General features: G+C 69.3%; 55 protein-coding genes and 3 tRNA genes (2 of these 58 cut by a window edge). 20 read left to right on the top strand and 38 right to left on the bottom strand.

Translation table 11 applies throughout. From position 1 onward, the window contains the following. Together ASD93_RS09835 and ASD93_RS09840 are read right to left on the bottom strand one after the other, a co-directional pair. Positions 1-431, bottom strand: partial view of a glucoamylase family protein gene (locus ASD93_RS09835; RefSeq protein WP_056121795.1) — the beginning only. It extends 1,117 nt beyond the left edge of the window; 431 of the gene's 1,548 nt are visible here — the first part of the coding sequence; it begins with the start codon at positions 429-431; its stop codon lies off the left edge, out of view. Between the two features lie 365 nt (positions 432-796). After that, complete coding sequence (locus ASD93_RS09840; RefSeq protein ID WP_056121797.1) at positions 797-2,275, bottom strand: helix-turn-helix transcriptional regulator; 1,479 nt, start codon at positions 2,273-2,275, stop codon at positions 797-799. A 227-nt stretch (positions 2,276-2,502) separates the two neighbouring features. On the opposite strand from ASD93_RS09840, the gene aceB reads away from it, so the two are divergent. From aceB to ASD93_RS09860, 4 genes are all read left to right on the top strand, one after another. Then, positions 2,503-4,143 (top strand): malate synthase A, encoded by a 1,641-nt coding sequence (aceB, locus tag ASD93_RS09845; protein ID WP_157536979.1) that lies wholly within the window; start codon positions 2,503-2,505, stop codon positions 4,141-4,143. Positions 4,144-4,153: 10 nt separating this feature from the next. Then, positions 4,154-5,749, top strand: a complete 1,596-nt coding sequence (locus ASD93_RS09850; RefSeq protein ID WP_056121801.1) for an isocitrate lyase — start codon at positions 4,154-4,156, stop codon at positions 5,747-5,749. 197 nt (positions 5,750-5,946) lie between these two features. Beyond that, positions 5,947-6,282 (top strand): YciI family protein, encoded by a 336-nt coding sequence (locus ASD93_RS09855; protein WP_056121803.1) that lies wholly within the window; start codon positions 5,947-5,949, stop codon positions 6,280-6,282. Positions 6,283-6,406: 124 nt separating this feature from the next. Then, positions 6,407-7,609, top strand: coding sequence for a pyridoxal phosphate-dependent aminotransferase (locus ASD93_RS09860; RefSeq protein ID WP_056121804.1), 1,203 nt, complete (start codon positions 6,407-6,409; stop codon positions 7,607-7,609). 200 nt (positions 7,610-7,809) lie between these two features. Here the strand turns inward: ASD93_RS09860 and ASD93_RS09865 are convergent, their stop codons facing one another. The 8 genes from ASD93_RS09865 to ASD93_RS09900 all read right to left on the bottom strand — a co-directional run bounded on the left by ASD93_RS09865 (position 7,810) and on the right by ASD93_RS09900 (position 14,951). Next, positions 7,810-8,946 carry a UDP-N-acetylmuramate dehydrogenase gene (locus tag ASD93_RS09865; RefSeq protein ID WP_056121805.1) on the bottom strand — a complete coding sequence of 379 codons (1,137 nt, stop codon included), beginning with the start codon at positions 8,944-8,946 and terminating at the stop codon, positions 7,810-7,812. Next, entirely contained in the window at positions 8,943-9,356 is a 414-nt protein-coding gene (locus ASD93_RS09870) for a MaoC/PaaZ C-terminal domain-containing protein (RefSeq protein WP_056121806.1), read from the bottom strand. Before ASD93_RS09870 ends, ASD93_RS09865 begins: the two co-directional genes overlap by 4 nt. Next, a complete protein-coding gene (locus ASD93_RS09875; RefSeq protein ID WP_056121808.1) occupies positions 9,353-9,802 on the bottom strand; it encodes an FAS1-like dehydratase domain-containing protein in 450 nt (149 codons plus the stop codon). The genes ASD93_RS09870 and ASD93_RS09875 overlap by 4 nt, the downstream gene beginning before the upstream one ends. Positions 9,803-9,849: 47 nt before the next feature. After that, positions 9,850-10,644, bottom strand: a complete 795-nt coding sequence (locus tag ASD93_RS09880) for a sulfite exporter TauE/SafE family protein (protein WP_056121810.1) — start codon at positions 10,642-10,644, stop codon at positions 9,850-9,852. Between the two features lie 4 nt (positions 10,645-10,648). Next, positions 10,649-11,551 (bottom strand): DUF2510 domain-containing protein, encoded by a 903-nt coding sequence (locus ASD93_RS15920; protein ID WP_056121812.1) that lies wholly within the window; start codon positions 11,549-11,551, stop codon positions 10,649-10,651. 85 nt (positions 11,552-11,636) lie between these two features. Next, complete coding sequence (locus ASD93_RS09890; RefSeq protein ID WP_056121814.1) at positions 11,637-12,638, bottom strand: sugar phosphate isomerase/epimerase family protein; 1,002 nt, start codon at positions 12,636-12,638, stop codon at positions 11,637-11,639. Positions 12,639-12,663: 25 nt separating this feature from the next. Further along, entirely contained in the window at positions 12,664-13,809 is a 1,146-nt protein-coding gene (locus tag ASD93_RS09895; protein WP_056124328.1) for a Gfo/Idh/MocA family protein, read from the bottom strand. A gap of 101 nt (positions 13,810-13,910) precedes the next feature. Next, entirely contained in the window at positions 13,911-14,951 is a 1,041-nt protein-coding gene (locus ASD93_RS09900) for a substrate-binding domain-containing protein (RefSeq protein ID WP_056121815.1), read from the bottom strand. Positions 14,952-15,264: 313 nt separating this feature from the next. Here ASD93_RS09900 and ASD93_RS09905 point away from each other — a divergent pair, with 313 nt between their 5' ends. The 3 genes from ASD93_RS09905 to ASD93_RS09915 all read left to right on the top strand — a co-directional run bounded on the left by ASD93_RS09905 (position 15,265) and on the right by ASD93_RS09915 (position 19,102). Beyond that, positions 15,265-16,740: a sugar ABC transporter ATP-binding protein gene (locus ASD93_RS09905; RefSeq protein WP_056124331.1), complete on the top strand. Its 1,476-nt coding sequence runs from the start codon at positions 15,265-15,267 to the stop codon at positions 16,738-16,740. After that, positions 16,737-17,798 carry an ABC transporter permease gene (locus ASD93_RS09910; RefSeq protein WP_056121817.1) on the top strand — a complete coding sequence of 354 codons (1,062 nt, stop codon included), beginning with the start codon at positions 16,737-16,739 and terminating at the stop codon, positions 17,796-17,798. Before ASD93_RS09905 ends, ASD93_RS09910 begins: the two co-directional genes overlap by 4 nt. A gap of 125 nt (positions 17,799-17,923) precedes the next feature. Next, positions 17,924-19,102 carry an ROK family transcriptional regulator gene (locus tag ASD93_RS09915; protein ID WP_056121819.1) on the top strand — a complete coding sequence of 393 codons (1,179 nt, stop codon included), beginning with the start codon at positions 17,924-17,926 and terminating at the stop codon, positions 19,100-19,102. On the opposite strand, the gene ASD93_RS09920 is transcribed toward ASD93_RS09915, so the two are convergent. The 3 genes from ASD93_RS09920 to ASD93_RS09930 are packed head-to-tail and all read right to left on the bottom strand — an operon-like array spanning position 19,080 to position 21,459. Continuing rightward, positions 19,080-20,090 (bottom strand): cation diffusion facilitator family transporter, encoded by a 1,011-nt coding sequence (locus ASD93_RS09920; RefSeq protein ID WP_056124333.1) that lies wholly within the window; start codon positions 20,088-20,090, stop codon positions 19,080-19,082. The genes ASD93_RS09915 and ASD93_RS09920 overlap by 23 nt on opposite strands. A 5-nt stretch (positions 20,091-20,095) precedes the next feature. Continuing rightward, complete coding sequence (locus ASD93_RS09925) at positions 20,096-20,551, bottom strand: hypothetical protein (RefSeq protein ID WP_235566931.1); 456 nt, start codon at positions 20,549-20,551, stop codon at positions 20,096-20,098. Next, positions 20,524-21,459 carry an SDR family oxidoreductase gene (locus ASD93_RS09930; protein ID WP_082569272.1) on the bottom strand — a complete coding sequence of 312 codons (936 nt, stop codon included), beginning with the start codon at positions 21,457-21,459 and terminating at the stop codon, positions 20,524-20,526. The genes ASD93_RS09925 and ASD93_RS09930 overlap by 28 nt, the downstream gene beginning before the upstream one ends. Before the next feature lie 198 nt (positions 21,460-21,657). Between ASD93_RS09930 and ASD93_RS09935 the strand changes: the two genes are divergently transcribed. Next, positions 21,658-21,966, top strand: coding sequence for a hypothetical protein (locus ASD93_RS09935; RefSeq protein WP_157536924.1), 309 nt, complete (start codon positions 21,658-21,660; stop codon positions 21,964-21,966). 129 nt (positions 21,967-22,095) lie between these two features. On the opposite strand, the gene ASD93_RS09940 is transcribed toward ASD93_RS09935, so the two are convergent. Further along, the gene (locus tag ASD93_RS09940) at positions 22,096-22,638 is read right to left on the bottom strand and encodes a cysteine hydrolase family protein (RefSeq protein WP_056121823.1); all 543 of its coding nucleotides are present in this window, start codon (positions 22,636-22,638) and stop codon (positions 22,096-22,098) included. A gap of 59 nt (positions 22,639-22,697) precedes the next feature. After that, positions 22,698-23,321: a TetR/AcrR family transcriptional regulator gene (locus ASD93_RS09945; RefSeq protein ID WP_056121825.1), complete on the bottom strand. Its 624-nt coding sequence runs from the start codon at positions 23,319-23,321 to the stop codon at positions 22,698-22,700. 65 nt (positions 23,322-23,386) lie between these two features. Between ASD93_RS09945 and ASD93_RS09950 the strand changes: the two genes are divergently transcribed. After that, on the top strand, positions 23,387-24,421 hold the full coding sequence (locus ASD93_RS09950; protein WP_056121826.1) for an agmatine/peptidylarginine deiminase: 1,035 nt from the start codon (positions 23,387-23,389) through the stop codon (positions 24,419-24,421). After that, positions 24,418-26,133, top strand: coding sequence for an amidase (locus ASD93_RS09955; protein WP_056121828.1), 1,716 nt, complete (start codon positions 24,418-24,420; stop codon positions 26,131-26,133). The genes ASD93_RS09950 and ASD93_RS09955 overlap by 4 nt, the downstream gene beginning before the upstream one ends. A gap of 49 nt (positions 26,134-26,182) precedes the next feature. Here the strand turns inward: ASD93_RS09955 and ASD93_RS09960 are convergent, their stop codons facing one another. The 4 genes from ASD93_RS09960 to ASD93_RS09975 form a co-directional block, all read right to left on the bottom strand. Next, the gene (locus ASD93_RS09960) at positions 26,183-26,983 is read right to left on the bottom strand and encodes a DUF1206 domain-containing protein (RefSeq protein WP_056121830.1); all 801 of its coding nucleotides are present in this window, start codon (positions 26,981-26,983) and stop codon (positions 26,183-26,185) included. A 69-nt stretch (positions 26,984-27,052) separates the two neighbouring features. After that, positions 27,053-27,745, bottom strand: coding sequence for a phosphatase PAP2 family protein (locus ASD93_RS09965; RefSeq protein WP_056121832.1), 693 nt, complete (start codon positions 27,743-27,745; stop codon positions 27,053-27,055). Further along, positions 27,738-28,166: a hypothetical protein gene (locus ASD93_RS09970; RefSeq protein WP_056121834.1), complete on the bottom strand. Its 429-nt coding sequence runs from the start codon at positions 28,164-28,166 to the stop codon at positions 27,738-27,740. The genes ASD93_RS09965 and ASD93_RS09970 overlap by 8 nt, the downstream gene beginning before the upstream one ends. 23 nt (positions 28,167-28,189) lie before the next feature. Continuing rightward, positions 28,190-28,726, bottom strand: coding sequence for a helix-turn-helix transcriptional regulator (locus ASD93_RS09975; RefSeq protein ID WP_056121836.1), 537 nt, complete (start codon positions 28,724-28,726; stop codon positions 28,190-28,192). A 113-nt stretch (positions 28,727-28,839) separates the two neighbouring features. On the opposite strand from ASD93_RS09975, the gene ASD93_RS09980 reads away from it, so the two are divergent. Together ASD93_RS09980 and ASD93_RS09985 are read left to right on the top strand one after the other, a co-directional pair. After that, positions 28,840-29,073 (top strand): helix-turn-helix domain-containing protein, encoded by a 234-nt coding sequence (locus tag ASD93_RS09980; protein WP_056121838.1) that lies wholly within the window; start codon positions 28,840-28,842, stop codon positions 29,071-29,073. Between the two features lie 114 nt (positions 29,074-29,187). Further along, a complete protein-coding gene (locus ASD93_RS09985; RefSeq protein ID WP_056121840.1) occupies positions 29,188-29,808 on the top strand; it encodes a GNAT family N-acetyltransferase in 621 nt (206 codons plus the stop codon). Between the two features lie 4 nt (positions 29,809-29,812). Here ASD93_RS09985 and ASD93_RS09990 read toward each other — a convergent pair whose 3' ends face one another. Next, on the bottom strand, positions 29,813-30,736 hold the full coding sequence (locus tag ASD93_RS09990; protein WP_056121842.1) for a hypothetical protein: 924 nt from the start codon (positions 30,734-30,736) through the stop codon (positions 29,813-29,815). Between the two features lie 506 nt (positions 30,737-31,242). After that, on the bottom strand, positions 31,243-32,961 hold the full coding sequence (locus ASD93_RS09995; RefSeq protein ID WP_056121843.1) for an IlvD/Edd family dehydratase: 1,719 nt from the start codon (positions 32,959-32,961) through the stop codon (positions 31,243-31,245). 49 nt (positions 32,962-33,010) lie between these two features. Between ASD93_RS09995 and ASD93_RS10000 the strand changes: the two genes are divergently transcribed. The 3 genes from ASD93_RS10000 (at position 33,011) to ASD93_RS10010 (ending at position 35,974) form a co-directional block, all read left to right on the top strand. Continuing rightward, positions 33,011-33,961, top strand: a complete 951-nt coding sequence (locus ASD93_RS10000; protein ID WP_082569273.1) for an SMP-30/gluconolactonase/LRE family protein — start codon at positions 33,011-33,013, stop codon at positions 33,959-33,961. Between the two features lie 67 nt (positions 33,962-34,028). Next, positions 34,029-35,078, top strand: a complete 1,050-nt coding sequence (locus tag ASD93_RS10005; RefSeq protein ID WP_056121848.1) for a zinc-dependent alcohol dehydrogenase — start codon at positions 34,029-34,031, stop codon at positions 35,076-35,078. A 170-nt stretch (positions 35,079-35,248) separates the two neighbouring features. Further along, a complete protein-coding gene (locus tag ASD93_RS10010) occupies positions 35,249-35,974 on the top strand; it encodes a Type 1 glutamine amidotransferase-like domain-containing protein (protein WP_056121850.1) in 726 nt (241 codons plus the stop codon). Between the two features lie 86 nt (positions 35,975-36,060). On the opposite strand, the gene ASD93_RS10015 is transcribed toward ASD93_RS10010, so the two are convergent. From ASD93_RS10015 to ASD93_RS10030, 4 genes are all read right to left on the bottom strand, one after another. Then, positions 36,061-36,134, bottom strand: a tRNA-Met gene (locus ASD93_RS10015). 34 nt (positions 36,135-36,168) lie between these two features. Then, positions 36,169-36,240: transfer RNA gene (locus ASD93_RS10020), tRNA-Thr, on the bottom strand. A gap of 64 nt (positions 36,241-36,304) precedes the next feature. Continuing rightward, positions 36,305-37,807: a M23 family metallopeptidase gene (locus tag ASD93_RS10025; protein ID WP_082569274.1), complete on the bottom strand. Its 1,503-nt coding sequence runs from the start codon at positions 37,805-37,807 to the stop codon at positions 36,305-36,307. Between the two features lie 176 nt (positions 37,808-37,983). Beyond that, a complete protein-coding gene (locus ASD93_RS10030) occupies positions 37,984-38,808 on the bottom strand; it encodes an inositol monophosphatase family protein (RefSeq protein WP_056121854.1) in 825 nt (274 codons plus the stop codon). 81 nt (positions 38,809-38,889) lie between these two features. On the opposite strand from ASD93_RS10030, the gene ASD93_RS10035 reads away from it, so the two are divergent. Continuing rightward, positions 38,890-40,473: a phytoene desaturase family protein gene (locus tag ASD93_RS10035; RefSeq protein WP_056121856.1), complete on the top strand. Its 1,584-nt coding sequence runs from the start codon at positions 38,890-38,892 to the stop codon at positions 40,471-40,473. 30 nt (positions 40,474-40,503) lie between these two features. On the opposite strand, the gene ASD93_RS10040 is transcribed toward ASD93_RS10035, so the two are convergent. Both ASD93_RS10040 and ASD93_RS10045 read right to left on the bottom strand, forming a co-directional pair. After that, positions 40,504-41,502: a hypothetical protein gene (locus ASD93_RS10040; protein WP_056121858.1), complete on the bottom strand. Its 999-nt coding sequence runs from the start codon at positions 41,500-41,502 to the stop codon at positions 40,504-40,506. Positions 41,503-41,568: 66 nt separating this feature from the next. Beyond that, positions 41,569-42,126: a YbaK/EbsC family protein gene (locus ASD93_RS10045; RefSeq protein WP_056121860.1), complete on the bottom strand. Its 558-nt coding sequence runs from the start codon at positions 42,124-42,126 to the stop codon at positions 41,569-41,571. A gap of 255 nt (positions 42,127-42,381) precedes the next feature. On the opposite strand from ASD93_RS10045, the gene ASD93_RS16250 reads away from it, so the two are divergent. Then, a complete protein-coding gene (locus ASD93_RS16250) occupies positions 42,382-42,513 on the top strand; it encodes a hypothetical protein (protein WP_268777955.1) in 132 nt (43 codons plus the stop codon). A gap of 92 nt (positions 42,514-42,605) precedes the next feature. Here the strand turns inward: ASD93_RS16250 and ASD93_RS10055 are convergent, their stop codons facing one another. Beyond that, positions 42,606-43,184 (bottom strand): hypothetical protein, encoded by a 579-nt coding sequence (locus ASD93_RS10055; RefSeq protein WP_056121863.1) that lies wholly within the window; start codon positions 43,182-43,184, stop codon positions 42,606-42,608. Between the two features lie 39 nt (positions 43,185-43,223). Here ASD93_RS10055 and ASD93_RS15925 point away from each other — a divergent pair, with 39 nt between their 5' ends. Then, positions 43,224-43,568 (top strand): hypothetical protein, encoded by a 345-nt coding sequence (locus ASD93_RS15925; protein WP_157536925.1) that lies wholly within the window; start codon positions 43,224-43,226, stop codon positions 43,566-43,568. 11 nt (positions 43,569-43,579) lie between these two features. Here ASD93_RS15925 and ASD93_RS10060 read toward each other — a convergent pair whose 3' ends face one another. The 9 genes from ASD93_RS10060 to ASD93_RS10100 all read right to left on the bottom strand — a co-directional run bounded on the left by ASD93_RS10060 (position 43,580) and on the right by ASD93_RS10100 (position 53,218). Further along, the gene (locus ASD93_RS10060) at positions 43,580-44,191 is read right to left on the bottom strand and encodes a hypothetical protein (RefSeq protein ID WP_056121864.1); all 612 of its coding nucleotides are present in this window, start codon (positions 44,189-44,191) and stop codon (positions 43,580-43,582) included. Positions 44,192-44,402: 211 nt separating this feature from the next. Further along, positions 44,403-44,484, bottom strand: a tRNA-Tyr gene (locus tag ASD93_RS10065). Between the two features lie 98 nt (positions 44,485-44,582). Next, complete coding sequence (locus ASD93_RS10070) at positions 44,583-45,497, bottom strand: PfkB family carbohydrate kinase (protein WP_056121866.1); 915 nt, start codon at positions 45,495-45,497, stop codon at positions 44,583-44,585. Beyond that, positions 45,494-45,994, bottom strand: a complete 501-nt coding sequence (locus ASD93_RS10075) for an FBP domain-containing protein (protein ID WP_056121868.1) — start codon at positions 45,992-45,994, stop codon at positions 45,494-45,496. Before ASD93_RS10075 ends, ASD93_RS10070 begins: the two co-directional genes overlap by 4 nt. A gap of 118 nt (positions 45,995-46,112) precedes the next feature. Beyond that, positions 46,113-47,021, bottom strand: coding sequence for a bile acid:sodium symporter family protein (locus ASD93_RS10080; protein ID WP_056121870.1), 909 nt, complete (start codon positions 47,019-47,021; stop codon positions 46,113-46,115). Positions 47,022-47,186: 165 nt separating this feature from the next. Further along, the gene (locus ASD93_RS10085) at positions 47,187-49,157 is read right to left on the bottom strand and encodes a glycoside hydrolase family 13 protein (RefSeq protein ID WP_082569275.1); all 1,971 of its coding nucleotides are present in this window, start codon (positions 49,155-49,157) and stop codon (positions 47,187-47,189) included. A gap of 124 nt (positions 49,158-49,281) precedes the next feature. Then, on the bottom strand, positions 49,282-50,196 hold the full coding sequence (locus ASD93_RS10090) for a sugar ABC transporter permease (RefSeq protein ID WP_157536982.1): 915 nt from the start codon (positions 50,194-50,196) through the stop codon (positions 49,282-49,284). A gap of 80 nt (positions 50,197-50,276) precedes the next feature. Further along, positions 50,277-51,878 (bottom strand): ABC transporter permease subunit, encoded by a 1,602-nt coding sequence (locus tag ASD93_RS10095; RefSeq protein WP_056121872.1) that lies wholly within the window; start codon positions 51,876-51,878, stop codon positions 50,277-50,279. 83 nt (positions 51,879-51,961) lie between these two features. After that, positions 51,962-53,218, bottom strand: coding sequence for a maltose ABC transporter substrate-binding protein (locus ASD93_RS10100; RefSeq protein WP_056121874.1), 1,257 nt, complete (start codon positions 53,216-53,218; stop codon positions 51,962-51,964). A 269-nt stretch (positions 53,219-53,487) separates the two neighbouring features. Between ASD93_RS10100 and ASD93_RS10105 the strand changes: the two genes are divergently transcribed. Both ASD93_RS10105 and ASD93_RS10110 read left to right on the top strand, forming a co-directional pair. After that, entirely contained in the window at positions 53,488-53,976 is a 489-nt protein-coding gene (locus tag ASD93_RS10105; RefSeq protein ID WP_056121876.1) for a YajQ family cyclic di-GMP-binding protein, read from the top strand. A gap of 2 nt (positions 53,977-53,978) precedes the next feature. Then, positions 53,979-54,302: a DUF6804 family protein gene (locus ASD93_RS10110; RefSeq protein WP_235566932.1), complete on the top strand. Its 324-nt coding sequence runs from the start codon at positions 53,979-53,981 to the stop codon at positions 54,300-54,302. Here ASD93_RS10110 and ASD93_RS10115 read toward each other — a convergent pair. Further along, positions 54,283-55,275 carry the 3' portion of an alpha/beta hydrolase gene (locus ASD93_RS10115; protein WP_056121878.1) on the bottom strand. Its footprint extends 30 nt past the window's final position, so the window shows 993 of its 1,023 coding nt (coding positions 31-1,023); the start codon falls outside the window, past its right edge — the gene reads right to left on this strand; its stop codon occupies positions 54,283-54,285. The genes ASD93_RS10110 and ASD93_RS10115 overlap by 20 nt on opposite strands.

Raw genomic sequence — 55,275 nt, forward strand, 5'->3', positions numbered from 1 at the left:
TCGCCCGAGTCCGGCCAGGTCGTGAGCTTCGCGCCCGTCGCGGGGTCGTACCAGTTGTAGTACATGCCGCTCGCGTCGTTGCGCTCGAGTTCCTCCAGGGTGTCGAGCGTCGTCGCCATGCGCTCGTGCGCCTCGTCGGCGCTGATGATGCCCAGATCACGGGCGGTCACCGTCGACCACAGATAGCCGCCGATGTTGGTCGGCGAGGTGTATGCGCCGACCGTCTCGAGGTCGCCGGTGACGTTGTCCGACGGCAGTCCGGTGGACTCGTCGGTCATCGCGTCGAGCGAGGCCCACGTGTCCGCTGCCCAGCGTTCGAGGTCATCCGTTCCCGGTTTGCCGTGTTCTCCCGCGGCTGCCGCAGGGGCGCCCATCCCGAGTCCCGCGGCGACGATCCCCGCCGCGGCCAGTGTGCTCAGCCATCGCTTCATTCGCGCTCTCCTCGTCGAAAGCGGCTCCGTCGGGCGGAACCGTCGGTCCGGAAAACCTAACACCTGCCAGGTATTGGCGGAACCCCGGCATCCGCTCTCTCACGGGTCTCTCACGCACCGGGCGCCCCCGCACCCACCCGCGCAGCCGCCCCGGTTTGGGGCGCCATCCGTGCCTTGGGGCGCGCACTGTGCGCCCCAACGGCCGAAGCTCGCCCCAAACCGCGAGGCGGGTCGCGCGCGCCGGGTCAGCGGGGCGCGTGGGCAGCCGCCCCGGTTTGGGGCGTCATCCGTCCCTTGGGGCGCGCACCGTGCGCCCCAACGGCCGAAGCACGCCCCAATCCGCGAGGCGCGTCGCCCGCGCCGGGTCAGCGGGGCGCGTGGGCCTCGAGGAACTCGTACACGTCGGTCGAGTCGACCCCGGGGAACGCTCCGGTCGGCAGCGTGGCGAGCAGGGTGCGCGGCGTGCGCACGTTCGGCCATGCGTTCTCGCGCCAGGATGCCTCGAGCGCGGCCGGTGCGCGACGGCAGCACGCCTCGACCGAATGCGTGGACACCCCTCGGTTCGGGGTGTCGCGGCCGAGGAACCACTTCGTGTCGTCGAACCGCACGCCGACGCTGACCGAGTGCGCACCTTCACTGGACTGCTCCACCCGGGCCGTGCACCAGTAGGTGCCGTTGCCCGTGTCGGTGTACTGGTAGTACGGATTGAAGTGGTCGTCGACGTCGAAGACGGCGCGCGAGGTCCACTTGCGACAGCACATCTGACCCTCGATCGATCCCAGACGGTCGGTCGGGAAGTTCACGTCGTCGTTCTCGTATGCCTTCGTGATCGTGCCCGATTCGTGCACCTTGAGGAAGTGCACCGGGATGCCGAGATGCACGGTCGCGAGATTGGTGAAGCGGTGCGCCGCCGTCTCGTACGACACCGAGTAGGCGTCGCGGAGGTCCTCGATCGAGATCGCCCGATCCTTCTTCGCCTCCTGTAGGAACGGCACCACATGGGTCTCGGGGATCAGGAGCGCGCCCGTGAGGTAGTTCGTCTCGACGCGCTGGCGCAGGAACTCCGCATAAGAGGTCGGCTCGCGATGGCCGAGGATGCGGCTCGACAGGGCCTGGAGCACCGCGGTTCGCGGGTCGCCCTTGATGGTCAGCCTGCTCGAGAGGTAGAGCCGCCCGTTCTTGATGTCGGCGACGCTGCGGGTCGTGTTCGGGAGATCTGGCACGTAGTGCAGCGTGAATCCGAGGTGTGCGGCGATGTCGGATGCCGTGCGCTGCGTGAGCGGTCCGCCGGGGTGGTCGACGGCCTGGAGGATCGCATGGGCGTGCCCCTCGAGCTCGGCGAAGTAGTTGTTCTGCGTGCGCATGAGTCGCCGCAGCGCGACGTTCGCCCGACGCGCCTCTTCGGGTGTTGCGGCCCGCTCGTCGCGGAGCCGTTCGATCTCGGCCTGCAGCGAGAGCATCGCCTTGAGCGCTTCGTTCGGGACGGTCTTGCCGATGCGGAACGGCGGGATGCCGAGAGCCTGGAACGTCTGTCCCCGCATCGCCCGCTCGAGCGCGATCTCGAGAGTGGCCCGTTCGTCCAGCGGCTCCGACTCCAGGATCGCGTCGAGCGAGGATCCGAGCGCGCGGGCGATCGCCTGGAGCAGGGTGAGCTTCGGCTCGCGCCGGCCGTTCTCGATCATGGAGAGCTGGCTCGGTGCGCGATCGACGGCCGCGGCCAGCTCTTCGAGCGTCATGCCGCGGTCGGTGCGCAGCTGGCGGATGCGGCGGCCGATGGTGAGGGAGTCCACGTTCTCATCGTCGGCGACTTCCGCATGTGGGTCGCGGGTGAACGACGTCGTCATGACCCGATTCTGTCACGAAAGCAGAAATATCTCGAAACTTCACACCCGCATTGGTAGGAGACAGCGTCGAACTTCACACCAGAGTGGACACACGACCTCCCGCCGATCGGCCTAGAACGCGGATCACGGGATGCCGCTTCCTGGCCCACACGCCGGGGCGCGGCATCCCACCCCAACTCGCACTCCACAAGGAAGGCAGGGACATGACACCTGCGACCGCCACACCGATGCGCACGCGCACCGGCGCCATCCCGACCCAGACCCACGAGCCCGCGATCGAGGTCGCCGGGCGCCTCGGACCCCGCTACGACGAGATCCTCACACCGGAGGCGATCGCGTTCCTCGCCGAGCTGCACCACCGGTTCTCGGCGCGACGCCACGACCGTCTCGCCGACCGCCTGCGCCGCCGCTTCGAGATCGGCAACGGGCACGACCCGCAGTTCCGCCACGACACCCGGCACATCCGCGAGGACGCCGAGTGGCAGGTGGCGGGTGCGGGTCCGGGGCTGGAGGACCGCCGGGTCGAGATCACGGGCCCGACCGACCCGAAGATGACCATCAACGCCCTCAACTCGGGTGCCCGTGTGTGGCTGGCCGACCAGGAGGACGCGACCAGCCCCACCTGGAAGAACGTGATCGAGGGTCAGCTGTCGCTGCGCGACGCGATCCGTGGAGAGCTGTCGTTCACGAGCCCCGAGGGCAAGGAGTACCGCGTCACCGCTGAGCGCACGCCCACGATCGTGATGCGGCCGCGTGGCTGGCACCTGGTCGAGGAGCACATCCGTTTCACCGACCGCACCGGCCGCACGATGGCCGCGTCGGGCTCACTGGTGGACTTCGGCCTGTACTTCTTCCACAACGCTCAGCAGCTGATCGCGAACGGACGCGGGCCGTACTTCTACATCGCCAAGCTCGAGTCCAGCGAGGAAGCGAGGCTGTGGGACGACGTCTTCACCTTCAGCGAGCAGCGGCTCGGCATCCCGCACGGCACGATCCGCGCGACCGTGCTCATCGAGACGCTGCCGGCCGCGTTCGAGATGGAGGAGATCCTCTTCGAGTTGCGCGACCACTGTGCGGGCCTGAACGCCGGCCGCTGGGACTACATCTTCTCGATCATCAAGAACTACCGCGGCCGTGGCGCGCGCTTCGTGCTGCCCGACCGCAGCGAGGTCACGATGACGGTCCCCTTCATGCGGGCCTACACCGACCTGCTCGTGAAGACATGCCACAAGCGCGGCGCCTTCGCGATCGGCGGAATGAGCGCGTTCATCCCCAACCGGCGCGACCCCGAGGTGACCCGGCTCGCGTTCGAGAAGGTCGCGGCCGACAAGAACCGTGAGGCCGGCGACGGCTTCGACGGAACGTGGGTGGCCCACCCCGACCTCATCCCGGTCGCGATGGCCGAGTTCGACGCGGTGCTGGGCGACCGGCCCAACCAGCTCGACCGCCAGCGCCCGGAGGTCGAGGTGCAGGCGTCGCAGCTGATCGACGTGCACATCGGGCGGCCGATCACCGCTGCGGGCGTGCACGCCAATGTGTCGGTGGCGATCCGGTACCTCGAGGCGTGGCTGCGGGGCCTCGGCGCCGTGGCGATCGACAACCTGATGGAGGACGCCGCGACGGCCGAGATCAGCCGCAGCCAGGTATGGCAGTGGATCCACCAGGATCGCTCCACCGAGGACGGCACTCCGATCACGCGCGAGTACGTCGAAGGGCTGATCACGCAGGTGCTCGGCGAGGTCGACCGTCGTGACGGCGACCGCTTCGACGACGCCGCCGCGATCTTCCGCGAGGTCGCGCTGGGACAGGAGTTCCCCGCCTTCCTCACCCTGCCCGCCTACTCGCGCTACCTCATCGAAACCCAGTGAAGGACAGGAAATGACCGCCTACCAGGACGACATCGCAGCCATCCGCACCCTCACCGAGCAGCACGGCAGCCCGTGGGCCGCCATCGACCCCGAGGCGGTCGCGCGCATGCGCGCCCAGTACCGCTTCCGGACCGGGCTCGAGATCGCCCAGTACACCGCCGACATCATGCGACGGGACATGGCCGAGTACGACGCCGACTCGTCGGTCTACACCCAGTCCCTCGGTGTCTGGCACGGCTTCATCGGGCAGCAGAAGCTCATCTCGATCAAGAAGCACCTCAAGAGCACCGACAAGCGCTACCTCTACCTGTCGGGGTGGATGGTCGCCGCGCTGCGCTCCGAGTTCGGCCCGCTCCCCGATCAGTCGATGCACGAGAAGACCGCGGTTCCCGCGCTCATCGAGGAGCTCTACACGTTCCTGCGTCAGGCCGATGCCCGCGAGCTGGACCTGCTCTTCACCCAACTCGACCAGGCGCGGGGCGCCGGCGACGAGACCGCCGTCGAGTTCGTCCAGGCGCAGATCGACAGCTACGAGACCCACGTCGTGCCGATCATCGCCGACATCGATGCCGGCTTCGGCAACCCCGAGGCGACGTATCTGCTCGCGAAGAAGATGATCGAGGCGGGCGCCTGCGCCATCCAGATCGAGAACCAGGTCTCCGACGAGAAGCAGTGCGGCCACCAGGACGGCAAGGTCACCGTTCCGCACGAGGACTTCCTCGCGAAGATCAACGCGGTCCGCTACGCCTTCCTCGAGCTCGGCATCGAGAACGGCATCATCGTGGCCCGCACCGACTCGCTCGGGGCCGGCCTCACGCAGAAGCTCGCCGTCAGCCACGAGCCGGGCGATCTCGGCGACCAGTACAACGCCTTCCTCGACGTCGAAGAGATCGCAGCCGCCGATCTCGGCAACGGGGATGTCGTCATCACGCGCGACGGCAAGCTCCTGCGTCCGCGCCGCCTCCCGAGCAACCTCTACCAGTTCCGTGCCGGAACGGGCGAGGAGCGCGTCGTGCTCGACTGCGTCACGTCGCTGCGCAACGGCGCCGACCTGCTCTGGATCGAGACCGAGAAACCCCATGTGGAGCAGATCGCCCGCATGGTCGACGCGATCCGCGCGGAGGTTCCGGACGCGAAGCTCGTCTACAACAACAGCCCGTCGTTCAACTGGACGCTCAACTTCCGCCAGCAGGCGTACGACCTGCTCGCGGAGCAGGGCGCGGACGTCTCCGCGTACGACCGCAGCGACCTGATGAACGCCGAGTACGACGGCACCCCCCTGGGGCGGCTGGCCGACGAGAAGATCCGCACGTTCCAGCGCGACGGCTCCGCTCGCGCCGGGATCTTCCACCACCTCATCACCCTGCCGACCTACCACACCGCCGCGCTGTCGACGGATGATCTCGCGAAGGGGTACTTCGGCGACGAGGGCATGCTCGCGTACGTCAAGGGCGTTCAGCGCCGCGAGATCCGTGAGGGCATCGCGACCGTCAAGCATCAGAACATGGCAGGCAGCGACCTCGGCGACAACCACAAGGAGTACTTCGCGGGTGAGGCCGCTCTCAAGGCCGGCGGTCACCACAACACGATGAACCAGTTCAGCTGATCTGACGACACGGATGCCTCGGCCCGCCCTGTGCGCGGTGCCGAGGCATCCGTCATGAATCCCGAGTTGCCAAGACACGCCGACCAGGTGGCAGCCTCGACGGCGTGTCTTGGCAACTCGAAGTGCGCGTTTGTCGATCCCCTGCTGGGTTGTTCGACGTCCTGGACGTAACGTCGCTCGAAGAGAAAGGACAAGCGATGCGATTCCTGATGCTGGTGGTAGCCGACCCCGAGGTGGGCACGACCGAAGAACCCGTCCTCACGATCGAGGAGTGGTCGAACGAGACGACCGAGAGCGGGGTCAACCTCGACGGGGACCGGCTGCAGCCGCCGCAGCGTGCCAAGACCGTGCGCCGTCGCGGTGGCAAGGTCTTCGTCACGGACGGTCCGTTCGCCGAGACCCGCGAGGTGATCGCGGGCTTCGACATCCTCGAGTGCCGCGATATGGACCACGCGATCGAGGTGGCGACGCGGCATCCGATGGCGACCCACGGCGTGCTGGAACTGCGAGAGCTCTGGCCCCTCGACCTGTGACGCACGGGGCGCGGGTTCGCGAGAGTCCGCGCCCCGGTCGCGCGCCCGCGCGCACCACGGAGTGTCGCCGAGGCATGCGCAATCCGGACACTCCCGCGCGCGCTCGCGGACTACGCTCGAAGTCGTGACAGAACGCGCCCCGCTCTCCCGCAAGCTCTCCGCCATCGCCGAGTCCGCGACGCTCAAGGTCGACGCCAAGGCGAAGGCCCTCCAGGCCGCCGGTCGCCCGGTGATCTCCTACGCCGCCGGCGAGCCGGACTTCGCGACCCCGTCGTTCATCGTCGACGCCGCCGCGGCGGCGCTCACCGACCCGTCGAACTTCCGCTACACCCCTGCGGTCGGCCTCCCCGTGCTGCGCGAAGCGATCGCGGCCAAGACCCTGCGCGACTCCGGCCTCGAGGTCGACCCGTCGCAGATCATCGTGACCAACGGCGGCAAGCAGTCCGTGTACCAGGCGTTCCAGGCGGTCGTGAACCCCGGCGACGAGGTGCTCCTGCCGGCTCCCTACTGGACGACTTACCCCGAGGCCATCGCGCTCGCAGACGGCGTGCCCGTCGAGGTGTTCGCCGGCGCCGACCAGGACTACAAGGTCACGGTCGAGCAGCTCGAGGCCGCACGCACCGACCGCACGACGGCACTCGTGTTCGTGTCACCGTCGAACCCGACCGGCGCGGTCTACACGCCCGAGGAGACCCGGGCGATCGGCGAGTGGGCAGTCGAGCACGGCATCTGGATCATCTCGGACGAGATCTACCAGAACCTCGTCTACGAAGGCGTGCGCGCCGTCTCCATCGTCGAAGCGGTGCCGGATGCCGCGGCTCAGACGATCCTCGTCAACGGCGTCGCGAAGACCTACGCCATGACGGGGTGGCGCGTGGGCTGGATGGTCGGCCCCAAGGACGCCATCAAGGTCGCGGCGAACCTGCAGTCGCACCTGTGCTCGAACGTGAACAACATCGCTCAGCGCGCGGCCCTCGCGGCACTCTCGGGCCCGCAGCACGAGGCCGAGCAGATGCGGCTCGCCTTCGACCGCCGCCGGCGCCTGATCGTGTCGGAGCTGTCGAAGATCGACGGCGTCGCGGTGCCCAACCCGCTCGGCGCGTTCTACGCCTACCCCGACGTCCGCGGTCTCCTCGGGCGCGAATGGCGGGGCCAGACGCCGACCACCACCCTCGAACTGGCCGACCTCATCCTGGAGGAGGCCGAAGTGGCGGTCGTCCCCGGCGAGGCCTTCGGCCCGTCCGGATATCTGCGCCTGTCGTACGCTCTCGGCGACGATGCGCTCCTCGAGGGCGTGCAGCGCCTGCAGGAGCTCTTCGCGTCCTGACGCGCGCGTTTCGTCTAGCTCCGCTCGCTCAACGACCGATCGCGCCGAAGGTCGGCGTGACGGAAGCCTGTTGCGTCGCGCGCCTCGCCGCGTCGCGGCATCCGTTCCCCGCGTTTCGCCGCGACCGACCGGTCTTTCGGCACCTGACACCGGACGTGCGGCATGCGACGGCCGGTCGAATGTGGGACGCCGGGCCCGGGCTAGAGCTCGACGTTCACCAGCACCGGCTCGGGCTGGAGCACCAGTCCGAACTCCGCCTGAACGCGTCCCTGGATGTAGCGGGCGAGCTCGGCGAGCTCGGCCGCTTTGGCCTGGCCGCGATTCGTGAGCGCGAGGGCATGCTTCGACGACACCGCCGCGCGCGACCGAGGCAGCTTGAAGCCCTTGCTCACGCCGGCGTGCTCGATGAGCCAGGCAGCGCTCACCTTCACATCGGACTCGACCGCGGCGGGCGGCGGCACGTAACCGTCGAACGCCGACAGCGGGATCACGAGGATGGGGTCGAGATCCGGCGCCACCGGCCAGCGCGGGCAGGCGGCGGGAAGGGTTCGGGCGAAGGATGCCGACACCACCGCGTTCTGGAAGAACGACCCCGCGCTGTAGGTGTCGGGATCGTCGGCATCGAGCACCATGCCCTTGCGCGCGCGCGTGGCGAGCACGTGCTCGCGCACCCACGCGAGGGAGACGGTGTCGTCCACGCCCAGCCCGAGGGCGGAGCGCAGCTGGTCTCCGGCGATCGGACGCTGAGCGTGGCCGACCTCGGCGAGCTCGAGCGTCACCGACAGGATCACCGCGCGGCGTGCGGGCACGGAGCCGTAGTGGTGCTTCAGCGCGGAGGTGCGGAACCCGAGCCCCAGCTCGCCCACGGGCACGGTGGACACCTCGCCGGTCGACTCGTCGATCAGCTCGACCTCGACGAGGGTCTGCACGATCTCCTGACCGTACGCGCCGACGTTCTGCACCGGCGCTGCGCCGACTGTTCCTGGGATGCCGGACATGGCCTCGATCCCGGCCAGGCCCTCCGCCACGGAGTGCGCGACGAGGGCGTCCCAGTCGTGGCCCGCCTGAACCTTGAGCCGTGCGAAGCCCGGCCGGGGCGACGGCATCCGCTCGATGCCCCGCGTGAGGATGCGGATCACCGTGCCGTCGAACGGCTCGTCGCCGACGAACAGGTTCGATCCGCCACCGAGGACGAACCACGGCTCGCCGTCCGCCCAGACCTCGCGCAGGGTGGCGATGAGCTCCTCGGTCGTCGCCGCTTCGAACATGCGCGCGGGTGCGCCCCCCGTACGGAGAGTCGTCAGCCGCGAGAGCGCGACGGGTGCGACCTCGGTCATGCGGTCCGGACGCGCACCTGCGCCTTGCCGAGCACCGTCGTCCCGCCACTCGAGACGGTCAGATCGATGCGGGCCGCGCCGTCTTCGACGGCGCCGACCTTCGCGACGATCGACACCTCGGCGCCCGAAGCGGGATCGACCACGACCGGGCGGGTGAACCGCACGCCGTACTCGAGGATGCGACCCGAGTCTCCGAGCCACGGCACGATCGTCTCGACCGACAGCCCCATCGTGAGCATGCCGTGCGCGAGGACACCCGGCAGGCCGACCTCGGCGGCGACGTCGTCGCGGTAGTGGATGGGGTTGAAGTCACCGGATGCCCCGGCGTACCGCACGAGCGACTCCCGGGTGAGCTGCACGGTCCGCTCGGCGACCACGTCGCCGAGCGCAAGGTTCTCGAAGGCGCTCACCGGTCGCCCTCCCCCACCAGCAGGACGGATGTCGCGGTCACGACGTGGTCGCCCGCGGCATCCGTGATCTCCGCGTCGCTCGTGACCATCGCGTTGCCGCCGAGGGTGCGGATGCCCGTCACCGTCAGCCGTGCGCTCAGCTCGTCGCCGGCGACGATCGGTCGCGTGTAGCGGAAGCGCTGCTCGGCATGCAGCACGTTCTGCAGCACGATGCCGGAGTCCGGCTCGCCCAGGAGCTGCTGGAGCGTGAGATCCTGCACGACCATCGCGAAGGTGGGTGGTGCGACGACGTCGGCGTAGCCGAGCGCCTGCGCGGCGGCGGGATCGGTGTGCTGGGCGTCGGTCGCGAAGACGGCGCGGGCGAACTCGCGCACCTTCTCGCGGCCCACGAGGTAGGGGGGCGTCGGGGGGAATTCCCGGCCGACGATCTCGGGGTTCACTGGCACCGTGCCATCCTACCGACGGGGCGGCCACGGCCGCCGGGCACGGCCGCTCAGCGCGCGCGCCCGCGGATCGCCTTGACCGCCATCTGCGTCGCGATGAAGACGAGGAACACGGCGAAGAGCATGTTGCCCAGGAACGGATCGATGAGCGTCGCGATCCACGCACCGAGCGCCGTGGTCGTGCACGCTGCGATGCCGACCGTCGCCGCCGAGACCAGATCGACGTTGCCCCGGCGCAGGTTTCCGATCGTGCCCGAGATCGCGGTGGGGATCATCATGAGCAGCGACGTGCCCTTGGCCACCAGGTCGCTCGTGCCGAAGAGCACCACGAGCGCCGGCACGACGATGATGCCGCCGCCCACTCCGATGAGCCCGGCGACGGTGCCGGTGATGAGTCCCAGCACGACCAGTCCGAGACCGGTGAGCACCGTCAGGTCGAGGGTCGCCTCGCGCGAGGGGATCACCAGGAACAGGCTCACGATCACGATCACGAGGAACCCGACGAACGCCCACCGCAGAAAGGTGATCGACAGCCGCGGCAGCAGCCACGTGCCGAACTGGGCGCCTGCCACGGCGCCCGCCGCGAGCAGCAGAGCCGGGATCCACGCGACCGCGTCGTGCAGCGCGTACGTCACCACGCCCACGGTCGCGGTCGGCACGATCGCCGCGAGCGATGTGCCGGCGGCGAGCCGCTGGTCGAAGGCGAGGGCGAGCACGAGCAGCGGCACGATGACCGTTCCGCCGCCGACCCCGAACAGGCCCGACAGGAGCCCCGCGAGCAGGCCGATCCCTACGCACGTGAGGAAGAAGCGCGAGTCTCGTTCGCGCGGCACCGATTCCGGCACGGCCTCAGTCGTTGAGGTCGTCGAGGCCGTCGATGACCCATTCGCCGCCGGCCTCGACCACGGTGTACGCGTACTCCCACTCCTGCGGCTCGGGCTGCTCGAGCTCCCCATCCTCGCCGAACAGAGCGTTGCCGGTCTCGGTCGTCGTCACGACGATCTCGCCCTCGCCGGCTTCGATGTCCGTGACCGTGACGACGTAGTCCTCCACGCCGGCCGCGAAGTCCGATGCGTCGGTCTCGAATGCCTCGCAGTCCACGTACCCGAAGTCGGTGCGGAAGTCTTCGCTCGTCGACGCCATGTACGCATCGCAGTCCACGTTCTGCCACGCCTCGTCGTACAGCTCCACCGCGGCGACCGCGGCCTCTTCGTCGGCTCCCGACGGGGAGGCGCCGGATGCTCCGCCGTTGGACACGGCACCCAGGAGCAGCAGCGGGATGACGATCGCGGCCGCGACGACGATGCCGAGCATGAACACGCCGAGGACGACCCACAGGATCCACAGCTTCGACTTGCGCGGCTCCGTCGCCGCGACGAACGCGCCGGTCGAGGCATCCGCTCCGGGGTAGCCGCCGGGATACGCGCCCTGCGGGTGGTCTGCCACGGACGGCGGATACACCGGCGTCCCGGCGGGCGGCGGAACGCCGAAGCCCAGCGCCGTGGCCGCGTCGACCTCGGCGGCCTCCTGCGCGGCTGCGGCCTCCTGGCCGGCGGTCGGATCGACGGGAACGGCGTCGACCGCGGCCCCCGCCTCGGCCTCATTCGCCGCGACGATGTCGGCCTCTGTCGGAGCGGTGTCTCCGCCGACCTCGGGATCCGGCGCGGCGACGTGCTCCGTCCATTGAGCGCCGTCCCACCACCGCAGTGCACCGTGTCCGTCGTCGTACCAGCCGGGGGGTGTCGTCGCCATGCTCAAACCCTATCCCCGCCCGGTCGAGCGGCGTTCGCAAACGATGCGGGATGCCTCGCACGAGGCATCCCGCATCGTCGCTCGATCAGCGCGTGCTGAAGGCGGCGTCGAAGGCGGCCGCCGGCGGCGTGATGGCGTTGAGCTTCCGCACGAAGGCGAGGGCTTCGGGGGCGCCGGCGAGGCGGTCCATGCCGGCGTCTTCCCATTCCACGGAGGTCGGTCCGGTGTAGCCGATCGCGTTGAGCGCCCGGAACAGCGGCTCCCACGGCACCGCGCCGTGACCGGTGGACACGAAGGTCCAGCCGCGGCGGGGGTTGGCCCAGGACAGGTGGGAGCCGAGCACCCCGTTGCGGCCGTCGAGGTTGGTGATGGACTCCTTCACGTGCACGTGGAAGATGTGGTCGGCGAAGTCCAGCACGAACGCGACCGGGTCCAGCTGCTGCCACATGAAATGCGACGGGTCGAAGTTCAACCCGAAGGATTCGCGGTGGCCGATCGCCTCGAGGGTGCGCTTGGCGGTCCAGTAGTCGTACGCGATCTCGCTGGGGTGCACCTCGAGCCCGAACCGGACCCCGACCTCCTCGAACACGTCGAGGATGGGATGCCACCGGTCGGCGAAGTCCTGGTAGCCGGCTTCGATCCACTCGTCCGACGCCGGCGGGAACATCGCCACGGCCTTCCAGATCGACGAGCCGGTGAACCCGTTCACCTGGGTCACGCCCAGCTTCGCCGCGAAACGAGCGGTGTCCTTCATGTCCTCCGCTGCCCGCTGGCGCACCCCTTCAGGGTCGCCGTCTCCCCACACGCGGTCGGAGAGGATGTCGCGGTGGCGCTGGTCGATCGGGTCGTCGCAGACGGCCTGGCCGGTGAGGTGGTTCGAGATCGCCCACACCTTCAGGCCGTTGCGCTCGAGGATGTCCAGACGTGACTGCACGTAGGCGTCGTCGTCCCACCGGGAGACGTCGAGGTGGTCGCCCCAGCAGGCGATCTCGAGGCCGTCGTAGCCCCACTCGCCCGCGAGCCGTGCCACCTCCTCGAACGGCAGGTCGGCCCACTGGCCGGTGAACAGAGTGATCGGTCGCGTCATCGCGTCATCCTTCCTCGGAGATGGTTCAGTCGATTGTCGGGATCCACGCGCTGCCGCTGCCGGAGCTGCGCTCGACAGCCTCGAGCACGCGCTGCACATGGAGACCGTCTTCGAACGACGGCAGGGGCTGGGTTCCCTCGCCGATCGCCGTGACGAAATCGAAGACCTGGTGCGAGAAGCCGTGCTCGTAGCCCAGCATGTGGCCGGTCGGCCACCACGGGCCGACATACGGGTGGTCGCTCTCGGTCACCAGGATGCGCTGGAAGCCCAGCCCGGTGACGGGCAGAGTCGCGTCGTAGAACTCGAGTTCGTTGAGCCGCTCGAGGTCGAACGCGAGCGCGCCCTGGGATCCCGAGATTTCGATGCGGAGGGCGTTCTTGCGACCCGTGCGGAACCGCGTGGCCTCGAACGAGGCGAGGGCACCCGACTCGAGCCGGCCGGTGAACAGCGCGATGTCGTCGACGGTGACCTTGCCACGCTCGCTGGTCGCGGTTCCGGAGAGACCGGAGCCCTCGCCCAGCAGCGGGCGCTCTCCGACGATCGTCTCGATGATCCCCGACACGGTGGTCACACGCTGGCCGGTGATGTACTCGGTGAGGTCCACGGCGTGCGCGCCGATGTCGCCGAGCGCACCCGAACCGGCGCGCTCCTTCTGCATGCGCCACGTGAGCGGCGCGTCGGCGTCCATGAGCCAGTCCTGCAGGTACTCGGCGCGCACCTGGCGGATCTCGCCGATGCGACCCGAGGCCACCAGGTCACGCGCGAACGTCGTTGCCGGCACGCGCCGGTAGGTGAAGCCGACCATCGAGCGGATGCCGCGCTCGGCCGCTCTCTCGGCGGCGGCGGCCATGAGCTCGGCCTCGGCCACCGTGTTGGCGAGGGGCTTCTCGCAGAGAACGTGCTTGCCGGCCTCGAGGGCGGCGATGGCGATCTCGGCGTGCGTGTCGCCCGGGGTCACGATGTCGACCACGTCGATGTCATCGCGCGCGATCACCTCGCGCCAGTCGGTGGAGGTCTCCCGCCAGCCCCACTTGCGGGCGGCGGCCTCGGCGGCCTCCGTGTTGCGGCCGACCAGAACCGTCATCTCCGGCTCGATCGGAAGGTCGAAGAAGCGGGGCGCGACGCGCCAGCCCTGCGAGTGTGCGGCGCCCATGAAGCCGTGGCCGATCATGGCGATGCGAAGCGTCTCGGTCATCGCGGTCTCCTCTCCCTGGGGAGGTAGGGGTGCGGGGCGCCCGCCTTGCGGCGGACGCCCCGCGAGTGTCGTCTGGCTTACTCGAAGGACAGGTCGATGTACTGCTCGACGTTTTCCTTCGTGACGACGGGGGCGTCGAGCACGATGCGGTTCGGCACCGACGGGGTGATCAGGTCACCCATCGTCTTGGCCTGCGCGATGAGACGTGCCAGCGCGACACCGTCAGCGGCCTGCGTCGACGGGTAGATGACCGTAGCCTTGAGCACCGTGTCGTCGGCCTGGATGGCCTCCATCGCGGACTTGCTGCCGGCGCCGCCCATCATGAAGAACTCGTCGCGACCCGCGGCGTCGATCGCCGCGAGAACGCCGATGCCCTGGTCGTCGTCGTGGTTCCAGATCGCGTCGATCTGCGGGTTCGCCGCGAGCAGCTGCGAGGTGACTGCCTCACCGCCGGCGACGGTGAAGTCGGCGGCCACGCGGGCGTCGACCTGCAGGCCGCAGTCCTCGAGCGCGTCGGCGAAGCCCCGCGAGCGGTCCTGCGTCAGCGGCAGCGAGTCGATGCCGGCGATCTCGGCGACGAAGCCTTCGCCACCGAGCTGCTCGCAGATGTAGGTGCCGGCGCTGACGCCCATGCCGTAGTTGTCGCCGAGGATCGTGGCGCGCGCGGCGAAGGGGCTCGAGAACTCGCGGTCGACGTTGATGACCGGGATGCCCGCCTCCATCGCGGCGATCGCGGCCTCGGTGAGAGCGGCGCCATCGGTCGGCAGCAGCACGATCGCGTCGACGCCGTCGTTCACGAACGTCTCGACAGCGGCGATCTGGGCGATCGGGTCGTTGGTGCCCTCGGCCACGCGCAGCTCGACGTCGTCGAAGCTGTCGGCAGCCGCCTGAGCGCCGGAGTTGATCGCGCCGAGCCAGCCGTGGTCGGCCGCGGGGCCCGAGAAGCCGATGACGACCGTGTCGCCCGACTCCGCGTTCTCCTCGTTCGAGGTGCCCTGGTCGACGACGCTCTCTTCGTCCGCACCGCCGCCGGTGCAGCCTGCGAGCAGTCCGATCGCCGCAACGACCGCGGTTCCCGTGAGAATCAGTCGGGTGCGCGCCTTCAGGTGTGAGCGCATTGTTTTCCTCCTTGAATGTGATGCAGCTTCACAGCGTGGTGACGAGAGGGAAGCTGCCCGCACTCGAGGGATCCACGCTGACCAGCATCACCGTAGCAGAAGTGCGCGTGCATTCGGCATCTTTTGTTTTCCGCTCGTCAAAAGTAACGATTCGGCCACGAGCCTGCGGAAATCGGCCAGTTTCCGCCAGAGCATCCGCAGGTCGGTCGACGAAGCGACGCATGATTCGGGCTCGGCAAGCGGCACGCAGTCGTGTTATGTTCAGCAAGTGATCAAAGTTGACCATGAATCGGCATTACTCGAGGTCCGAGGCATAACGAAGGCCTTCGCGGGCGTCAAAGCCCTCCGCGGCGTCGACCTTCAGGTGCTTCCGGGCGAGGTGCACTGCATCCTCGGCCAGAACGGCGCAGGCAAGTCGACGCTCATCAAGACGCTCGCGGGCGTCCACCGGCCCGACGAGGGCGAGATCTCCTGGCTCGGCGAACCCGTGGTGATCCCCAATCCGGAAGCGGCGATCGAGCTCGGCATCGCGACGATGTACCAGGAACTCGACGTCGTCGACGGTCTCACGGTCGCCGAGAACATCTTCCTCGGCCATGAGATCGCGCGCGGCGGCTTCACTCGGCGCTCAGAGGCCGCGAAGCAGACCAAGGAGCTGCTGCGCCGACTCGGACATCCGAGCCTGTCCCCCCACACCGAGGTGGGCACTCTTAGCGCGGCGAACAAGCAGATCGTTTCGATGGCGCGCGCCCTCTCGCACGACATCAAGCTCATCATCATGGACGAGCCCTCCGCGGTGCTGGACACCGAGGAGGTGAAGAATCTCTTCCACGTCGTGAAGGAGCTCACCTCCGAAGGCATCGCCGTCGTCTACATCACGCACCGTCTCGAAGAGATCCGCCAGATCGGCGATCGCATCACGGTCCTCAAGGACGGCCGCACCACCGCGGTCGGACTTCCCGTCGCCGACACCCCTACGGCCGAGCTGATCCGGCTCATGACGGGTCGCGAGATCGCGAACGTCTTCCCGCCCGCCGTTCCCGTCCCCAGTGACGCAATCACGGTGCTCGAGGTCGAAGGTCTCGGAGTCAGCGGGGTGTTCGAGGATGTCTCGTTCACCGTGCGCGCCGGCGAGATCGTCGGCCTCGCGGGCCTCGTCGGATCCGGCCGGTCGGAGATTCTCGAGACGGTCTACGGCGCGCGGCGCGCCACCGCCGGTACCGTCACCGTCGCCGGCGAGAAGCTGCGACGCGGATCGGTGGTCCACGCGGTGCGGGCGGGTATCGGCCTGTCGCCGGAGGAGCGCAAGAGTCAGGGGCTCGTCCTCGACGAGCCCGTCTACTTCAACGTCACCCTCGCCTCCCTGAAGCGATTCGCGAAGGCCGGGTTCCTCGACGAGCGCGGCGCCCGCGCGGCGGCGCGCACGCAGATCGAGGCGCTCGAGCTGCGGCCCGCCGACCCCGACCGTCCCACCATCACCCTGTCGGGCGGCAACCAGCAGAAGATCCTGCTGGCGCGCTGGCTGGTCCACGGCACCCGCGTGCTGCTGCTCGACGAACCCACCCGCGGCGTCGACGTCGGCGCCCGAGCCGAGATCTACGCGCTCATCCGTGAGCTCGCCGCCGCGGGCAACGCCCTCGTCGTCGTCTCGAGCGAGATCGAGGAGGTGCTCGGTCTCGCCGACACCGTGCTCGTCGTCGCCGACGGCCGAGTTCTCGAAACCCTTCCCGCCTCCCAGATCGACGAGCACGGTGTGCTCGATCTCGTCATGAAAGGAACCGCCGCGTGAGCGAGCAGAACCCCGGGACCGCAGGCGTCCCCACCGCCAGTGAGGCACCGCCGCCCACCGGCACCACGGACACGGCCCAGCGGTCCGGCGTCCGCCGATTCATGTCCGGCTCGGTCGGCCGCAACCTCGGCCTCGTGGTCGCACTGCTGCTTCTCGTCATCGTCGGCGCGGTCACCGCGCCGGACACCTTCTTGAGTGTGAGCAACACGCTGACGATCCTGCGCCAGGCCTCGATCCTCGGCGTCGTCGCGATCGGCATGACGCTCGTGATCACGGCCGGCGGCATCGACCTCTCGGTCGGCTCGGTGCTCGGCCTCGCATCGGTGGTCGCGACGCTCGCCGCGATCCAGGACCTCGCCGATCAGCTCCACTGGGTCGTCATGATCGTGATGGCGCTCCTCGTCGGCGTCGCGGCCGGACTGATCAACGGCATCGTGATCGCCTACGGCAAGGTCGTCGCGTTCATGGCGACGCTGGCGATGCTGATCGCCGCACGCGGGCTCGCCGAGGTCCTCGCCGAGCGGCGCACGCTGCAGGTCAAGGATCGCGGCTTCATCGAGTTCATGAACCTCGACTTCATCGGCGTCGACGTGCTCATCTGGATCTTCGCCATCGTCGCGGTGATCGGCTGGATCATCCTCAACCGCACCACCTTCGGCCGTCGCACGGTCGCGATCGGCGGAAACCGCGAAGCGGCGCGCCTCGCGGGCATCAACGTGAACCGGCACACGATGTGGCTGTACGCGATCTCGGGCCTGTGCGCGGGCATCGCCGCCGTGATGTATCTCGGGCGCACCACCGCCGGCACCTCGACGCACGGCACCCTTCTCGAGCTCGACGCCATCGCGGCCGTCGTCGTCGGCGGCACGCTGCTCGTCGGCGGTCGCGGAACGATCACGGGCACCGTCTTCGGCGTGCTCATCTTCACGACACTCACCAACGTCTTCGTGCAGAACAACCTGAACTCGTCGATCCAGGCGGTCGTGAAGGGCGTCATCATCGTGGTCGCCGTGCTGCTGCAGCAGCGCTTCGCCCGGCCGACCGGACGAGCTACCTGATCGGATGCCGCGGCCCGGCGCCGGCCGACTATTGAACAATCGTCGGCGCCGGGCACGCGGCATCCCGTCGGAAGTCATGGGACTTCGGCGCACACGAGGCGTCGATAAAGTGAAATGTGGCGAAAATGGCCGTCGAGACGACGACGAACGTATCGGGAGTGAACCAGCTCTTCCAGCTTCTGCGTGACGGTGTGCCGCGCACGCGCGCCGAGCTCGCGAAGTCGACGGGGCTCGCCCGCTCGACGATCGCGGCCCGGGTCGACGAGCTCATGCGCATGGGGCTGATCACGCCGATCGCCGAGACGGTCTCCACCGGCGGACGCCCGCCGTCGCAGTTCGCCCTCAACCCGAGTGCGCGGCTGGTCCTCGCGGCCGACATCGGCGCCTCGCACGCGACCCTCGCCGTGACCGATCTCGCCGGCAGCATCGTGGTGCAGCACAGCGAGCCGCTCGACGTCACGCTCGGCCCGGAGCCCGTGCTGACGTGGGTCGTCGAGCACGCGGTCGCGCTGCTCGAGCAGATCGGGCGCTCCACGAGCGACCTGGCCGCGATCGGCATGGGCATCCCCGGCCCCGTCGAGCACTCGACCGGGCAGCCCGTGAACCCGCCGATCATGCCCGGATGGGACCGCTTCGACGTGCCCGGCTGGGTGCAGCAGCATCTCGACGTGCCCGTGCTCGTCGACAACGACGTGAACATCATGGCTCTCGGCGAGCGCGCCGCCGCCTATCCCGGCGTCGAGCACCTCATGTTCGTGAAGGTGGCCACCGGCATCGGCGCGGGGGTCATCTCAGGCGGCACGCTTCAGCGCGGCGCGCAAGGCATCGCGGGAGACATCGGCCACGTCCGCGTCGCGCGCGGCGCCGGGGTCCCCTGCCACTGCGGAAACCAGGGCTGCCTCGAGGCGCTCGCCTCCGGACCGGCCATCGCCCGCGCGCTCCGCGCCCAGGGGGTCGCCGCCGAGAACGGCAACGACGTCGTCGACCTCGTCAAGCGCGGCAACATCGACGCGATCCAGGCGGTGCGCCAGGCCGGTCGCGACATCGGCGAGGTGCTCACCACCTGCGTGAGCCTGGTGAACCCGTCCGTCATCGCGATCGGCGGTTCGATGGCCCGCGTCGGCGAGCACCTGATCGCCGGTGTGCGCGAGGTCGTCTACACGCGTTCGATCCCTCTCGCGACCGAGCATCTCGCGATCGTCCAGTCCGCCGCAGCATCCAACGCCGCCGTTCTCGGAGCAAGCATGCTCGCGATCGAGCACGCGCTCTCCCCCGAGACCCTCACGTCACTCGTCTCGGCCTAGGCGCGGGTGTCGTCTGCACCTCCGCCTCGGCGCGGTCGCCGAGCGAGGCCTCGGCGGGCAGCTCGGCGACGGGTACGACGACGATGTCCTGCATCTTCCAGTCCATGTCGGCGAGAGCTCGCCTGGCCGCCTCGAGGTGCTCGATCGACACCTTCCCGCGGCGCGGCACCACGAACGCCTCGATGTGGAAGACCTGGCCCATGTCGCGGATGCGCACCGCCGACGCCTCGACCCACGGCTGAGCGTCCAGCGCGGCGATGATGCGCCCGTGCAGCGGATGCCGGTCCTCGTCGTCGTAGGTGCGCGCCCGCTGGTCGATCAGATCGAGCACCGCCGAGCGCGAATTGCGGTAGCCGTCCCACACGATCCCGATCGAGATGAACAGTGCCGCTGCACTGTCGAGCCACCACCAGCCGATCCCGATCCCGAGCACGCCCACGATCGAGGCGACCGTGGTCGTCCAGTCGGCCTTGGCCATGTCCGCATCGGTGTAAAGGACCTTGTTGTGCAGGACGGGCGCGAGCTTGGCCTTGGCCGGACCGTAGATGAACGGGCCGATCGTCACCAGCGCCATGACCCCCACCATGAACCAGCCGAGCCACACCGTCTGCCCGAACACCTGTACCGTGCCGATCGCGGGATGCTCAGCACGCACGAGTCCGAGAACGGCCTCGACGGCGAGGTTGCCGCCGACGACGAGCAGCGCGACGCCGGCCACGAGATGACCGGCGGCCATCGCACGGTGCAGACCGTAGGGGAACTTCCGGGTGGGCGGATGCCGGATCACGAGGAGCGCGAGGAGGAACGAGATCTGCGGGATGAGCGACAGCATGTCCTCGATCCACGCGGTCTTCATGGCCTGCGAACCGCTCACCACCAGCGCGATCAGCGCGATCGTGACGCACGTGTATCCGATCGTGAACCATTCCCACCGCACGGCCTTGCGCAGCGCCTCCTGCTGCTCGAGAGGCAGGTCGGTGCGTCCCATCGACTTCACCGCGCCACCTCCTCGTCGAGATAGGTCTCGAGCGCGGCCTGCAGGGCGTTCTCGCCGAGGGGGAGCAGCACCGCGACATCGGCGCCGTGCGAACCGGGGATGCCCGGGTACCCACGGGTCGCCGAGACCTGCGTCGTCCACGGCGTCGATGCGGTCATCCCTCCGATGGCGAGGTCGAGGCGGCCGCGCACCAGGTCGTCGACCAGGTCCTCCTCGCTGTCGATGGTCCACACGACCGTCGCGCCCCGCTCTGCCGCGAAGCCCTCGATCACCTCGGCCAACGGGCCTTCCGCCTCATCGCCGTCGACGACGACGAGGTCGCCGCTCGGTGACGCGCCCACGCGGAGCTCACCGCCCGTGATGCGCTCGAGCGAGCCGTCCGGATCGGCGGGGATCTGGATGCCGCACCCCGCGAGCGCGATCATCAGCACCGTGATCCCGGCCGCGTGCACCGCTGGCGAGGATCGTGCCGGCTTCCGGCACGATCCTCTCCCGTCACCGGGAGCACCGCACCCGACACGTACGACGCGGCCTCGGACGCGAGGTACACGTAGGCGCCCGCCAGTTCCGCGGGCTGCCCCGGCCGGCCGAGGGGCGTGTCGGTCCCGAAGGTCGCGATGCGCTCGGCATCCCATCCCGTGGCGGGGATGAGCGGGGTCCAGATCGGTCCCGGAGCGACGGCGTTCACACGCACGCCCTTCGGTCCGAGCTGCTCGGCGAGCGCCTTGACGAATGCGACCTGCGCCGCCTTCGTCATGGCGTAGTCGATGAGACCCGGGGACGGATTGAAGGCCTGCACCGACGACGTCACGATGATCGAGCTTCCCGGCTGAAGATGGGGCACCGCTTGGCGCGCGGTGTACAGCAGGCCGTAGAGGTTGGTCTTGAAGACCCGGTCGAATTCCTCGGTCTCGAGCGTCACGAGCGACTCCCGGTCCTTCTGGTACGCGGCGTTGAGCACGACGATGTCGAGGCCGCCGAGCGCTTCCACCGTCTTGTCGACGATCGACGTGGCGAACCCCTCGTCGCGCAGGTCGCCGGCGAACGACACTCCGGTGGTGCCGGCATCCGTCACTGTCTCGATCGTGTCGTCGGCGTCCGCCTGCTCCTCGGGCATGTGCGCGATCGCGACGTGGGCGCCCTCCCGCGCGAACGCGATGGCGACCGCGCGGCCGATGCCGGAATCGCCGCCGGTGATGAGCGCACGGCGGCCGGCGAGCCGCCCGGCGCCGACGTACGACTCCTCGCCGTGGTCCGGCTCGGGTCTCGTCTGGTCGGTCAGGCCCGGCTGCTCCTGCTCCTGGGCGGGGAACCCGCCCTCCGGGTGCTTGTCGCGCGGGTCGATCTGGGTGTCGGTCATCTGGCGTCTCCTTCCGGTCTCCTTCGACGGTAGGAATCGGCGGTGCCCGGACGAAAGGGGCTTGACGGCACGCGGTGAGACGCGAAGCGCCCTGGCTGGACAGATTGCGACGACTAACTCCCGACGCGGGCGCCGTCAAGGGCATTGGCCCACGGCGGACCCCCACGCATGCTGGAGGAGTCGTTCGAGGAGGCACCGATGGAACCCATGAACAGCGGACCGCTGGAGCTGCGCCGTGTCGCGCCCCAGGAGCTGATCGTCCGGGACCTCTCGTACCCGCTCGACGACTCTCGCTGCATCCTCGCGCATCTGACCGAGACCGAGGACGATCTGGTCGAGGTCGTCTGGCTGCAGGGGATCTCGCTCCCCTCGGTCTACCTGTCAGCGGGCGAGGTGCTCGACGACATCCGCCGGCACCGTAGTGCCGATCAGCGCTCCCGTCGCCCGGACGAGATCCCGCATCTCCCGCCGTTCAACACGCGCGGGCATCGGCCGCAGGTCGCGTGAGCCGAGCGAGAACCCCCCGCTGAGTTCACCCCGACGGGCCGTGCTGCACGACCTTGGCCAGGACGAACTGCACGGTGACCCCGGTGGGTCGACGACGGCGTCCTCGAGCGCCGCTCGCGGGGAACGGCGTCAGCTCACGAGGTCGGCGACCGTCTCGACGCGTGCGTAGGCGGAGGCGAGCGCGGCCATGAACGCCGCGTGCACGTCTGCCCCGCCGACCCGCGTGCCCGCGTACTCCAGGTCGGGCGCGGCGCAGGCATCGGCGGCGACCGTCACGTCGTAGCCGAGGTCGACGGCGGCGCGCACGGTCGCGTCGACGCACATGCTGCTCATCATTCCGATGACGAGGAGATCGGATGCTGCGGCCCCGCCGAGCAGCTCGTGCAGCCCCGTCTCGAGGAACGCGTTCGGAAAGGTCTTGCGCACCAGGGTCTCCCCCGCGCGGGGAGCGACACGCGGATCGATCTCGCCGCCGGGCGTGCCGGGGACGAGCATGTCGGCGCCGGGTTCGCGGCTCTCGTGCTGGACGTGGATCACGCGTCCGCCGGTGTCGCGCTGGTGGGCGAGCAGCGTCGCGGCCCGCTCCGCCGCCGCATCCGCGCCGACGAGTGGGTAGGCACCGCCGGGAAAGTAGTCCCGCTGAATGTCGACGATGACGAGGGTCTGGGACATACGTCTCCTCCTGGAGCTCGGGTGGTGGCCGGATTCCACCGTAGACCGGGACCGCCCGGTCAGACGGGCAGCCGCCCGACGAGCACGTCGGGCTCGAGGTCGAGCATGGCCTCGACCGAGCGCAGGAGCAGTCGGGTGCGCTCGGAGGCGTCCTGCCAAGCCACGAGCGAGTGCGCGTTGAGCCCGTCGACCATGCCGAGGATCTGGCCGGCGATCGCAAGTGGATCGTCGCATCGGAACTCGCCCGCGCCGCGGCCCACGTCGATGACGCCGGCGAGGAACGTGCGCCAGGCGTCCATCTGCTCGCGCACACGGGCGGCGAGTGTTTCGTTGCGCCCGCCCAGCGACCAGCTCTGCACCCAGATGAGCGTGACCTCGGCACGGCCCTCGTCCAGCAGGCTCGCAAGCACGGCGGCGAGCGCGTCGGAGGCGGTCGACCGGCTGCGAGCCAGCTCCTCGACCTCGCTCAGCTCATCCCCCACGATCGCCGCGAAGGTGTCGCCCACCAGCGTGTCCATGCTCGGCGCGTAGTGCGCGACCAGCGCGGGGGCGACCCCGACTTCGGTCGCGACGGCTCGCAGAGTGACGGCGCTGAGGCCCGCCTCGCGCGCGAGGGACTGTGCGGCGGACGAGATCTGCGCCGTGCGCTCGGCGGCGGATCTGCGGGTGACTGTTGACGGCATCACGGTCGATTCTGTACCGTGATCTCGAATTGATCAAGTGATCAACAAACACGGGAGGACAGCTCATGGCCTGGCGGATGCCCTCGGAGACAGCGCCGCACGACCGCACCTGGATGGCCTTCCCCCGTGCGGGCCAGACCCTCGGCGACGAGACCGCTGAGCAGGAGGAGTGCTACGCGGCGTGGACGGCGACCGCGCACGCGATCGCCGAGTTCGAGCCTGTGACGATGGTCGTCGATCCCAGTGAGATCGATCGCGCCCGCCGCATGCTGTCCGGCGACGTCGAGATCGTCGAAGCGCCCCTCGACGAGTTCTGGATGCGCGACTTCGGTCCGACGTTCGTGCTCGACGACGAGCGCCCCGGAGTGCTCGGAGCCGTCGACTGGATCTTCAACGGCTGGGGTGCACCCGAGTGGGCCGAATGGCGTCTGTCGGCCGACATCGGTCGGTTCGTGTCCGCAGAGGTCGGCGCCGAGCTCATCAGCTCGGTGCTCGTCAACGAAGGCGGCGGCATCCATGTCGACGGCGAGGGGACCGTGCTCGTCACCGATACCGTGCAGCTCGACCCGCGGCGCAACCCCTACGCCGACCGTGCCCGCGTCGAAGCCGAACTCGCTCGCACGATCGGCACGACCAAGGCGATCTGGCTGCCCCGCGGCCTCACGCGCGACTACGACGACTTCGGCACCAACGGGCACGTCGACATCGTGGCGACCATCGCCTCCCCCGGCCGCCTGCTGCTGCACCACCAGCCCGACGCCGCACACCCCGACCACGAGGTCACGCGCGAGCTGCGCGCGCTGCTCGAGAACGAGGTCGATGCCGCCGGGCGCGCGTTCGAGATCATCGACGTCCCGGCGCCGGCCACTCTCCGCGACCACGAGGGCTTCGTCGACTGGAGCTACATCAACCACCTCGTGGTGAACGAGGGCGTCATCGCCTGCGGCTTCGGCGAGGAGGAAGCAGATGCCGCAGCACGCAGCATCCTGTCGGAGGCCTACCCGGGGCGCCGTGTCGTGACCGTCGACGCGCGTCCGATCTTCGCGCGTGGCGGCGGCATCCACTGCATCACGCAGCAGCAGCCGACGGTGGCGTCGTGATCGATGTCGTCGAAGCCGGGATCGCCGAGCTCCGCGCGGCGCTGGAATCCGGCGAGACCACGGCGGTCGAACTCGTCCGGGCCTACCTCGCCCGCATCGCGGCGTTCGACGGTCCTGAGACGGCGACGGCGCTGAACGCCGTCGTCGTCGCCAACCATGACGCCATCGCCGAGGCGGAGGCGTCCGATGCCCGCCGCGGCGCAGGCGAGACGCTCGGACCGCTCGACGGAATCCCGTACACGGCGAAGGACAGCTACCTCGTGCGCGGGCTGACCGCCGCGGCCGGAAGCCCCGCGTTCGCCGATCTGGTCGCGCAGCGCGACGCCTTCACGATCGAGCGACTGCGCGCGGCGGGTGCTATCTGCCTCGGCCTGACGAACATGCCGCCCATGGCCAACGGCGGCATGCAGCGGGGGCTCTACGGGCGCGCCGAGAGTCCCTACAACGCCGACTGGCTCACGGCCCCCTTCGCATCGGGCTCGTCGAACGGGTCGGGCACCGCGACCGCGGCGAGCTTCGCCGCCTTCGGGCTCGGCGAGGAGACCTGGTCGAGCGGACGCGGGCCCGCCTCGAACAACGGCCTGTGCGCCTATACCCCGTCGCGCGGCGTGATCTCGGTGAGGGGTAACTGGCCGCTCGTTCCGACGATGGACGTCGTCGTGCCGCACACCCGCACGATGGCAGACCTGCTCGAGGTGCTCGACGTCGTCGTGGCCGACGACCCCGAGACGCGCGGCGACTTCTGGCGCGCGCAGCCCTGGATCGCCCTTCCGGCGAGCTCTGCCGTTCGCCCCGCCTCCTACCGGGAGCTCGTCGCCACCGATCCTGGCGCGGTCCTCCACGGCCGACGGATCGGCGTGCCTCGCATGTACATCAACGCCGACCCTCTCGCCGGCACGGCTGCGCAGCCCGGCATCGGCGGCCCGACGGGGCAGCGCATCGAGACCCGCCCGTCGGTGATCGCGCTGTGGGAGGCGGCACGCCGCGACCTCGAGGCGCGCGGCGCGACCGTCGTCGAGGTCGACTTCCCCGTGGTCTCGAACTACGAGGGCGACCGGCCCGGCACCCCGACGATCGCCTCACGCGGCTTCGTCACGCCCGAGTTCCTGCATCGCGAGATCGTCGACCTCTCGGCCTGGGCCTGGGACGACTTCCTCGACGCCAACGGCGATCCCGCGCTCTCGACGCTGGCGGATGTCGACGGCGCGCGCATCTTCCCGCACCCCGAAGGGGCGCTCCCCGACCGGTACACCGGGTTCGACGACGACATCGCCGAGTATCCGAAGCACGTGCGACAGCATCCGGTGTCGAGCATGGCCGAGATCCCCGAGCTCGAGGACGGCCTTCACGGGCTCGAGCGCACCCGCCGCATCGACCTCGAGGAATGGATGGACGGTCTCGGACTCGACGCGGTCGTGTTCCCCGCCGTCGCGGACGTCGGACCAGCCGACATGGACGTGAATCCCGACTCCGCCGACCTCGGCTGGCGCAACGGCGTCTGGATCGCCAACGGCAACCTCGCGATGCGCCACCTCGGCATCCCGTCCGTGACCGTTCCGATGGGGCTCATGGCGGACATCGGAATGCCCGCCGGACTCACCTTCGTCGGGCGGGCCTACGACGACACGCGTCTGCTGGCGCTCGCGGCGGCCTTCGAAGCGACGGGCACCCGCCGATCGGTGCCGCCGCGCACCCCGCGGCTCGCCGAGTGAGCGAGCGGCGACGGATGCCTCGACCGCGGCATCCGTCGCGTGAGCTGCCTCACATGCGGGCGTAACGGGCCCGGGCGAAGCAGAACACCCCGTAGACGATGAGCCCGCCGCCGACGATCCACAGGATCAGCGGCCCGAAGGGGAGCGCTGCCAGCGAGTGCAGCGCCGCGTCGAGTCCGCCGGCCGTCTCGGCATCGTGCGTGAGCGCGGCCACGACGAACAGCACGCCTGTGACGCCCACGGCGATGCCCTTCGCGACGTAGCCGACCACGCCGAACGCGACGATGCCCTTGCGCGCGGCCCCCGCAGGCAGGTCGAGATGCTTCTCGAACGCGCGCGTGAATCCGCGCACGATGAACGCGATGCCGATCGCGAGCACGACGAGCCCGACTCCGACGAGCAGCGCCACTCCCCCGGGCGTCGCCATCAGCTGCGCACTGAACGACGTGCTTGAGGACGACGAGTCGGACTGACCGCCCAGTGCGTAGACGACCGCCGTGATCGCGATCGCGATGTAGGCGACGGCCGTGCCGATGAATTTGACGCGGTGGCCCCACTTCTTCTTCGAGTCGGGGTCTCGCTCGACGACCGCTTCGGTGATCTGCCATACGGCCAGCGCCGCCAGCCCGAGGGCGATCACCCAGAGCAGGAGCGCGCCGAGGGGCGCCTGGCGGATCTGCTCCATCGCGCCGCCCTGGTCGGCGTTCTGGCCACCCCCGCCGGTGATCGAGATGGCGAGCACGCCGATGACGATGTGGACGATGCCGAGGACCACGTAGCCGATACGGGCGATCGTGCGGAAGGTGGTGGAGTCCTGCACGGCACGTGCGGCGGATTTCGCGTGGGTCATCTGCGAAGAGTATCGAGGCGCGCGTCGGTGAGGTGAGGGCTTGATTTTGCGGGAGAACGCGCGTCGGACTCAGGACGCGCCTTCCGCGGCGACTGCCCGTCGATCGCGGAACGCCTCGATCGCGGCCCAGACGAGCGTGGCGACGGCGATGCCCTCCAGCATCCCGGCGACGACGTCGCTCAGCCAGTGCGCGTGTAGGTAGCACCTGCTCCACATCATCACGACGATCCAGAGCGCGCCGAGCGTCCACACGTACCAGCGGCGCAGCAGCAGTCCGAGCGTGACGGCGAGGGTCGTCGCGACGGCCGTATGGCCTGAGGGGAACGACGTCGCGACCCGCTCGGCCAGCGAGTCCTCGGGCCGCAGTCTCGCGATGACGGCCGCCATCGGAGCGCCGATCGCGACCACGACGACCAGAGCGATGGCGACGGTGGCGGCATCCCACGGCCGTCGTCGCCACAGGAACAGCCCGACGATGACGAGGCCCACCACGATCATGCCGATCGTGCCACCGACGATCGCAGGGACCCACGCCGCGACGATCAGGGGATCGGAGCGCGTGGCGACCATGAGATCGTTCCACCACACGTCGATGGGCAGCGGCTCGTGCCCGCCGAGGGCCACGACCGTGCGCAGCACCACGAACGCGACCGTCGCGGCGACGCCGACGACCAGCGCGACCGCGCGCCGCGCATCGACCTCTCGCGGTGTCTCGTCGGAGGCGTCGTCGGCCACGGAGGCGTTCACCGGAGAGTCAGCCACGGCGCTCTACCGTGGCATGACGCAGCATCCGCAGATGGGTCCGCATGACCTTCTCGGTCACGTGGAGCTCGAGGGCGACCACCGCGGGATCCTCGGTGACGCCGGCGAGCTCGTCGAGGCGGCGTGGCCGGATGAGCCGCCGTGCGGCGATGCGGTCGGCGCGCTCCTCCTGTGCCGGCGAGCTGCCGACATCGCCGTGCTCGAAGTGGACGATCTCGTGAGCGATCGCGCACCGCTCGACGGCGCCGTGGAGATCGGGGCGGACGAAGACGGCGCCGTGCTCCTCGGAGTAGCAGGCGACCATGGCGGCATCGGGCAGGTCGTGGCGGAACACGATGGGAAGGCCGAGCATCGCGGCGTGCTCCCAGGGGTCGTAGTCGCGCACGGAAGGGCCGTCCTCGAACTGGCTCACCCCGTACATGTGCGTGGTCTCCTCGCCGTCACCTAGTTCTCGCCTCGGGCGGGATCCACGGCGGTGTTGTCTGTGGATGCCGCCAGCTTCGCGCCGTCGAGCGGCACGGTCTGGAGATCTTCACCCGGGCCGCCGACATCGCGGCGGGAGATGTCGGTGACCTGCGCGACACGCGTGCGGTCGGGGTGGGCGACGGCGGCATCGGACAGGATGCCGATCGCGTCGGAGACGGCGGCAGCCCGATGGTCGGGATCGATGCGCCGGATGACGGGCGCGAGCATCTTCGTGTACGGGCGGACGTCCAGGTCGTCGCCCTCGTCGATGTCGACCCCCAGTGCCCGCATGAGGGCGAGGATCTTGTCGACCTGCGGCACGTTCTTGCCCTGGACGATGTTCCGGATGGTGCGGGCGGTCACTCCCGACGCCTCCGCGAGCTCCTTCTGCTGGAGGTCGCTGCGAGCGATGAGCTCCGAGAGGACGACGGCGTAGGACAGCCGATCCTGATGCGACGCCCTCTCGATGGCGTATCGCGTCAGGGGCAGGTCTTTCCGCTCGTCAGTGACCGACATGGCCGCAACCGTAGCACTCTTTCCCTTTCGGTCACATATGGAGGAAAGAGTTCTCCACAACTTCCCACAGTCGTTGTCTCGGAGGCGGAAAAAGCCATAGCCTCTTTCCCAACATGAGCCAGATGTCAGGGACAGTCCTCCGCACGCTGCGAGAGCGTACGGGCCTGAGCGCGAGAGAGGTCGCGCGTCGCGCGAAGGTCTCGGAGTCCTACCTGTCCCGCGTCGAGTCCGGCAAGGCGAACCCCAGCGATGCGTGGCTCGGGTTCGTCGCGTCCGTGCTCTCCGACGCGCTCATCGAGCAGTCCACCGAGCCCGCGGCCCCGGCGAGCGACGACAACGCCCCATGACAGCGCCACGAGCGACAACGCACGGAGCACCAGCAGCATCCCCCCGGTGGCTGACGCCTTCCAAAATGTCGGGCGGGGTCGGCAGACTGGCGGCACCGATGTGAGGAGCCCGCCATGTCTGTCGAGACCGTCGTCGCCGATGCGGCCGCACCGCACGAGCACGTTGTGCGGCCTCTCACGCCTGAGACCTTCCCTGCGTGGCTGGCGCTCGCCGAGAAGCACAACGGCGTCTGGGGCGGATGCTACTGCTCGTACTTCCACGGAGACACCGAGCACACCGTCAAGGACGAGTACAACCGAGCGACGTTCAAACGGCGGCTCGTCGATGAAGGCGTCGCGCATGCCGCGCTCGTCTTCGACGGCGACGACGCGATCGCGTGGTGCGAGTACGGGAGCCCGGCGGAACTGCCGGGCATCTACCACCGCAAGCAGTACGACGCCGGCGAATCCCACCCGGCGCCCTGGCGAATCACGTGCTTCTTCGTCGACCGCGACCACCGTCGCTCCGGAGTGGCCCGCGAAGCGCTGGACGGCGCACTCGACCTGATTGCTCAGGCCGGTGGCGGCGAGGTCGTCTCGTTCCCGAATGAACTCGTCCCGGGAAAGAAGACGTCGTCTTCCTTCCTCCACAACGGCACGCGGGCCATGTTCGAGAAGGCCGGCTTCACGTTCGAGCGTCACATCGGAAAGAGCAAGACCGTGATGCGCCTCACGGTGGCACCCAGCTCCCGCTGAGTCGTCACTGCTCGAGGAACCGGATCGGGTAGTCCGCGACGGCCAGCCCCGACGACTGAATCGCGTCCTCGATGGCCGCGTGCTGCGACGGCGGCGCGACGACCTGCACAATCGCCTTCCCGTCAGCCATCGCTCCCCCGCCATCGGCGTAGAAGCTGGTGACGCCGAGATCCTCGGCCAGCTCGGCCAGGAGCGCGAGGTAGGCGCCGCGCTCACGGGGCTCGAACACGAGCCCGAGGTTGGCGGAGTTGATCTCGACCTCCTCGTTCGGATCGACTCCGGCCGCTGCGACCAGCCTGTCCGCATGCTCGACGAGCGGGAGGAGATGGGTGAAACCGTTCGGCAGCTCGTCCTCGATCGCGACCAGCGCGAGCTTGTCCACGTCCCACATGATCGGCTGGATCGTGAGGCCCGGCGCGACACGGTCGAGTTCATCCACGAGGGGCGCCGCGTCGAATCCGAAGTCTGGGCATCGACCGTCGCCGCTGACGGCATCCGGAACCGCCGACGTCGCGTGCAGCATCACCTCAGCGGATGCCGGAGTCTGCACGCGAAACGACCACGAGACCGGGTCGGGGTAGTCGGTCGCACACGCGGCATCGAACACTGCCGGCAGGCCGCTTCTGTCAACCGTCACGAACATCCAGGACGTCGGGTTCGAGAAGGTCGGTGCTTCGACCCATCGCTCCTTCTCGACGCTCTGTACGCCGGGAAGGCTCTCGACCTCGGCCGCGAACTGGTCGAACTCCTGACTCGGACGGTCGAAGTGAGTCTCGTCGACCATCCAGGCGAACACGACCGAGCCGCCGATCACGGCGCCGACGATGGCAACCACGAGCACCGTCAGCCAGACCCGCCGCCGAACCGTGGCGCGCGGTCGATCACCGCCAGGTGCGGTGCCCTGCTGCGAGGGGAGTGTCGTCGACATCGGATCGCCTTTCGACCAAGCGTGCATGCTCGTCAGCACCGAACGTAGTGCGCCCGGGCGGCCACGTCACCCGGGAGCCCGGTCGAGCGCGCGGCATCCGCTCACTCGTCGACGCCCGCCGCACGCCCGGCGATGCGGCCGCCATTGACGGAGTTCGCGCTGACCCTGCCCAGGACCAGCGCGAACCCGTGCGACCGGCTCAGAGGGCCGTCATCGCGAAGGTGAATCGGTGCGGCGTGAAGGCGTCGAGGGCTTCAGCATCTTTCTCCCCAGAATCGTGCTGTTCCGCCCGGTGCCTCTGCGCGAGGCCACCGCATCCAGCCATGTCAACATGGCTCCACCCCTTTGGGTCGAAGCTTCCGCCTCTCGGCGCGCAATGTCAAGACATGTCGACGGGCATTTCCCAGGAAAGCATCGCTCGTTCATCCACGTCGGCCCTCGCAATGAGGCGTTGGCGCCGCCCGAGCGTTCCCAGCCGCTGACGCCGGCGATCACGCGAGCCGGTGTCAGTGCGATTCGCGGCTGACCCTGTCACCGCTCGAACCGACCAGGAAGTCCAGGTCGGCACCGGTGTCGGCCTGCATCACGTGGTCGACGTAGAGCTTCGCCCAGCCGCGCTGCGGTGCGGCGTAGGCGGCTTCGCTCGCGGGGGTCTGCGTTCGCGCTCGCAGCTCCTCGTCGGAGACGTCGAAGCTGAGGACGCGGTTCTCGACGTCGACGGTGACGATGTCGCCCGTGCGGATGAACGCGAGCGGTCCGCCTGCCGCGGCCTCGGGCGCGACGTGGAGGATGACGGTGCCATATGCCGTTCCGCTCATGCGGGCGTCGCTGATGCGCACCATGTCGCGCACGCCCTGTTCGAGCAGCTTGCGCGGCAGCGGCATGTTGCCGACCTCGGGCATGCCCGGATAGCCCCGCGGACCGCATCCGCGGAGCACGAGCACCGAGTCGGCGGTGACCTCCAGGTCGGGATCGTCGATGCGGGCGCGCATGTCCTCGATCGAGTCGAAGACGACCGCGGGCCCGACGTGCTGGAGCAGCTCCGGGGTGGCGGCGGACGGCTTGACGATGGCGCCGCGCGGAGCGAGATTGCCGCGCAGCACGGCGATGCCGGCATCCTCCATCAGGGGCGCCTCGCGCGGGAGGATGACGGTGTCGTCGTAGACGGGGTGCTCGCCGAGGGAGTCCACGAACGGCTTGCCGGTCACCGTGATGGGCGCGGGGTGGAAGAGGTCCTTCACCTGGGTGAGCAGCGCGAGCAGTCCGCCGGCCCGGTAGAGGTCGTCCATCAGGAACATCCCGCTGGGCTGCAGGTTCGCCATCACCGGGACTCCCGCGCCCGCGGCGTCGAAGTCCTCGAGCGTCAGGTCGAGCCCGAGCCTTCCGGCGATCGCGAGGAGATGCACGACCGAGTTCGTCGATCCCCCGACCGCGGCGACCGCGATGATCGCGTTGAGGAAGGCCTCCTTCGTCATGACGTCGCTGGGCCGACGCTGCGCCGCGACCATGTCCACGATGAGACGGCCCGAGTCGTGCGACAGCGAGAGCAGCCGGGCGTCGGCGGCGGGGGTCCCCGCGAAGCCCGGGATCGTCATGCCGAGCGCTTCGGCGACGACCGCCATGGTGGAGGCGGTCCCCATCGTGTTGCAATGGCCCTTGCCGCGGATCATGGACTGCTCGGACTGCAGGAACTGCGCCTTCGAGATCGTGCCCGCGCGTGCCTCCTCGCTCAGCCGCCAGACATCCGTGCCGCAGCCGAGCGCCTCTCCGCGGAAGTGGCCTGTCAGCATCGGCCCGCCGGGCACGACCACGGCGGGGATGTCGACGGATGCCGCTGCCATGAGCAGCGCCGGGATGGTCTTGTCGCAGCCGCCGAGGAGCACGAGTCCGTCGATCGGGTTCGCGCGGAACATCTCCTCCATGGCCATGGCGGCCATGTTGCGCCAGAGCATTGCGGTCGGCTTGACCTGCGTCTCACCGAGGGAGACGACGGGAAGGTTGTAGGGAACTCCCCCGGCAGCCCACACGCCGTGCTTGACGCTGTCGGCCACCTCGTTGAGGTGCATGTTGCACGGTGTCAGATCGGATGCTGTGTTCGCGATCGCGATCTGAGGCTTGCTGCCGTCCAGCGCGTCCTCGGGAAGGCCGCGTCGCATCCACGCCCGGTGGATGTAGGCGTTCCGGTCGCCGCCTTCGTACCATTCCCCGCTTCGAAGCTGATTCACCGTCGAACCTCATTTCCACAGGCTGAATGGTTTGAAAACCATCAGAATCATGTCACGCTCGATCGAGCACGAGGGAGCAAGATCAGTGACGACATTCCGTTCCACCCCCGCAACCTCCCCGATGTTCGAGCTCGCCGAAGGAGTCCTCTTCGATGAGGCCGCCGAACTGGTGCGATGGGTGGACATCTGGAAGGGCGACGTCCTGGCGGGCCGCCTGACGGGCGATCGGATCGAGATCATCAATTCGATCAACCTCGGCCAGACTGCCGGGGCGGTCGCGCTCGCGAGCGACGGTGGGCTGCTGCTTGCCGCAGCGCGCGGCCTCGCCACCGTCTCACCGACGGGCGAGATCTCGTTCGGCCCAGACCTGCTCGGGGAGCGCCGGGATGTGCGCTTCAACGACGGCACCGTCGACCCGCAGGGCCGGTTCGTCGTCGGCACTCTGGCGCTGGGCGAAGAGACGGGCACCGAGGTTCTGCTGCGGGTCTCGGCGGACGGGACGGTCGAGACGCTGCGGAACGGCATCCGCCTCTCGAACGGTGTCGCATTCGCACCCGACGGCGGGACGATCTACCACGTCGACACGCTCGCCAACACGGTCGCCGCGCACGCGTACTCCGACGGCGCATTCGACGAAGCGGAGCCGTGGGAGATCCTGCTGCACGACCTCCCCCACCACCCCGATGGGCTCACCGTCAGCGCCGACGGCACGCTGTGGATCGCGCAATGGGGCGGCGGATGCGTTCGTCGTCATGCTCCGACCGGCGAGCTCCTCGACATCGTCACGGTCGACGCGGTGCAGGTCTCGTGCCCCGGGTTCGTCGGCCCCGATCTCGACGTCCTCGCGATCACCACGGCTCAAGAGGGCCTTGGCACCTGGAGCGACCAGTCCGGCGCCCTCTTCCTCGCCGACGTCGGCGCTGTAGGCCTTCCGCCCCACGCGTGGGTCGGCGACACGACGACCCCCTCGTGGCACCCGCAGAAAGCAGCATCCGCATGAGACTCGGCCTCACCCGCCTCGGCACGCACATGCAGCATGTCGTTGCCCGCTCCGCGGCCGCCGTCTGATGCGCGCCCTCGTCGTCACGGCGCCGCGCCAGGCATCGGTCCAGGAGGTGCCAGACCCGGTTCCCGCCCCTGGGGAGCTGCGCGTCGACGTCGAGCGCGTGGGGATCTGCGGCACCGACGTGGAGTTGTACACGGGCGAGATGGCGTACCTCGAGCAGGGGCACACGAGCTTCCCTCTCCGGCTCGGCCACGAGTGGACCGGCCGTGTCGTCGCCGTCGGCCACGCCGCCGATGACGGGTGGCTCGGCAAGCGGATCACCGGCGACACGATGCTCGGGTGCGGGCAGTGCGAGTACTGCCTCGCGGGCAACCAGCACGCGTGCCCGCACCGGGCAGAGGTCGGCATCCGCGGCTCCTGGGCGGGTGCCCTCGCCGAGAAGGTGCTGATTCCGACGCGTTTCGCCTTCGAGATCCCCGAGCATGTGAGCCTCGCGGCCGCGGCGCTCGTCGAGCCGGGCGGCAACTCCCTCCGCGCCGTTCGCGCCGCCGGCATCCGCGACGGGCACCGGGTGCTCGTCCTCGGGTCGGGGACGATCGGTCTGCTCGCCGCCCAGTTCGCCCTCGCCGAGGGAGCGGAGGTTCACGTCGGCGGCGTCCGCGAAGGCTCGCTCGCGCTGGCCCGATCCCTCGGCGTGCCGCACACCTCGCAGCTCGACGAGCTCGCGACGTCGGAGTCCGACCGGTTCGACGCCGTCATCGAAGCGACGAGCAACGGCCGGATGCCGGCGCTGGCGGTCCGGCTCGCGAAGCCCGCCGGCAGAGTCGTCTACATCGGCCTCTCCTCAACGCCCAGCCTCGTCGACAGCCGGGACATCGCGCTCAAGGACATCACTGCGGTCGGCATCCTGTCGGCGTCCCCGGGGCTCGCAGGAGCGATCGAGCATTTCGCGGACGGCTCGGTGGTGCCCGATGCCCTGGTGAGCGAGGTCGTCTCGCTCGAAGACGTCCCTGCGCGCTTCGATGGCCGGCGGGGCGCGAACGCGGGTCCGGGCCCGAAGGTCCACGTCGATCCCCGCCTGCGGGGCGAAGGTGCGGAAGACGCTGACTGAGCGGCCGACAAGCGACGCGGGACCGTCGTGCAGGAGCGGGAACCCCCTAGATGCCACCTCGCGTAGGCTCCTCGGATGACCTTCGATTCGAACGACGCGGGCACTGGCGTCGCTGGAACCCGCCGCGAAGTCGCCCTGTGGGACCAATCTGCCGCTGGGGGTGACGCCGCGTGAGCGTGCACCTCATCGGCGGTGGCGCGACCACGATCGCGGATGCCGCGCTCCACTCGCCGTTCGTCGCTGAAGCAGCGGTCCGGGCAGGCCACGCCGGCCGCCCGCGGCCGCGCATCGCCGTGATCTCACTCCACCCCGAAGCCGAAGAGAAGGCGGCGGCCCTGGGCGAGCTTCTGACCCACGCCGCAGCGGGGACCGCGATCGAGCTGCATCTCACCGCGGGGGGTCCCGGCGAGCCGATCGGACTCGCCGCGATCGCCGACGTCGACGGCATCGCCGTGGGCGGCGGCGTCGTCGAGGATGTGCGCGCCGGGCTTGAACCGGTGTTCGGCGAGCTGCGCCGGCTTGTCGCCGACGGTGTGCCCTTCCTCGGAATCTCCGCCGGCGCGATGATCGCGGCGGAGGGCTCGCTCGGAGGCGGCTCCCGCATCGGCGGTGTGGTCGTCTCACCTGAGGACCCCGGCGAGGCGGGCGACGAGTTGGAGATCGAGGCCGGCATCGGCCTGGTCGACGTGGCCATCGAGGTGCACGTGGCCCAGCGCGGCATGCTGTCCCGACTTGTCGCCGCGGTCGAATCCGGGATGATCGCGGGCGGGCTCGGCATCGACGAGCGCACGGCTCTCATCGTGGGCGATGGCGGGCTCCGGGTCGAAGGCGAAGGCAGCGTCTGGCGGGTACTCCCGGCCGAGGGCGGCGTGCTGGTCTCCACAATCGGCACGTGAGGGGCCTGGGCGAGCCGTGGGCAGACGATCCGGCACGGGGACCCCAGAACCAGAGAAAAGCCCCGGATAACCGGGGCTTCTTCTTGTAGCAGGAGCGGGGCTTGAACCCGCGACCTCACGATTATGAGTCGTGCGCTCTCACCAACTGAGCTACCCTGCCGCACGGCATCCGACGATCGAAAGCGGATGCTGCGAGCCCCGAGTCAGGATTGAACTGACGACCCCTTCCTTACCATGGAAGTGCTCTGCCACTGAGCTATCGGGGCGTGCTGCCCGCATGCGGGCAACTAGACGAGGATACCAGAGCAACTGGCCCTCTCTTAATCGGCGTCAGCCTCCGGCGTGCTCGCGCAGCCAGGGCATCGGGTCGATCGGAACAGTGCCGTTGACCAGCAGTTCGAAGTGCGTGTGGGCGCCGTAGGAGCGTCCGGTGTTGCCGGTGTGGCCGAGCACAGTGCCGACGGTGACCTTCTGTCCGGCGACCACCTGAAGCGAGCCGTACTGCATGTGCGCATAGTGGCTCGAGATGAGCTGACCGTCGATGACGTGGTCGATGATCACGTGCACGCCGTAGTCCCCGCCGGCCTCGGATGCGACACGCACCGTGCCGTCGGCGATGGCCTGGATGGGCGACCCGGCGCCGGGTGTGAAGTCGATGCCCTTGTGCAGCTTGCCGTCGCGCATGCCGAAGCCGTACGACATCGTCACTCCGACGACGAAGGGCCACTGGATGGCGGCGTTCGGGTCGTTGTGGAAGAGGGACGAGAAGTTGCGGATGCCCGCCTGCCCTGCGAGCTCGGCGACCGTGGTCGTGTCGTAGCTGCCGCTGCGGTCGAGGGTCTCGGCCTCGACCGTGGCCGGTGCGACGTAGGCCTGGATCTCGTCAGGGCTGATGTCGGTGCTCGTCGTGTCACCGGGAGCCACGACCGACATCATCGACGCGTCCGCTCCGCTCGCGGCAGCAACCGCCTCGGCGGGGGTCGTCATGCCGACGGTCATCAGACCGACGATGCCCATGACGCCGACCGAGAACGATGCAGCCGTGACCCGCTTGAAGGCGGTGCCACGGCTGGTGCGACGCTTGCGCGGAGCCTTGTGCGCCGCCGCGAGCTTCTCGTCGCCGGCGTCGGCCCCGAGGATCTCGCCGTCGACGGTGGCCTTGACGGCCTCGGCGGCGGGCTGCACGGCGAACTCGCCGGTGAAGGAGAAGAGACGGGCTGCGGCTTCGAACGCGTCGACAGCGGATGCCGCGTCCTGCGCCTGCGCAGGACGAACGGCTTCGTCGATCGGGGCCGCGACGTCGGGCTCGACCTCGACGGGGGCTTCGTCAGCGGGTGCATCGGCGATCGGGCGACGCGGCGCGCGCTGGCGGCGGACCGGACGCTCGGCGACCGGCTCTGCGACGGGCTCCTCCACGACCTCGAGCACGACGGGCTCGTCGGACGCCTCAGGCGCGACGACGGGCTCGAGCAGCTCGAACGGCTCCGCGGGGGTCAGCACCGTCTCGATCATCGGCGCGGGAGCGTCCGCGGTCACAGGGGCTCGGCGGGCACGACGGCTCAGTGGCGCAAGCGTCGCGGGAAGCTCGATCGCGGCGGGTGCAGGCGCAGCCGGAAGGTCGGTCAACGGCTGGACGGCAACCGGTGCATCGGCTGCGGCATCCTTCCGCTTCTCGTCTGCGGGAGTGCCCAGGACGACCGTGGGCTGCTCTGCCGTGGAGGCGGCTGCCCGGCGACGCAGCTCCGCGCGTGATGCTCCGAGGGTCTCCGACGACGCCTGTGCAGGCGCGGACGGGATGCGGCTCGACCGGCGCGTGGGCGCAGGCTCGGCCATCGGGGCGTCAAGAGGCAAGCGGAAGCTCTCGGTCGTGTCGCTGGGGGAGGCAACGGTTCGGGCGTTGGGCAGTGATCATTCCGCTATTCGGGGGGCGAAAGTAACGATCGGGTAAACACTACCTCGGGTGGCCTGAGAATGCCATGTACGGCTGTGGAAAGTCGCCGCATCTCCATTCATTCTGATGGAACTTCCAGGCTCTCGTCGTCCAGCGACAGCTGCAGCAACCGCTCGAAGATCGACGGCGACGAGGCCACGACGAGCGGCCGCGGATTCTCGTCATCGGCCGCGATGAAGGTGTACTCGCCGCCCGCCTCCGTCACCAGAAGCGCACCGGCCGCGTGGTCCCAGGGAGCGAGTCCCCGCTCGAAGTACCCGTCGAGTCGCCCCGCGGCGACGTACGCCAGGTCCAGCGCGGCAGACCCGCCGCGGCGGAGGTCGCGAGCCATCGGCATCACCCGCGCCACGCGTGCGAGGTCGCCGGCGTGCGTCGCCGGGTCGTACCCGAACCCGGTCGCGAGCAGGCCGCCCGCGGCCGACACCTCCGCGTTGACCGTCAGCCGCTGATCGCCGAGCCACGCGCCGGCGCCGCGCGCCGCATGGAAGACCTCGCCGAGCACGGGGGCGTAGATGGCCGCCGAGATCGCCTCCCATCGCCCCGCCACCGGTTCGCCGATGACCGCCGCGATGCTCACCGCGTACTGCGGCATGCCGTAGGCGTAGTTCACCGTGCCGTCGATCGGATCGACGACCCACGTCACCTCCGAGCTCCCCCGGTCCGCGCCGGTCTCCTCGCCGAGGAAGCCGTCGTCGGGGCGGGCCTCGGCGAGCCGGGCGCGGATCAGCGCCTCCACCTCACGGTCGGCGAGCGTCACGATGTCGGCGAGCGCCGTCTTGGTCGCCGCGATCGCGACACCCTCCTGCCGGCGCATGCTCGCCAGCGCCCCGGCATCCTGTGCGATGTCGATCGCGAGGGCTTCGAGTTCGCGTGCAAGGCTCATGCCTCCACGCTAGCGGCGAGGACGCGGCATCCGTCCTGCTCATCGTGCCGAGCCGGCCATCGGCCGGGCTAGCGTGGGGGGATGGTCGCTGAAGTCCACTCCGCCACCCACGACGTCGCGATCGTCGGCGGCGGGCACAACGCCCTCGTCGCCGCCGCCTACCTCGCCCGTGCGGGAAAGTCCGTCGTGGTGCTCGAGCGCCTCGACCACGTCGGAGGCGCCGCGGTCTCGGAGCGCCCGTGGGCGGGCGTCGATGCGCGCCTCTCGCGCTACTCGTACCTCGTGAGCCTGCTTCCCCGACGCGTCATCGACGACCTCGGCCTGCGCATCGACCTCAAGCGTCGGCGGTACTCCTCCTATACGCCCGATCCGAGCGACCCGTCGCGGGGCATCCTGGTGGATACGGGGGATGCCGTCGCCACGGCCGATTCGTTCTCCCGGGTCACCGGCGGCACGACCGAGGCCGACCGGTTCGCCGCCTTCTACGACCGCATCGCTCCGGTCGCGCGGCAGCTCTTCCCGACCGTGACGGCGCCGCTGCAGCGCCGGACCGCCGTGCGCGATGCGCTGGGCGACGCCGAACTGTGGGACGACCTGTTCGAGCGGCCCCTCGGTGCGATGCTGCGCGGTGCCCTCGACAGCGACATCGCCCGCGGCATCGCGCTCACCGATGCCCTGATCGGCACGTTCGCGTCGGCAGACGACGAGAGCCTGCGCCAGAACCGCTGCTTCCTGTACCACGTCATCGGCGGCGGGACCGGTGACTGGGACGTCCCCGTGGGCGGCATGGGACGCGTGAGCGGCGAACTCGAGCGGGCCGCGCGCGACGCCGGTGCCGAGCTGCGCACGAACACCGAGGTGACCTCGATCTCTCCCGACGGCGAGGTGACGTTCGAGGGGCCCGACGGCGCAGCGATCGTGCAGGCGCGGCTCGTGCTGAGCGGTGTCGGCCTGAGCGTGCTCGCACGCCTGATGGACGAGTCCGCGCCGGCATCCGACGCCCCGGAGGGCGCCCAGGTGAAGGTGAACATGCTGCTGCGCCGGCTCCCCCGGCTGCGCGATACGACGGTCGCGCCCGAGGCGGCTTTCGCCGGCACCTTCCACATCAACGAGACCATGACCCAGCTCGACGCCGCCTACGACGCGGCGGTGGGCGGCAGCATCCCGAGTCCTCTTCCGGCCGAGATCTACTGCCACTCGCTCACGGATCCGTCGATCCTCGACGCCGACCTGCGCGCGACGGGTGCGCAGACGCTGACGCTGTTCGGGCTGCAGGTGCCGCATCGCCTCGTCGACGGCAAGGATCCGGATGCCGCGCGCTCCGCACTCCTCGCAGCGGCCCAGCGCTCGCTCGACTCAGTGCTGGCCGAGCCGATCGCCGACGTGGTGCTCGACGCGCCGGACGGCACGCCGTGCATCGAGGCCCGGACGACGGCCGACCTCGAGGACTCGCTCGGCATGATCGCGGGCGACATCTTCCACGGACCGCTGTCGTGGCCCTGGGCCGACGACGACGCTCCGCTCGAGACGTCGGCGCAGCGCTGGGGCGTCGAGACCCCGCACGAGCGGGTGCTGGTATGCGGCTCGGGTGCGCGCCGTGGCGGCGCCGTCAGCGGCCTCGGCGGCCACAACGCCGCGATGGCCGCGCTCGAACTGCTCGGCTGACGCCGGACGGCGCCGGCCGCCGGGGCCGGACTACGGGCGGGGCGGGAGCGGGGGCGGCGGCGGGAATCCCTCGTACCCGGGGGCTGCGGAGGGCGCGGCATCCGTCTGCGACGTCGCCGCGTCGTGCTCGGGAGCCACGAACACGTGCGCGCCGGGGGTCGGGTAGCCGGTGTAGTAGGCGCCCCAGTCGGGTGAGCCGTCCGGCAGCATCGGGAGCGGCGTGCTGCCGTCGACGTATGTCGGCCAGGGCAGCAGCTCCTGCTGCGTGGGCGCGGCGGGAGCAGCAGGCGCCAGTGCCGCCGGCGCGGGGGCCGGAGGCGCCCCGAGCTGCGGCGCGTACGGAACCGGCGCGGCGCCGTAGGGCGCAGCGTAGGGAGCAGCGGCGCGGGGCCTCTTCGGAGCGAAGAGCACATTCACCAGCGGGATGAGCGCGGTGCCGAGCGCGGCGAGGATCGCCACGGCGACGGTCACACGCCAGTAGATGTCGGGGAACCACAGGTACTCGCCGAGCATCAGCGGGATGATCAGCAGCGTCGCCAGAGCGACGACCAGGATGATCGTCACAATGGCGACCGAACGGGTGAAGGTCGTGTCGTAGCGCTGGAACGCCTTCAGGTAGAGGCGCACGTGCAGCAGCACCAGCTGCAGGATCAGCACGATGAAGAGGAACTGCACGAAGCGCGAGAAGCCGCCCCACGAGTAACGCTCGGGCATCCAGATCATGACGGCGCCGATCAGCAGCGCCGCGATCCACGCCCCCATGCTCGCCAGCGCGAACCATGCCGGCCGACGGGGCGCGAGATGGGCATCGAGGATCGTCGCACCGGCGAAAGCGACCAGCAGCAGGATCGTCAGGAAAGCGCGACCCACGATGTCGTTCTGACCGCCGATCAGCACCCAGACGACGCAGACGAGCGCCGCGGCGATGAGAGCCCCGATCGCGACCCAGATCGCTGCTCGCACCAGCGACGAAGGACCGGCGCCGGCCGTGGGCTGCGGTGCGGATTCGTAGGTCTCAGGCACGGTCATGACGTTCCTCTCGATCGCGGACGACAGCCCGCACGCCCATCCTCGCACGCACCGGTGCGGCGCGCCTCAGCCGATGGGACGACCGAGATCCTCAACGAGTTCGGCTCCCGGCAGTGCGAGAAGGGCGCTCCCGGGGAGGAACAGCTTGCTGCCGCGCACTCCCCCGCCGATGACGACCTCGGCCGCGGCGGCGACCGCGGCGTCGACGAGGATCGGCCAGTCCGCGGGAAGGCCGATCGGAGTGATGCCGCCGTACTCCATCCCCGTGAGCGCGACCGCCTCGTCCATCGGCGCGAACGACGCCGATCGCACGTCGAGCCTCCGCCGCACGACCCCGTTCACGTCGGCGCGGGTGGTCGCGAGCACCATGCAGGCCGCGAACCTCACGTCGCCGCCGCGCTTGCCCTTCACGATCACGCAGTTCGCAGAGGCCTCCGGCGCCACGCCGTACCGCTCGCAGAAGGCCGCCGTGTCGGCGAGCTCGGCGTCGATCTCGGTCACGCCGACGGTCGCGGCGACCTGGGGATCGAGTCGCTCCAGCGCCGCGGCGACCGGCGGGGCGACGAGCGACGGATGCTGGAGCACGGGGTGGGCGGTGAGGGTTCCGGTCGCAGTCCACGGCATGCGAGCACTGTATCGATCCGGCGACGGTCGAGGCACACGCGCTCGCGCCGCGGTTAGCCTCGACCTATGTTCCGCGACCCGCCACCCCCTGAGCACACGTGCGGATGGTCCCCGAACTATCGGCGGACCGTTTCCAACGACGAGTGCGAGAGGTGCCGCGCGGAGGACGAGCTGATCGTCGACACGCAGCGGGCCGATCAGAAGAAGCGGGCACGAATCTACCGACCCGCGAGGGCGACCGCCGTCGACCGACCGATGAGCGGGGCGCACGCCGTCACGTCGATCGAGCCGTCGCTGATTCGCCGGCAGACTTTCGTCGCTCCCCTCGAGGAGGTCGAGCTCGACAGCACTCACCTCCCGACGATCCCGCCGCGTCGACGGGACTGAGACGAAGAGGCGCCGCCGGGGACTGCCCAGTCAGAGGACCGGGTCGATCCGGAAGACGAAGTCCGGCACCGCGCCAGGAATGGTCACGCCCGTCACTCCGCCCGGCCCAGCTCCTCGCCGGACGGGTCGATCACCACTACGCGTTTGAGCTGCGGCATGGGGGAATCCGAGCCTGCACCCACGAAGTTCCGAATCGCCAGCGCCACCTCTACCCCCTCCCAGCCCTTGGAGGGTTGGGTAATGGTGACGATGAGTTCTGCCACGCTCACTGGCTCCAGAGACTCCACGTTGCAGGCCCAAGCGATGTTGTCGATCGTGCACGCGTCCTGGAGTGCGTGCTGCCCGAGTTCACTCGAAAGATAGGCGCGGATCTCGTCCTCGGTCGGCAACGGCGGCTTCCCGCCGTCAGGTTCCTCGTCGGCGGACGTCGCCGCCGGCGACGAAGTTCGGCCTCCGTTACTGCCCAGGTCGAGAGCCCAGCCGATCGCCCAGAGCGCCAGCACCGCAACGATGACGATGAGCCACCACCGCAGATAGAGCGGCTTCCCTTTCGCGACGGGCGGGGGTGTCCCCCCGTGGAACGACCCTTGAGGCATGGCGTCTCCGATCTTCCGCCCCATCTTCTCGCTCGCCGCCGCGTACGGCCAGCAGCCCTCCCTCTCATCAGCCAAGCCGATTGTCCATCCTCGACCGTGGGGTTAGGGTCGAGCATGGCGCAACTGATCTGGAGGCGGATCGCGATCGCGGCTGTGGTGATCGGCGGCTTCGGTCTCTATCTCGTCTCGATCGTCGCAAGGTGGGACATCCCGTGGTGGGCGGTGGTGCTCGCAAGTGGGTGTGCAATCGCGTTCATCTCGGCCCTTTCCCGTCGCCCTCCGCGCAGAGCGGCCGCGCCCGAGCTGTACGCCTCCGATGGATACTCGGACGCACACCTCGGGCGCACGAGACCGACGCATCCATTCAACGACCCCGCACCGACCTCGCAGATCGGCAGACCGTTGCCGCTCGACCCAATCGACTTGCCGGGCGCCTCGCGCCGACCTGCGCAACCCTGATACGCCTGGTGCTAGATGAACTTGCCCCAGCAGGTCTGCGTCTGAGTGCAGAGAGCCCGGAACCTCTCCACCGCCGCCACCTTCCCCCACGGCACGGAGGCGCCGGCGCCCGTTGAGCTGGCGATGCCGACGTAGTACCACTTGGACCACGTGCCGAAGACGCTGCCGTTGTAACCCTTGTAGTACCCGAGACCGTTGCCGGAGGCCCTCTGGTTGTACCCGGCGGCCGTGTAGAAGTAATAGCCCGCACGCACATCGTCGGTGAAGCCGATCATGGTGTTTCCCGTGAAGCCCTGCGACCAGCCGGAGTTGGTTGCAGACCACGCCCGGTACGTTTCACCTACGGCCGCAACAACGGAGGAAGTCTGCGCGTTCGCATCGCTTGCGTTGAACTCGATGCTGTCATCGTGGGTCAGTCCGGCATGCTCCGCCGCGACGAGGCTATCGAGGGACTCCACGGTCAGGCCATTCGGAAGCGCGCCACTGCTGTCCCGGATCACCACCAGCGTGTCATCGGATATCGGTCCGGTGGGGTAGAAGGTGGCGTTGCCAACCTCCTGAGCGGCGCTCTGCGAGACGATGATGTACCCTCGCTGGTCGGCGGCCGCGGCCGTCGCAGCCAAGCCGGGCGTGAGAGATGCGTGAGAGGCAGGCAAAGAGAAAGCCCCGACCGGGTACTAGACCGGTCGGGGCTTTCCGCGTCGTTCCGCGGGTTTCGCGGTGTGTGGCGAGTGAGGGACTCCGGTGCTTCGCTGCGCTCGCTCCTCCCCGAATCCCGCCGTGCCCAGAGAACGACTGAAGGGCCCCGCTTCGCGGAGCCCTTCAGTCGTTCGGTGGCGAGTGAGGGATTCGAACCCCCGAATGCTGAGCAGTCTGATTTACAGTCAGATCCCTTTGGCCGCTTGGGTAACTCGCCAGGCGCATCCGTCCGACTTTGACAGACGACCGGAGGCGCGATCCACAATCATACGCTGTGCGAGGCAGTGCTCGAAATCGGAATACCGGCGGTCTGGATCAGGTGCCGATGCGGTCCAGATCGAGCGACTCGAGCGACGCTGCCGTGCGCAGAAGGGCACCCTCGAACCGGCACGTCGCGGCCGCGACATCCATCGCCGAGGCCAGCACTGCGGCCCACTCCTCCTCGCTCGACGGGGCACCCCCGGCGAGCGCCGCCACCGCTGCCGCGAAGGCCGCGTCGCCCGCGCCCATCGTGTCGACGATGCGCCCGGGCAGGTTCGAGATCGGGTGCGTGACCACGAGCTCACCCGCCTCGATCGTCGCCCCGAACGCGCCCTGCGTGGCGAGCACGGCGCCGACCCCGAGGTCCACGAGCCGGGCCCGCAGCGCGTCGAGGGTCTCGCCGTACAGGAGCGCCGCGTCGTCCTCGCCGACCTTGACGAGCGCCGCACCCGCCGCGAGCCGCTCGAACCCGCGCACGAACTCCTCGGAATCGCGCATCATCCCGGATCGCGGATTCGGATCGATCGCGAGGCTCGCCCCGGCGGAAGAGATCGCGTCGGCCAGTTCGTCCGTCTGCGCGGTGTCGTCGAAGGCGAAGCAGCTCACGACGACGAGCGCGGCATCCGCCATCGCCGCTCGCTCCCGTTCGCCGAAGCGGATGCGCCGTTGCTGCGACGCCGCGTTGAAGACGTACTCGGGCTCCCCGCCACCGGAGCGTGTGCTCACGGCGCGAGCCGTGCCCAGCGGCGACGGCGTCTCGATGAGCTCGACGCCGTAGTCACCGAGGTAGGAGCGGATGTGCGAGCCGGGCTCGTCGTCGCCCACCATCGCGAGCAGGGTGGCCGGCACGCCGAGCCGCGTCAGACCGACCGCCACGTTGAGCGCCGCACCCCCGACGAACTCCCGCACGCCGTTGTCGTCGCGCAGCTCGTCGATGAGCGCGTCGCCGACCACGACGATGCGGTTCATCGGCGCACCTCGGCGTTCTCGAGAACGCGATCGACGAAGGCCACGGCGCGCCGGGTGGTGCCGTCGATGCGCAGATCCACGCTCGCACGCACCTCGCTGGGCGCGAGCGGCATCGCGAGCCGCACATTCTCGTGGCACGAAAGGTCGGTGCAGATGTAGGTCCCGACGCTGTCGCCGTGCTCACCGGCAGCGCCCGCACGGCGGGCCGTGAACATCGCGACCTGATCGGCCGGCTGCATGGTGTGGCACACGTTGCACATGGCCGACCGCGCCCTCGACGTGCCCTCGGCCGCGCGCAGCACGACACCGCGAGGTTCGCCCTCGACCTCGACGATCAGGTATCCGCGTCCGCGCGTGCGCGGATCGCGCCACGCAAAGAAGTCGAGGTGATCCCAGTCGGCGAGCAGGAAGTCGGTCGGCAGCGCGACGATCCTCAGGTCGTCCGGTGAAGCGTTCGCGAACGATGAACGCACGTCGTCTTCGGTCAGTGGGCGCATGGCACCTCCTCGCGACCCCAGTCTACGAACGACGGCCGATCGCGGAACCCCCGGCCGGGCGGGAGCGGATGCCTCGTGCCGACGCGAGGTGCGGGACGAGGCATCCGTCCACCGGTCGTCAGGCCGACGCCGCCGGTGCTGCGGCGTCGTCGGCGGGCTCGAGCTCGTCGTCGGCGCTTGCGCCGCGCTCGCGGATGAGGAAGCCGAACCCGAAGGCGATGAAGAACATCAGCACGCCATAGACCGCGGCGGGAAGACTGAGCTCCGTCGAGTTGAGCACGGTCTGCGCGATGACGATCGCCAGCGTCGCGTTGTGGATGCCGATCTCGAACGACGCCGCGATGGCCTGGCGCTTGCCCACCCTCAGCAGGCGGGGAACCAGATAGCCGACGGTGAGGCTGATGAGGCAGAACACGATCGTGATGATGGAGAGGCGCGCGAAGTTCTCGACGAGGAGCGTCCAGTTCGACGCGACGGCGCCCGCGATCACGACGACGAGGATGATGACCGACGCGATGCGCACGGGCTTGTCCATCGCCTTGGCGAACGTCGGCCAGAGCCGGCGCACCACCATGCCGATCGCGACGGGGACCAGGACGATCGCGAACACTTCGAGCACCTTCGCCCACTGCATCCCCAGCTCGTCGTCGAACGGGTCGAAGTACGCGATCGCGAAGTTGGTGATGAGCGGCAGGGTGATGACGGAGATCACGGAGTTCACGGCGGTGAGGGAGATGTTCAGGGCGACGTCGCCCCGGAACAGGTGACTGTACAGATTGGCGGTGGTGCCTCCGGGCGACGCCGCGAGCATCATCATTCCCACGGCGAGAACCGGGGGAAGCTGGAAGGCCAGCACGAGCCCGAAGCAGATGGCGGGCAGGAGGATCAGCTGGCACAGCAGTGCCACGATCACCGCCTTCGGCTGCTTGAGGACTCGCGCGAAGTCTCCGAGAGTGAGGCTCAATCCGAGCCCGAACATGATGATCCCGAGGGCTACGGGAAGGCCGATGGTGGTCAACGCTGACATGGCACTCAGTGTGCCGGATGCCGCGACCCCGTGTCACGCCTGGCGGCACGACTCGCCGAGAACCCGGTCACGCCTGGCGCCCCGACTCGCCGAGAACGCAGTTGTGTACCGCCGATCCCGTTGAAACGGGACACAAGTGCGTTCTCGGCGAGCGAGGAACGGGGGTCAGGGCTCCCGGACCTCATCCGCCGGGGTCGGGATGTCCGCGTCGACCACGCCGCGGGACACCTCGGTGGCCTCGACGGGCTGCACCGGAGCGGGAGCCGCGACGCCCGGCAGCGCCCACACCGCGAAGGCGGGTCCGTCGGCCGAGAGCAGCACGGCGCCGTCGTCGGCCACGGCGAGCGTGGCGTCGCCGAAGAGGGCGGTCGCGGCGGAGGCCCCCGGCACGGCGCCGGCGTCGAGCGCGGCATCCGCATCTCCGCGGCTGGCGAGCACGAGAAGGGTCTCGTCGGCGGACTCGCGCACGAACACGACGGTCTCGTCGTCGGTGTGCACCCAGCGGAACCCGCCCGACTGCAGAGCGGGGTGCGCGCGGCGCAGCGCGATGAGGTCGCGATACAGGGCGATGCGCTCGGCGACGGCCGGCTCGCCCTCGGTGCCCCAGGGCATCGGGGTGCGGCTCTCCTCGCCGTCCGCGCCGACGAGCCCGAACTCGTCGCCGGCGAACACGACCGGCAGGCCCGGCATCGTCAGCGACAGGCCGACCGCGACCGGGATCGCCCCGGGCGCCGCGTTGGTCGCGAAGCGCGCCGTGTCGTGCGTGTCGAGCGGCTGCATGTTGCCCAGGCGCACGCGCCACGGGATGCCGGCAGTGAACCGCGTCACGGCGTCGGCGAACTCGCGCGCGGTGTAGCGGGGGATGCCGCCGATCGGCTGGCCGAAGAACCAGGACTCGGTGAGCTCTTCCCCGTTCGCATCGAGGTAGGGCACGCCGGTCGGCTCGCTCAGCCAGCCCCACACCGGACGGGTGAACGACGGGTACGTCATCGCGCCGTGCCAGCCGTCGCCCTGGAGGTCGCTCGCGGCGTCGTTGGTCGACTCCCCCAGCAGGATCGCGTCGGGATTGATGCGCAGCATCGTCTCGCGCAGCAGCTGCCGCACCTCGGCGTTGAGATCGACGTCGCCCAGGCGCCCGGTCATGTTCGCGACGTCGATGCGCCAGCCGTCGGCGCTGTACGGCGGCTTCAGCCACTTCGCCACGACCGAGTCGTCACCCGAGATGAACCGGCGACGCAGCTCCTCCGACGACCAGTCGAACTTCGGCAGACTCGCATAGCCCAGCCACGACACGTACTCGGTGTTGCCCTCGTCGGTGAAGTAGTAGAACTCCGTCTCGGGAGCATCCGGGTTGCCGAATGCGCTGCGGAACCATTCGTGACTGTCGCCGGAGTGGTTGCTCGTGAGATCTCCGATGACCCGGATGCCGCGGGCGTGCGCCGCCTCGATCAGTCGCACGTACGCCTCATCGCCGCCGAGCAGCGGGTCGATGCGCTCGAAGCTGCCCGCGTCGTAGCGGTGGTTCGACTCGGCCGGGAAGACGGGGGTGAGATAGAGCAGGTTGGCGCCGAGAGCCACGAGGTGGTCGAGCTTCTCGATGACACCCTCGAGGTCGCCCCCGTAGAACTGCTGCGACCGCCCCGGCATCACGGGATCGACCGGGTCGGACCACTGGGCCGGGATCGCCCAGTCCGGTGTCGGGTGGGTGTCGGCCTGCGCCGAGCGGGCGAACCGGTCGGGGAACACCTGATACAGCACGGCCTCGTTCAGCCACGCGGGCGGCGCCGGGTGGGCGACGAGGGCGAAGTCCTCGGCGTCGAGCGTCTCGATGCGGTGCAGGCCGGTCTGGTTCAGCCACTCGACGCGGCCGTCCTCGTGCTGCAGCATCCACCGGTAGCCGTGCCGCGGGTTGCGCACGGTGACCGGCGCCTCCCACCAGTCCCATCCGTCCGCGGCGCCGATGCGCGCGGCGTCGGTCCACTCGGGCTCGTGGTCGGGGTTCGAGCGCGTGCGCACGGCGGCGAGCGGGCCGTATCCGGCGGGCACGCGCAGGCGCACGTGCACGACGTCTCCGAGCGCGGGCGCGACCGCGGACACGTGCAGCGCCGATCCATCGTGGTGCGGGACGAGGGTCATGACGGGCCTTTCCAGGACGATCGGCAGCGCGCGCCGCCGAGAGTGCGACGTGGTTGCACGGCCGTGGCCATGACAGAGCCCTCGAGTTGTATGGAACCAGGATGCCGCGAGCCGCGGCATCCGTCTACTTCACGCTGCCGGCGATCAGCCCGCCCGCGATGTACCGCTGGAGAACGAGGAACAGGATCATCACCGGCAGTGCCGCGAGCACCGCGCCGGCGGCGAAGATGCCCCAGTTCTGCGACTGGAAGCCCGACACCAGCTGGAACAGGCCGATCGCGAGGGTCTGGTCGCGCGGGTCGGTCAGCAGCACGCTCGCGATGGCGAACTCGCCGATGAACCCGATGAAGCTCAGCAGGCCGATGACGGCGAGGACCGGAGTGACCAGCGGGAGCATGATCGTGAAGAACACGCGGGCGTGCCCGGCGCCGTCGATCTTCGCGGCCTCGTCGATCGCGGTCGGGATCGTGTTGAAGAACCCGTACATGAGGAAGGTGTTCACGCCGAGCGCGCCGCCGAGGTACACCATGATCAGACCGGCGTGCGTGCCGAGGCCGATCGCGGGGAACACATCGGTGATCCAGATCATCGTGAGGAAGATCGCGACGATCATGAGCAGCTGCGGGAACATCTGCAGGATCAGCAGCGCCAGGAGGCCCGTGCGGCGCCCGCGGAAGCGCATCCGCGAGAACGCGTAGGCACCCATCGCGCACAGCAGCACCGTGAAGGCGCTCGAGACCACCGAGATGACGAGCGCGTTCCAGTACCAGGTCAGGTAGATGCCGCCGTCGCGCGTGAGGATCTCGGTGTAGTTGTCGAGCGAGAACGCACGGAACAGCTCGTTCGACCCGGTCAGCGTGCCGATGGGGTTGAGCGAAGCGGAGAGCACGTAGGCCAGGGGGAGCAGCGCGAAGATGATCGCGGCGATCCCGACGAGGTGACGCCAGCCCTTGTCGACGAACCACCGGCCGAAGGGCTGGCGACGCTCGCCCTTGACGCGCTTGGGAGGTTTCGAGGCGAAGTCGCCCATGCCGGCCATCGTCGTGACGCCCTCGGCGCGGCCGATGCGGTTCTCGAGGAGCTGGTCCTCTTTGATCTGGCGGTCGATGGAGTCGGACATCAGTGCAGATCCTCCAGTGACTTCGTCGATCGGAAGGAGATGGCGGCGATGATCGCGACGATGATGAAGATCAGGATCGACAGGGCGCTCGCGAGACCGTAGTCACGCCCACCTCCGCTGCCGAAGGCGATCTTGTAGACCATCGTGATCATGATGTCGGTCGCACCGATCGGCATCGTCGTATCGGGGAACCTCGGATTACCGCCGGTCAGCATGAAGATGACGGCGAAGTTGTTGAAGTTGAACGCGAAGGTGGCGATCAGCAGCGGCGCCACGGCGACGAACAGCAGCGGCAGCTTGATCGATCGGAAGATCCGCCACGCTCCCGCGCCGTCCATCTTGGCGGCCTCGATGACGTCGTCGGGCAGCGACTGCAGAGCACCGGTGCACACCAGGAACATGTAGGCATAGCCGAGCCACATGTTCACGAGGAGCACGCTCAGGCGCGCGAGCCAGGGATCGCTCAGCCAGGGGATGTCCGCGCCGCCGAAGATCACCTCGTTGATGAAGCCGAACTCCTGGTTCAGCATGCCCGCCCACACCAGACCGGTGAGATAGGTGGGGAACGCATACGGGAGGATCACGAGGATCCGGTAGATCTTCTTGCCCCGCAGTGTCGGGTGATTGAAGACGATCGCGAGGAAGAGCCCGAGCGCGAAGCAGAGCAGCGTCGAGAAGAACGCGAAGGCGAACGTCCAGATGGTGACACGGATGAGCGGGTCGCGGACCTGCTCGTTCGTGAAGGCGTACGCGTAGTTGTCCCAGCCGATCACGACGCGCCAGCCGGGCGTCAGGGTCTGGCCGTCCTCGGCGCGGAAGTTGCCCTCGCCGTCGTCGGCGTAGACGGCGCCGGTCTCGGTGTTCGTGAAGGTGTCGGCCGTCTCGTCGTACTCGAGGGTCGAGGTGAAGACGAAGGCCGTCGTTCCGTCGGGAGTGCGCAGCGTGCCGTCGTTGATGTCGTCCGACACCGGGATGTTGAGGGCCAGGACCTCGTCCTGGAAGCGGAGCACCTGGTTGAGATTGAGGCGCTCCCAGCCGTCGGGGGCAGACGACGCGTCCTCCAGCGGCTGCTCGTTGGTGCCGAAGGCGGTGCCGCCGCCGGGCTCGGCGACGAGCATGCCGAACTGGTCGGCCTGCTTGTAGACCTCGACCGCGTACGAGGGGGAATCCGGAACCCGCTGCTGCGAAGTGCTCACGATCTGCTCGATCGCGTCTTCCTTCGTGCTGTTGTGCGCGTCGCCGTAGTTCGTGAACGAGATATAGCCCGTGTAGAAGATCACGAAGACCTGGAAGATGGCGAGGAAGAACAGGCCGGGCGTGAGGTACTTGGCCGGGAGGACCCCGGGCTTCAGGTAGATGTAGTTGACCAGGCCGACGACGGCGACGAGCAGCGCCGCGGCGAGCCAGTCGCCCTTGCCGATGAGGACGTAGAGGCCGAACACCGCGAGGGCGTCGATGATGCCGAGCAGCACCACCTTGATCACGAGGGCGAGGATGCCGCCGCTGGTGAGCTTGCGCTGCGGACCGAACTCGGGTGCGCCGCCTCGGGGCCGCTTCGGCGGCGTGTTCGCGGGGGGTGCCTGTGTCGTCACGTCAGCCATGGACGCTCCCTCTTCGCAGTGTCAAGGTCAGGGTAGGAGGATGGGCGGGGCTCCCGGAAGAGCCCCGCCCATCGAATGACGGATCAGCCGTCGATGCTGGCCTGAACGTTGTCAGCCGCAACGGTCCAGATCTCGGCGGGCTCGCCGCCTTCGCCCTTGATGATCTGCAGCTCGGCGTTGCCCCAGTCGGACCACACCGAACCCATCTCGGGGATGGCGGGCATCGGAGCGCCGGTCTGGCCGATCGCACCGAACGCCGCGACGTCGGGGTCGTCAGCCGAAGCGGTCTCGTACGCCGAGATGAGTGCCGGCGGGCGACCGCCGACCTCGAACAGGCTCAGCTGCGCCTCTTCGGTGCTGAGGTAGTTGACGATGTAGTTCGTCGCCGCGAGCGCGTTGGTGGACTTGCTCGAGAGGAAGAACGCGTTGACACCGACGAAGGGCTTGGCCTCCTGGCCACCGGCGCTCGGGAGCGGGTCGATGGCGTAGTTGATGCCGGCCTCGGCGATCGCGGGGATGTTCCACGGACCGGTGAGGTAGTACGGCGAGTCGCCCGCGAGGAAGAACTCGCGCGCCTTGTCGCCGTCGATGTTGGCGTTGAAGACGCCCGAGCCGGCAGCACCCTGGGTGCCGAGCCACGTGGCGAACTCCTGGCCGGCCTCGTCACCGAGGACGAGCTGCGACGAGTCGTAGCTGCCGTCGGCGTTCTGGGCGAAGACCTGCGAGCCGAAGGACGTCTGGAACGGGTACAGGTGGTACGGGTCGCCCTGCTCGGGCGACAGGCCCACGAGGAAGGGGTACGTCGTGCCGGCAGCCTTGCCGTTCGCGATGACCTCGTCGTACGTCTCGGCCGGGTCGGCGACCAGGTCGGCGTTGCGCACGAGCGCGACGTTCTCGACCGAGTACGGCACGCCGTAGACCTTGCCGTCGTAGGTGACGGCGGCGAGGGATGCCTCGCTGAAGCCGTCGGCGACGTCACCGAGCTCGAGCGGCGCGACGACACCTGCGGCGTAGTACGCGCCGAGCTTGTCGTGGGGGCTGACGATGACGTCGGGGCCCTTGCCGGTGGGGACCTGGCTGATGAAGTCCTGGTCGACCGTCGCGAAGTCCTTCGTCACGAGCTTGACCTCGATGCCGGTCTCCTCCGTGAACTGCTCCGAGATCGGCTCGAGCGCGGGCTTGCGCTCGATGTCGACCCAGACAGTGATGGGAGTCGTGTCCTCGTTGTCGCCGCCGTTGTCGCCGTTGTCTCCGCCGCCGCTCGCGCAGCCGGAGAGCACGAGCGCGCCGCTCGCGATGAGCGCGCTGATCGCGAGTGCGCTCTTCTTGTTCACCTTCATCGGTGTGTGCCTCTCTGAAGTGCTGGTGGGATCCGAACCGGCCTCAACCGGCGCTGAGCACCTTGAAGGCCGTTCTTCAGCTCGCAGAAACTGCAAGCGCTTACATTGTTACCACGAAGGGGCGCAGAATCAAGCCCTGATTGAGGGATTCGATACGCGTTCGTAATCTCCGAATATCGCGGATTCCCCGCGAAACGCCCCGTTCTGCAAACGCTTCCAAGCCGGTCCGGATGCTCGATCGCCCGTCGCCGCCCGGATAGACTGCGGCTATGGCTGATTCCTCGTTCGACATCGTCAGCAAGGTCGACCACCAGGAGGCGGAGAACGCCCTCAACCAGGCCCGCAAGGAGATCGAGCAGCGCTACGACTTCAAGGGCACCGGCGCCTCCGTCGAGTGGAGCGGCGAGTCCGTGCTCATCAAGGCCAGCACGGAGGAGCGCGCGAAGGCGGTGCTCGACGTGTTCCAGTCGAAGCTCATCAAGCGCGGCATCTCCCTGAAGAGCCTGGAGTCGGGCGAGCCCTTCGCCAGCGGCAAGGAGTACCGGATCGTCTCCACGATCAAGGACGGGATCTCGTCCGAGAACGCGAAGAAGATCTCCAAGCTGATCCGCGACGAGGGTCCCAAGTCGGTCAAGTCGCAGATCCAGGGCGACGAGCTGCGTGTGCAGTCGAAGTCGCGCGACGACCTGCAGGAGGTCCAGCGCCTGCTGAAGGCCGCCGACCTCGAGGTCGACCTCCAGTTCATCAACTACCGCTGACGGTGGCCGCCCCCGTCACGTATCAGCGCAACGCCCTCGCCCCGGGCGTCATCGCTGCGATCGCCCTGCTCCTCGCACCGCTCCTCATGGAGACGGACTGGTTCCTGTTCGTGCGGTTCCTGGTGTCGATCCTCGCGCTCATCGTCGCGTGGTTCGCCGGCCAGGCCCGGCAGTGGTGGTGGATCCCGGTGTTCGCGGCGATCGCCGTGGTCTGGAACCCGATCCTCCCGTTCGCCTTCTCCGGACCGGTGTGGATCGCCGCGCAGACCGTCGCCGCGATCGTGTTCCTCATCGCCGGCGCAATGATCAAGGTCGCGCGGCCCTGACCGGCAGGGGATGCTTCGGCACGAGGCATCCGCTCGTCCACTGCTCGAGCATCCGGTAGGCGGCCGCCCGCGGTTCGGCGCGGGAGAGGAACACGTCGTGGATCGCGCCGTCGATGCGCGCGACGGTGACGAGTGCGCCGATCCGCGTTGCACTGCGGGCGATGTCGTCGACCACGAGCACGGAGTCGGCCGACGTCATCGCCTCGTCCCAGGCGAGCGGCGCGGCAGACCGGGTCGACAGCAGCACCAGCACCGGGCAGCCGACGTCGATCCCGCTCGCGACTCGACGATGGCCGTCGAGGACCGCCGCGAGCCAGCCGGGGCGCGTGATGAAGCCGCGCTCGGGGCGCCACTCCGGCTTGTCGAGGGCGAGCGGCAGCGCCCCGATCTCGGTCTGAGCCCGCGTGTAGAAGCCGAGATCTACCGGAGGCTGGGTGCCGCGCGGATCGATGCGGGCCCGCGCGTGGACGAGCGGGGCGATCGCCTGTCGGCCGATCGCGCCGAGCTGCAATTCCAGCCACGGACTGTTGAGCACCAGTGCCGTCGCCCGGCCAGGGTGGCGCGCCGCCCAGAGCGTCAGCGTCAGCCCGCCGGTCGAGTGGCCGAGGAGAAGCAGCCGACGCGGGGATGCGGCATCCGACCCGTGTCCCATCTCGGCGAGCGCGGCCTCGATGTCGACGTCGTAGTCGTCGAGCGCGTCGATGTAGCCGGGCGACTGCTCCGGCCGCAGGCTGCGTCCGTAGCGGCGCAGGTCGAGGGCGAAGAAGCGCGCCCCGAGCTCGTTCCAGAACCGGGCGAGCTCGGTCTGGAAGAAGAAGTCCGACCAGCCGTGCACGTACAGCACGTCGACATCGCGCAGCGGCTGCCACCACGACGTGAGGGGGTTCGGGATGCTGCGCACCAGCGTCGCGACGAGGGGCCCGCTCTCGCCCTCGATGCCGAGATCGAGCGTCAGCTGCTCGAACGGCTTCCC

The sequence above is a fragment of the Microbacterium sp. Root180 genome (assembly GCF_001428485.1).
Taxonomy (GTDB): Bacteria; Actinomycetota; Actinomycetes; order Actinomycetales; family Microbacteriaceae; genus Microbacterium.

Excerpts from the sequence above, each read along its gene's own strand:
- ASD93_RS09975 (WP_056121836.1), bottom strand. The coding sequence starts at position 28,726 with ATGTCGGTCACTGACGAGCGGAAAGACCTGCCCCTGACGCGATACGCC.
- ASD93_RS09960 (WP_056121830.1), bottom strand. The coding sequence starts at position 26,983 with ATGACCCACGCGAAATCCGCCGCACGTGCCGTGCAGGACTCCACCACC.
- ASD93_RS16250 (WP_268777955.1), top strand. The coding sequence starts at position 42,382 with ATGAGCGGGGCGCACGCCGTCACGTCGATCGAGCCGTCGCTGATTCGC.
- ASD93_RS09950 (WP_056121826.1), top strand. The coding sequence starts at position 23,387 with ATGGCCTGGCGGATGCCCTCGGAGACAGCGCCGCACGACCGCACCTGG.
- ASD93_RS10095 (WP_056121872.1), bottom strand. The coding sequence starts at position 51,878 with ATGGCTGACGTGACGACACAGGCACCCCCCGCGAACACGCCGCCGAAG.
- ASD93_RS09855 (WP_056121803.1), top strand. The coding sequence starts at position 5,947 with ATGCGATTCCTGATGCTGGTGGTAGCCGACCCCGAGGTGGGCACGACC.
- ASD93_RS10035 (WP_056121856.1), top strand. The coding sequence starts at position 38,890 with ATGGTCGCTGAAGTCCACTCCGCCACCCACGACGTCGCGATCGTCGGC.
- ASD93_RS09895 (WP_056124328.1), bottom strand. The coding sequence starts at position 13,809 with ATGATCGGCCACGGCTTCATGGGCGCCGCACACTCGCAGGGCTGGCGC.
- ASD93_RS15920 (WP_056121812.1), bottom strand. The coding sequence starts at position 11,551 with ATGGCGACGACACCCCCCGGCTGGTACGACGACGGACACGGTGCACTG.
- aceB (WP_157536979.1), top strand. The coding sequence starts at position 2,503 with ATGCGCACGCGCACCGGCGCCATCCCGACCCAGACCCACGAGCCCGCG.
- ASD93_RS10040 (WP_056121858.1), bottom strand. The coding sequence starts at position 41,502 with ATGACCGTGCCTGAGACCTACGAATCCGCACCGCAGCCCACGGCCGGC.
- ASD93_RS10075 (WP_056121868.1), bottom strand. The coding sequence starts at position 45,994 with ATGCGCCCACTGACCGAAGACGACGTGCGTTCATCGTTCGCGAACGCT.
- ASD93_RS09945 (WP_056121825.1), bottom strand. The coding sequence starts at position 23,321 with ATGCCGTCAACAGTCACCCGCAGATCCGCCGCCGAGCGCACGGCGCAG.
- ASD93_RS09980 (WP_056121838.1), top strand. The coding sequence starts at position 28,840 with ATGAGCCAGATGTCAGGGACAGTCCTCCGCACGCTGCGAGAGCGTACG.
- ASD93_RS10005 (WP_056121848.1), top strand. The coding sequence starts at position 34,029 with ATGCGCGCCCTCGTCGTCACGGCGCCGCGCCAGGCATCGGTCCAGGAG.
- ASD93_RS09990 (WP_056121842.1), bottom strand. The coding sequence starts at position 30,736 with ATGTCGACGACACTCCCCTCGCAGCAGGGCACCGCACCTGGCGGTGAT.
- ASD93_RS10000 (WP_082569273.1), top strand. The coding sequence starts at position 33,011 with ATGTCACGCTCGATCGAGCACGAGGGAGCAAGATCAGTGACGACATTC.
- ASD93_RS09850 (WP_056121801.1), top strand. The coding sequence starts at position 4,154 with ATGACCGCCTACCAGGACGACATCGCAGCCATCCGCACCCTCACCGAG.
- ASD93_RS10100 (WP_056121874.1), bottom strand. The coding sequence starts at position 53,218 with ATGAAGGTGAACAAGAAGAGCGCACTCGCGATCAGCGCGCTCATCGCG.
- ASD93_RS10030 (WP_056121854.1), bottom strand. The coding sequence starts at position 38,808 with ATGAGCCTTGCACGCGAACTCGAAGCCCTCGCGATCGACATCGCACAG.
- ASD93_RS15925 (WP_157536925.1), top strand. The coding sequence starts at position 43,224 with ATGGCGCAACTGATCTGGAGGCGGATCGCGATCGCGGCTGTGGTGATC.
- ASD93_RS10090 (WP_157536982.1), bottom strand. The coding sequence starts at position 50,196 with ATGGCCGGCATGGGCGACTTCGCCTCGAAACCTCCCAAGCGCGTCAAG.
- ASD93_RS10070 (WP_056121866.1), bottom strand. The coding sequence starts at position 45,497 with ATGAACCGCATCGTCGTGGTCGGCGACGCGCTCATCGACGAGCTGCGC.
- ASD93_RS09900 (WP_056121815.1), bottom strand. The coding sequence starts at position 14,951 with ATGCGCTCACACCTGAAGGCGCGCACCCGACTGATTCTCACGGGAACC.
- ASD93_RS09935 (WP_157536924.1), top strand. The coding sequence starts at position 21,658 with ATGGAACCCATGAACAGCGGACCGCTGGAGCTGCGCCGTGTCGCGCCC.
- ASD93_RS09985 (WP_056121840.1), top strand. The coding sequence starts at position 29,188 with ATGTCTGTCGAGACCGTCGTCGCCGATGCGGCCGCACCGCACGAGCAC.
- ASD93_RS10085 (WP_082569275.1), bottom strand. The coding sequence starts at position 49,157 with ATGACCCTCGTCCCGCACCACGATGGATCGGCGCTGCACGTGTCCGCG.
- ASD93_RS09940 (WP_056121823.1), bottom strand. The coding sequence starts at position 22,638 with ATGTCCCAGACCCTCGTCATCGTCGACATTCAGCGGGACTACTTTCCC.
- ASD93_RS09865 (WP_056121805.1), bottom strand. The coding sequence starts at position 8,946 with ATGACCGAGGTCGCACCCGTCGCGCTCTCGCGGCTGACGACTCTCCGT.
- ASD93_RS09890 (WP_056121814.1), bottom strand. The coding sequence starts at position 12,638 with ATGACGCGACCGATCACTCTGTTCACCGGCCAGTGGGCCGACCTGCCG.
- ASD93_RS10080 (WP_056121870.1), bottom strand. The coding sequence starts at position 47,021 with ATGTCAGCGTTGACCACCATCGGCCTTCCCGTAGCCCTCGGGATCATC.
- ASD93_RS10025 (WP_082569274.1), bottom strand. The coding sequence starts at position 37,807 with ATGGCCGAGCCTGCGCCCACGCGCCGGTCGAGCCGCATCCCGTCCGCG.
- ASD93_RS09920 (WP_056124333.1), bottom strand. The coding sequence starts at position 20,090 with ATGGGACGCACCGACCTGCCTCTCGAGCAGCAGGAGGCGCTGCGCAAG.
- ASD93_RS09970 (WP_056121834.1), bottom strand. The coding sequence starts at position 28,166 with ATGTACGGGGTGAGCCAGTTCGAGGACGGCCCTTCCGTGCGCGACTAC.
- ASD93_RS09930 (WP_082569272.1), bottom strand. The coding sequence starts at position 21,459 with ATGACCGACACCCAGATCGACCCGCGCGACAAGCACCCGGAGGGCGGG.
- ASD93_RS10105 (WP_056121876.1), top strand. The coding sequence starts at position 53,488 with ATGGCTGATTCCTCGTTCGACATCGTCAGCAAGGTCGACCACCAGGAG.
- ASD93_RS10045 (WP_056121860.1), bottom strand. The coding sequence starts at position 42,126 with ATGCCGTGGACTGCGACCGGAACCCTCACCGCCCACCCCGTGCTCCAG.
- ASD93_RS09915 (WP_056121819.1), top strand. The coding sequence starts at position 17,924 with ATGGCCGTCGAGACGACGACGAACGTATCGGGAGTGAACCAGCTCTTC.
- ASD93_RS09840 (WP_056121797.1), bottom strand. The coding sequence starts at position 2,275 with ATGACGACGTCGTTCACCCGCGACCCACATGCGGAAGTCGCCGACGAT.